The 57,671-nt window shown below is 40.5% G+C and carries 50 protein-coding genes (1 of these 50 running past the window's edge); 20 read left to right on the top strand and 30 right to left on the bottom strand.

What is annotated here, in order from left to right; genetic code table 11:
- Positions 1–262 precede the first annotated feature (262 nt).
- A complete protein-coding gene (locus V7L31_RS07070) occupies positions 263–820 on the top strand; it encodes a hypothetical protein (protein WP_334695582.1) in 558 nt (185 codons plus the stop codon).
- On the opposite strand, the gene V7L31_RS07075 is transcribed toward V7L31_RS07070, so the two are convergent.
- Together V7L31_RS07075 and V7L31_RS07080 are read right to left on the bottom strand one after the other, a co-directional pair.
- Positions 817–1,350, bottom strand: a complete 534-nt coding sequence (locus V7L31_RS07075; protein ID WP_334695583.1) for a hypothetical protein — start codon at positions 1,348–1,350, stop codon at positions 817–819. The genes V7L31_RS07070 and V7L31_RS07075 overlap by 4 nt on opposite strands.
- A gap of 160 nt (positions 1,351–1,510) precedes the next feature.
- Complete coding sequence (locus tag V7L31_RS07080) at positions 1,511–2,122, bottom strand: DedA family protein (protein ID WP_334695584.1); 612 nt, start codon at positions 2,120–2,122, stop codon at positions 1,511–1,513.
- A 150-nt stretch (positions 2,123–2,272) separates the two neighbouring features.
- Between V7L31_RS07080 and V7L31_RS07085 the strand changes: the two genes are divergently transcribed.
- Together V7L31_RS07085 and V7L31_RS07090 are read left to right on the top strand one after the other, a co-directional pair.
- Positions 2,273–3,055, top strand: coding sequence for an ABC transporter permease (locus V7L31_RS07085; RefSeq protein WP_334695585.1), 783 nt, complete (start codon positions 2,273–2,275; stop codon positions 3,053–3,055).
- An 82-nt stretch (positions 3,056–3,137) separates the two neighbouring features.
- Positions 3,138–3,884 (top strand): hypothetical protein, encoded by a 747-nt coding sequence (locus tag V7L31_RS07090; protein ID WP_334695586.1) that lies wholly within the window; start codon positions 3,138–3,140, stop codon positions 3,882–3,884.
- A gap of 132 nt (positions 3,885–4,016) precedes the next feature.
- On the opposite strand, the gene urtE is transcribed toward V7L31_RS07090, so the two are convergent.
- The 10 genes from urtE to V7L31_RS07140 all read right to left on the bottom strand — a co-directional run bounded on the left by urtE (position 4,017) and on the right by V7L31_RS07140 (position 18,455).
- The gene (urtE, locus tag V7L31_RS07095) at positions 4,017–4,715 is read right to left on the bottom strand and encodes an urea ABC transporter ATP-binding subunit UrtE (RefSeq protein ID WP_334695587.1); all 699 of its coding nucleotides are present in this window, start codon (positions 4,713–4,715) and stop codon (positions 4,017–4,019) included.
- A gap of 160 nt (positions 4,716–4,875) precedes the next feature.
- Complete coding sequence (locus V7L31_RS07100; protein ID WP_334695588.1) at positions 4,876–6,720, bottom strand: hypothetical protein; 1,845 nt, start codon at positions 6,718–6,720, stop codon at positions 4,876–4,878.
- A gap of 33 nt (positions 6,721–6,753) precedes the next feature.
- Positions 6,754–7,188 (bottom strand): hypothetical protein, encoded by a 435-nt coding sequence (locus V7L31_RS07105; protein ID WP_334695589.1) that lies wholly within the window; start codon positions 7,186–7,188, stop codon positions 6,754–6,756.
- Positions 7,189–11,136, bottom strand: coding sequence for a hypothetical protein (locus V7L31_RS07110; protein ID WP_334695590.1), 3,948 nt, complete (start codon positions 11,134–11,136; stop codon positions 7,189–7,191).
- A 355-nt stretch (positions 11,137–11,491) separates the two neighbouring features.
- On the bottom strand, positions 11,492–12,229 hold the full coding sequence (urtD, locus tag V7L31_RS07115; RefSeq protein WP_334695591.1) for an urea ABC transporter ATP-binding protein UrtD: 738 nt from the start codon (positions 12,227–12,229) through the stop codon (positions 11,492–11,494).
- Positions 12,204–13,322, bottom strand: coding sequence for an urea ABC transporter permease subunit UrtC (gene urtC, locus V7L31_RS07120; RefSeq protein WP_334695592.1), 1,119 nt, complete (start codon positions 13,320–13,322; stop codon positions 12,204–12,206). The genes urtD and urtC overlap by 26 nt, the downstream gene beginning before the upstream one ends.
- Before the next feature lie 30 nt (positions 13,323–13,352).
- Entirely contained in the window at positions 13,353–14,513 is a 1,161-nt protein-coding gene (locus V7L31_RS07125) for an ABC transporter permease subunit (RefSeq protein ID WP_334695593.1), read from the bottom strand.
- Positions 14,514–14,707: 194 nt separating this feature from the next.
- Entirely contained in the window at positions 14,708–16,024 is a 1,317-nt protein-coding gene (urtA, locus tag V7L31_RS07130) for an urea ABC transporter substrate-binding protein (protein WP_334695594.1), read from the bottom strand.
- A 379-nt stretch (positions 16,025–16,403) separates the two neighbouring features.
- Positions 16,404–17,543, bottom strand: coding sequence for an NAD(P)/FAD-dependent oxidoreductase (locus V7L31_RS07135; RefSeq protein WP_334695595.1), 1,140 nt, complete (start codon positions 17,541–17,543; stop codon positions 16,404–16,406).
- An 18-nt stretch (positions 17,544–17,561) separates the two neighbouring features.
- Complete coding sequence (locus V7L31_RS07140; RefSeq protein ID WP_334695596.1) at positions 17,562–18,455, bottom strand: isopenicillin N synthase family dioxygenase; 894 nt, start codon at positions 18,453–18,455, stop codon at positions 17,562–17,564.
- Positions 18,456–18,507: 52 nt separating this feature from the next.
- On the opposite strand from V7L31_RS07140, the gene V7L31_RS07145 reads away from it, so the two are divergent.
- Entirely contained in the window at positions 18,508–19,014 is a 507-nt protein-coding gene (locus tag V7L31_RS07145) for a GNAT family N-acetyltransferase (RefSeq protein ID WP_334695597.1), read from the top strand.
- A 174-nt stretch (positions 19,015–19,188) separates the two neighbouring features.
- On the opposite strand, the gene V7L31_RS07150 is transcribed toward V7L31_RS07145, so the two are convergent.
- The 6 genes from V7L31_RS07150 to V7L31_RS07175 all read right to left on the bottom strand — a co-directional run bounded on the left by V7L31_RS07150 (position 19,189) and on the right by V7L31_RS07175 (position 23,265).
- On the bottom strand, positions 19,189–19,743 hold the full coding sequence (locus V7L31_RS07150) for an NUDIX hydrolase (RefSeq protein ID WP_334695598.1): 555 nt from the start codon (positions 19,741–19,743) through the stop codon (positions 19,189–19,191).
- 39 nt (positions 19,744–19,782) lie between these two features.
- Positions 19,783–20,361 carry an O-methyltransferase gene (locus tag V7L31_RS07155; protein ID WP_334695599.1) on the bottom strand — a complete coding sequence of 193 codons (579 nt, stop codon included), beginning with the start codon at positions 20,359–20,361 and terminating at the stop codon, positions 19,783–19,785.
- Positions 20,362–20,363: 2 nt separating this feature from the next.
- Positions 20,364–21,089, bottom strand: a complete 726-nt coding sequence (locus V7L31_RS07160; protein WP_334695600.1) for a hypothetical protein — start codon at positions 21,087–21,089, stop codon at positions 20,364–20,366.
- Positions 21,090–21,187: 98 nt separating this feature from the next.
- Positions 21,188–21,574: an oxalurate catabolism protein HpxZ gene (gene hpxZ / locus V7L31_RS07165; protein ID WP_334695601.1), complete on the bottom strand. Its 387-nt coding sequence runs from the start codon at positions 21,572–21,574 to the stop codon at positions 21,188–21,190.
- A 234-nt stretch (positions 21,575–21,808) separates the two neighbouring features.
- A complete protein-coding gene (locus V7L31_RS07170) occupies positions 21,809–22,585 on the bottom strand; it encodes a sulfite exporter TauE/SafE family protein (protein WP_334695602.1) in 777 nt (258 codons plus the stop codon).
- A gap of 23 nt (positions 22,586–22,608) precedes the next feature.
- Entirely contained in the window at positions 22,609–23,265 is a 657-nt protein-coding gene (locus tag V7L31_RS07175) for an HAD family hydrolase (RefSeq protein WP_334695603.1), read from the bottom strand.
- A 99-nt stretch (positions 23,266–23,364) separates the two neighbouring features.
- Between V7L31_RS07175 and V7L31_RS07180 the strand changes: the two genes are divergently transcribed.
- A complete protein-coding gene (locus V7L31_RS07180; protein WP_334695604.1) occupies positions 23,365–25,596 on the top strand; it encodes an FdhF/YdeP family oxidoreductase in 2,232 nt (743 codons plus the stop codon).
- Here the strand turns inward: V7L31_RS07180 and V7L31_RS07185 are convergent.
- Positions 25,554–25,808: a hypothetical protein gene (locus V7L31_RS07185; protein ID WP_334695605.1), complete on the bottom strand. Its 255-nt coding sequence runs from the start codon at positions 25,806–25,808 to the stop codon at positions 25,554–25,556. The two genes, V7L31_RS07180 and V7L31_RS07185, sit on opposite strands and share 43 nt — an antisense overlap.
- Before the next feature lie 83 nt (positions 25,809–25,891).
- Here V7L31_RS07185 and V7L31_RS07190 point away from each other — a divergent pair, with 83 nt between their 5' ends.
- Positions 25,892–26,611 (top strand): Uma2 family endonuclease, encoded by a 720-nt coding sequence (locus V7L31_RS07190; protein ID WP_334695606.1) that lies wholly within the window; start codon positions 25,892–25,894, stop codon positions 26,609–26,611.
- 252 nt (positions 26,612–26,863) lie between these two features.
- On the top strand, positions 26,864–27,691 hold the full coding sequence (locus V7L31_RS07195) for a hypothetical protein (RefSeq protein WP_334695607.1): 828 nt from the start codon (positions 26,864–26,866) through the stop codon (positions 27,689–27,691).
- Positions 27,692–28,365: 674 nt separating this feature from the next.
- On the opposite strand, the gene V7L31_RS07200 is transcribed toward V7L31_RS07195, so the two are convergent.
- The 3 genes from V7L31_RS07200 to V7L31_RS07210 all read right to left on the bottom strand — a co-directional run bounded on the left by V7L31_RS07200 (position 28,366) and on the right by V7L31_RS07210 (position 32,204).
- Positions 28,366–29,859 (bottom strand): catalase, encoded by a 1,494-nt coding sequence (locus V7L31_RS07200; protein ID WP_334695608.1) that lies wholly within the window; start codon positions 29,857–29,859, stop codon positions 28,366–28,368.
- A gap of 262 nt (positions 29,860–30,121) precedes the next feature.
- Positions 30,122–31,168, bottom strand: a complete 1,047-nt coding sequence (locus V7L31_RS07205) for a DUF1611 domain-containing protein (RefSeq protein WP_334695609.1) — start codon at positions 31,166–31,168, stop codon at positions 30,122–30,124.
- Positions 31,152–32,204 (bottom strand): dipeptide epimerase, encoded by a 1,053-nt coding sequence (locus tag V7L31_RS07210; RefSeq protein ID WP_334695610.1) that lies wholly within the window; start codon positions 32,202–32,204, stop codon positions 31,152–31,154. Before V7L31_RS07210 ends, V7L31_RS07205 begins: the two co-directional genes overlap by 17 nt.
- A gap of 125 nt (positions 32,205–32,329) precedes the next feature.
- On the opposite strand from V7L31_RS07210, the gene V7L31_RS07215 reads away from it, so the two are divergent.
- From V7L31_RS07215 to V7L31_RS07225, 3 genes are all read left to right on the top strand, one after another.
- Complete coding sequence (locus V7L31_RS07215) at positions 32,330–32,893, top strand: NUDIX hydrolase (RefSeq protein ID WP_334695611.1); 564 nt, start codon at positions 32,330–32,332, stop codon at positions 32,891–32,893.
- A 162-nt stretch (positions 32,894–33,055) separates the two neighbouring features.
- A complete protein-coding gene (locus V7L31_RS07220; RefSeq protein ID WP_334695612.1) occupies positions 33,056–33,277 on the top strand; it encodes a hypothetical protein in 222 nt (73 codons plus the stop codon).
- 15 nt (positions 33,278–33,292) lie between these two features.
- Complete coding sequence (locus tag V7L31_RS07225; RefSeq protein ID WP_334695613.1) at positions 33,293–33,553, top strand: hypothetical protein; 261 nt, start codon at positions 33,293–33,295, stop codon at positions 33,551–33,553.
- 132 nt (positions 33,554–33,685) lie between these two features.
- On the opposite strand, the gene V7L31_RS07230 is transcribed toward V7L31_RS07225, so the two are convergent.
- Positions 33,686–33,868 carry a hypothetical protein gene (locus tag V7L31_RS07230; RefSeq protein WP_334695614.1) on the bottom strand — a complete coding sequence of 61 codons (183 nt, stop codon included), beginning with the start codon at positions 33,866–33,868 and terminating at the stop codon, positions 33,686–33,688.
- A 230-nt stretch (positions 33,869–34,098) separates the two neighbouring features.
- Complete coding sequence (locus tag V7L31_RS07235; RefSeq protein ID WP_334695615.1) at positions 34,099–35,022, bottom strand: nucleoside hydrolase; 924 nt, start codon at positions 35,020–35,022, stop codon at positions 34,099–34,101.
- 14 nt (positions 35,023–35,036) lie between these two features.
- Between V7L31_RS07235 and V7L31_RS07240 the strand changes: the two genes are divergently transcribed.
- Positions 35,037–35,468: a nucleoside deaminase gene (locus V7L31_RS07240; protein ID WP_334695616.1), complete on the top strand. Its 432-nt coding sequence runs from the start codon at positions 35,037–35,039 to the stop codon at positions 35,466–35,468.
- A gap of 62 nt (positions 35,469–35,530) precedes the next feature.
- Here the strand turns inward: V7L31_RS07240 and rbsK are convergent, their stop codons facing one another.
- Complete coding sequence (gene rbsK / locus V7L31_RS07245) at positions 35,531–36,466, bottom strand: ribokinase (RefSeq protein WP_334695617.1); 936 nt, start codon at positions 36,464–36,466, stop codon at positions 35,531–35,533.
- 237 nt (positions 36,467–36,703) lie between these two features.
- Between rbsK and V7L31_RS07250 the strand changes: the two genes are divergently transcribed.
- The 6 genes from V7L31_RS07250 to V7L31_RS07275 all read left to right on the top strand — a co-directional run bounded on the left by V7L31_RS07250 (position 36,704) and on the right by V7L31_RS07275 (position 47,423).
- Positions 36,704–37,639 carry a nucleotidyl transferase AbiEii/AbiGii toxin family protein gene (locus V7L31_RS07250; RefSeq protein WP_334695618.1) on the top strand — a complete coding sequence of 312 codons (936 nt, stop codon included), beginning with the start codon at positions 36,704–36,706 and terminating at the stop codon, positions 37,637–37,639.
- A gap of 130 nt (positions 37,640–37,769) precedes the next feature.
- Positions 37,770–38,468: a hypothetical protein gene (locus tag V7L31_RS07255; protein ID WP_334695619.1), complete on the top strand. Its 699-nt coding sequence runs from the start codon at positions 37,770–37,772 to the stop codon at positions 38,466–38,468.
- A 367-nt stretch (positions 38,469–38,835) separates the two neighbouring features.
- Positions 38,836–42,687: a CHAT domain-containing protein gene (locus V7L31_RS07260; protein WP_334695620.1), complete on the top strand. Its 3,852-nt coding sequence runs from the start codon at positions 38,836–38,838 to the stop codon at positions 42,685–42,687.
- Positions 42,688–42,869: 182 nt separating this feature from the next.
- A complete protein-coding gene (locus V7L31_RS07265) occupies positions 42,870–44,555 on the top strand; it encodes a M14 family metallopeptidase (RefSeq protein WP_334695621.1) in 1,686 nt (561 codons plus the stop codon).
- Between the two features lie 270 nt (positions 44,556–44,825).
- Positions 44,826–45,293, top strand: a complete 468-nt coding sequence (locus V7L31_RS07270) for a GNAT family N-acetyltransferase (protein ID WP_334695622.1) — start codon at positions 44,826–44,828, stop codon at positions 45,291–45,293.
- A 444-nt stretch (positions 45,294–45,737) separates the two neighbouring features.
- Positions 45,738–47,423 (top strand): fasciclin domain-containing protein, encoded by a 1,686-nt coding sequence (locus V7L31_RS07275; protein ID WP_334695623.1) that lies wholly within the window; start codon positions 45,738–45,740, stop codon positions 47,421–47,423.
- Positions 47,424–47,729: 306 nt separating this feature from the next.
- On the opposite strand, the gene V7L31_RS07280 is transcribed toward V7L31_RS07275, so the two are convergent.
- The 5 genes from V7L31_RS07280 to V7L31_RS07300 all read right to left on the bottom strand — a co-directional run bounded on the left by V7L31_RS07280 (position 47,730) and on the right by V7L31_RS07300 (position 52,224).
- Positions 47,730–49,781: an amylo-alpha-1,6-glucosidase gene (locus V7L31_RS07280; RefSeq protein ID WP_334695624.1), complete on the bottom strand. Its 2,052-nt coding sequence runs from the start codon at positions 49,779–49,781 to the stop codon at positions 47,730–47,732.
- Positions 49,782–49,937: 156 nt separating this feature from the next.
- The gene (locus tag V7L31_RS07285) at positions 49,938–50,594 is read right to left on the bottom strand and encodes a GNAT family N-acetyltransferase (RefSeq protein WP_334695625.1); all 657 of its coding nucleotides are present in this window, start codon (positions 50,592–50,594) and stop codon (positions 49,938–49,940) included.
- Between the two features lie 63 nt (positions 50,595–50,657).
- On the bottom strand, positions 50,658–51,470 hold the full coding sequence (locus V7L31_RS07290; RefSeq protein ID WP_334695626.1) for a PD-(D/E)XK nuclease family protein: 813 nt from the start codon (positions 51,468–51,470) through the stop codon (positions 50,658–50,660).
- Positions 51,471–51,679: 209 nt separating this feature from the next.
- Positions 51,680–51,904 (bottom strand): hypothetical protein, encoded by a 225-nt coding sequence (locus V7L31_RS07295; RefSeq protein ID WP_334695627.1) that lies wholly within the window; start codon positions 51,902–51,904, stop codon positions 51,680–51,682.
- An 80-nt stretch (positions 51,905–51,984) separates the two neighbouring features.
- Entirely contained in the window at positions 51,985–52,224 is a 240-nt protein-coding gene (locus tag V7L31_RS07300) for a hypothetical protein (RefSeq protein ID WP_334695628.1), read from the bottom strand.
- Between the two features lie 678 nt (positions 52,225–52,902).
- On the opposite strand from V7L31_RS07300, the gene V7L31_RS07305 reads away from it, so the two are divergent.
- The 3 genes from V7L31_RS07305 to V7L31_RS07315 all read left to right on the top strand — a co-directional run.
- Complete coding sequence (locus V7L31_RS07305; protein WP_334695629.1) at positions 52,903–53,451, top strand: PadR family transcriptional regulator; 549 nt, start codon at positions 52,903–52,905, stop codon at positions 53,449–53,451.
- A gap of 78 nt (positions 53,452–53,529) precedes the next feature.
- Positions 53,530–56,997, top strand: a complete 3,468-nt coding sequence (locus V7L31_RS07310; protein WP_334695630.1) for an efflux RND transporter permease subunit — start codon at positions 53,530–53,532, stop codon at positions 56,995–56,997.
- Positions 56,998–57,252: 255 nt separating this feature from the next.
- A protein-coding gene (locus V7L31_RS07315) for an efflux RND transporter periplasmic adaptor subunit (protein ID WP_334695631.1) crosses the window boundary here: on the top strand, positions 57,253–57,671 show its 5' end (the start). Its footprint extends 922 nt past the window's final position; 419 of the gene's 1,341 nt are visible here — the first part of the coding sequence; it begins with the start codon at positions 57,253–57,255; its stop codon lies beyond the right edge, outside the window.

The following is a 57,671-nucleotide window of genomic DNA, read 5'->3' on the forward strand; positions in this document are numbered from 1 at the left end:
AATTCTAGTCAATTTTCTCAATCATTAGTTCGGATGTACTAAATAGATTCGTTTCTTTGGGGTGTGACAGTTCTGGGTGCGGAATGTGGGTTATAACTATGTCATTGCGAACGCAACGAAGTGGAGTGACGCAATCACAAGGTTTTCACCCACCACTTTTACTTTTCGTTACATAGTTATATTTATTTGTGCCTGCCTACTTAATTTGATACTCAAAATGGGTATTACAAATAAGTACTTCAGATGAAATAGGTTTTCAAAGATGATTTTCAGCTTTAGAAATACTAGTGCGGTGTGTGGCGTATTTTTATTAGTCGGCGTTAGCAACTTGCACGAGTCAGCTATAGCTAATATCGACAAGCAGTCCCAATTGATAGCACAGCAGAGTAAAACCCAGCCACATCCGGTTTTTAAATCTATTCTGCCTAAATTAAAGCAAAAGACTCAAATTAAGATTTTATTACCGAAGTTTATTCCTGAGTCGGATGGGGAAAATCGAATTTACGCAATTATAGAAGCCGCTACAAAAAATAATTATGATATTCTACTGGGTTTTAGTCCCGACTGTAGTGGTGGAACTGCTTGCCGTTTGGGTGTGCTTTCGGCTGAAGCTGTAACCCGCAAAACACTCCGTCTGAATGGTAAACCTGTATCTCTAGCTAAGGGTATCACTGGCTATTTTGTAGATTTTGCTTGTGGTGCTAATTGCTCAGATGCTACCTTGACTTGGAGACAACAGGGTGTGCAATATGTTGTTGGGTTAAAAGCAGGCGATCGCACTTCTCTAATAAAAATGGCTAATTCTGCGATTAATCCCTAGCTAGCATCAGAGTTAGATTGTACTTCCCAGCGAAACAGCCGTGGCAATTGAGATACATCGATGGCGTAGTTAACAATCCACAGCACTAATTCAAAAATCAATAAATATCGTACCCACAGCAACTCGCTTTGAGAATCCAAAATTGTCAAACCCTCATACAATTGCCAGAAGCGGTAAGGGAGATATATATAAGGAACCATCACCCATACAACATTTTGCAACTGTCTGAGGGTCACTCTTTCTGAGATAATTTGCAACCCTAATACGATAAAATACCAACCAAGCACAGTTAACACAGTGCGATCGCCCCACCAAACACCCCACAATAGCATAAACACTAGTGGCAGTAATCCTCCTAGCAGTTGCACTGAGCCAAACCATATCTTATACCAATCGGGAAAGGGTAAAGGTAGAGTATAAGGTTTTGTGTCTTTCCACCCCCAATTGATAACCACAATCAAAAGTGTGGCAATTAAGAAAAAGAGGAAATTTTCTAGGAACAGATAGAGATTGATGTTTGAGAAAATCATCAGAGTATTATTAGCTCCTGGGGTTTGCGTGTCATTCTCCCTAAGTAGTATTTTGGCAGACTAAAGACTTTGCCCTATACCCTACGCCATATTTTCTTTATGCGGCAATCTGCTTAAGACCGGATAATTAATTTATCTTTCTAGAAGTACCAAGAGGACTTTAACTTTTATTTGCTCGACTTTCTTGAATTACATGGATAATCGATGGTAATAAAGAAATAACTATAATTAATCCAATAATCGGTAACAAATACTTATCTACCTGTTCAGCTGGCAGAGATTTTCCTAAGAAAAACCCTAAAAAGGTGATGCCGAATGTCCACAATAATCCGCCGATTAAGTTGTAAGACATAAATGTTCGGTAATGCATCGAACCCAGTCCAGCCACAATCGGCGCAAAGGTGCGAATAATCGGTGTAAACCTTGCCAAAACTAGCGTTTTCTTGCCATGCTTCTCATAAAAATCTTGGGTTTTTACCAAGTGTTTTTTATGAAAAAACCATGAATCTTCTTTCTGAAATAATTTTCTGCCAAATCTGTGTCCTGTAGCGTAGCCAACATTATCACCAAGGACTGCACAAACAAAAGCACCAAAAACCAAAACCCAAATGTTAAACCCTGATATCGGAGAAGATGCGAGAAATCCAGCAGTAAATAGCAAACTATCTCCTGGGAGAAAAAAACCAATTAGCAAGCCGGATTCGGCAAAGATGATTGCCCATACCCCAAAATAACCAATTTTTGTAATTAGGTCTTGTAAATCTAAATGCATAAAATCTTTTACCGTTAAACAAATAAGCCTAAAATATCTTAACGTTTAGCAATTTTCCTGAATAAAAAGTAATATTAAATTTACATAAAGTTATTGTGTGAACTTAAAAAATATCATAAGAAATGACATATTTCATGGTACAGGTGCAAGATGCAAAGATATTTGAAAGTACTAAGACTATTTTGGAGTACTGCGATCGCCACAGAATTGGAATATCGAATTAATTTTTTTATAGCTGCCCTCAGCAGCTTGGGAAATCTTGCTGGCAGCCTCTTTGGACTATTCTTGTTTTACCGGACTGGATACACTTTTAGTGGCTGGACATGGGAAGCAGCTTTAGTGGTTTTAGGAATTTTTACCTTACTCCAAGGATTTTCTGCTACTTTTCTGTCGTCGAACTTAAATCGTATTGTCCGTTATGTGCAGGAAGGCACTTTAGACTTTATTTTATTAAAACCTATTCGCAGTCAGTTTTGGCTTTCCACTCATACCCTTTCACCTTGGGGACTGCCGGATCTAATTTTTGGTGGTATTATCATTGGCTATGCAGGTAAACGCCTCGGTGTAGGAATAGACGGCTATCTACTTGGTTTGTTGCCGTTATTGTTCAGCTTAGTGATTTTGTACAGCCTGTGGTTTATGCTGGGAGCAACAAGTATTTGGTTCGTAAAGATATACAACGCTACCGAAGTACTGCGTGGTTTGTTGGAAGCTGGGCGGTATCCCATTGCTGCATATCCCACTGCTTACCGCTTTTTCTTCACCTTTGTGATGCCAGTAGCTTTTTTAACTACTGTACCAGCCGAAGTGCTGTTAGGCCGGAGTGAAATTAGCTGGTTGATAGGTGCGGCAATATTAGCAATGTTGTTGTTTTTTGCTTCTACTTGGTTTTGGCGGTTTGCGTTGCGGTTTTATACCAGTGCTTCGAGTTAGAGAGATTTGAAAAGCAATCAAATTTCTCCTGGAAGTTTTGGTATACCTCTATGGTTAGATTTCAACCTTGGTGAAATGTTCTATGGTATCTCAAATAGATATACATTTACCTAATGGAGTTTTACAACGCTTGCAAAATGTGAAAGATTTTGTGGGTGGAAGTGTTAACTCTCTAAATAACTCAGTACAACGAGTTGGAGAGTCTTTAAGTACAACAACTGATAGAACAATTGATACACTTACAACCAGCTTAGAGCAAACTTGGCAAACAGCAGAGCAATTTAAGAGTACAACATCAGGAGCAGTAAAAGGTGCGATTGCATCTTCTACAAATGATTGGTTAACACAACACCCGATATTTTTTAAGTTAGTTCAAATACTAGGTTGGGCGACTAATCACCCAATTATTAGTATAGTGGTTTTGCTGTTTGCGATCGCTTTCATTTGGAGCATCATCAAAGCAATTGTCCGCTTGATTGAAACAGCTAGCTGGTCAATACTGCAAGTTCCGTTAAAATTGCTTCAGGCTTTGATTAAAGTTAGCTTTTTATCACTAGCTAAATTTGGGAGTTTTACTTTTCAACAAATCACAGGTACTAAACAAGCTGATAACATACCAGCTTTGCCACCTGAAAGTTTTCAACCAAATAAACAACAAAGATTGGTAGAAATTTCCCAGCGCTTGGAAGCAATTCAAAAGGAACAGAATGAGCTTTTACAAGAAGCCGCAGACTTGATTACTTCTGACACTATTGATATAGAAAAATCAAAAATTGAAGAATTCAGAATTCAGAATTCAGAATTCAGAACAAGAAAGTGGGGAATTTAAACCTGTTTCTTCAGACGCGACTCGAAAATACTCGCTAAGGCTACAACACTATTCATCAATCACATTTCAATTCTGTTAGCGGATAGCTAAGGTTTAGCCCATTCTGACTCCTGACTTCTGAATTCTGTTTTATTAAACAGCTAAAAAGCGTTGAATTACATCTTGGCTGAGTTCATCTGTGGAACCGGAGGCGACAATACCACCTTTTTGCATAGCGTAATAGTAATCAGCCTGACGGACAAAGTGTAAATGTTGCTCTACCAATAAAACTGAAATGCCTGTGGTTTCGACGATGCGACGGACTGCGGCTTCAATTTCTAGGATAATGGAGGGTTGAATACCTTCAGTGGGTTCATCTAAGACGAGTAATTGAGGCTCTCCCATTAAAGCACGTGCGATCGCTAATTGTTGCTGCTGTCCCCCACTCAAATCACCACCCATCCGCGAAAGCATGGTTTTTAACACCGGAAATAAGCTAAAAACTTCCTCTGGAATTTCTGCTTTTTTTACTGGTTTTTTTCTAGCTTCCAACCCCAGCAGCAGATTTTCTTTGACTGTCAAACGGGGGATAATTTCTCGTCCTTGGGGGACATAACCAATTCCCAACTTTGCTCTTTGGTCTGGTGATTTCGAGTTGATTAATTGTTCAGCTAAATTAATAGTACCACTGCGGGGTTTGAGTAAACCCATGATGGTTTTGAGTAGGGTTGTTTTACCTACTCCATTGCGTCCAATTAAGCAAACCATTTGCCCAGATGGTACGGTTAAATCTACATTGCGGAGGATGTGGCTTTCGCCGTAGTAAACATTTAGGTTGGAGATTTTTAGCATTAGAAAATTAATTTTATAATGAATAAAGGTATAAAACTCTCACACAAAGGTGGAAAGATTAAGTTTTTAACAGATTAATTCGAGTGTTAGTTATGAAATGTCTAAGATATAGCTCAATATCATAACCACAAAAACAGCAAAAATTTTGTAAATCTATTTCTCAATTTTCAATTAATACCTTTGCCACTTTTTGTAGCAAAGACGATTGACTATTATCACTGATCTTTAAAACATTTTGAGTTAATGTACTCAAATGTAAGCTTGTAATGGGATGCTCAATAATTTCAGATGTCGTAATTGAGTTTTTGGAATACGTCTTTCCAATCAGATGATAAACTCTAAACCCTCTTTTAATAGTTCTACCGATGCTTTTTGCAGGTGGAATATAATATTGAAGAAATGTTTCATTCTGCAAATCCAAACATATCATATTTTTGATTCGGTTAATGGGTTTAATATCAACGTTATAGTACGACACTAAAGGTAATAATCTAGGACTATTTTCACCTTCAATTTGTCGATTAACTTCTAGTTCATCATTTTCAATATCTTCAATAATACCGTTCCGTCCAATTAAAATTGGTGTATAAGAATCATTTATATAACAACTAATATATAACTGCTCAGATTCATCTACAAAATATTGTTGATCGTCAATTAACTTTTCTGAGTTATTTTTTTGTCTTAAAAATCGAAATCTTCTTTTAATCTCTTGTATATCACGTATTATATCTTTAATATATATACAACCATCTTTATAAAGAAATCTTATAGCAACTGCTTTAGTTTCTTCGCTTTTCGGACTGCGTACATAAATAGTAAAAAATTCTTTTTCAGTAAATGATTGAGGAGTTATAGGCAAGCTAAAGCTAGGATTTACAAGACTTTGCCTAATCCAGTTCTTAATTCCTAGTTCGATCAAGACCTTCTGAAATTCAGGTGAAATCTTTATGTTGTATTGATTGCAAAAATCTTCCCATTGTTTACTATCTTCTTGTCTGCTTAGATAGAAGGAAATGGAATCGTCTACATCCAAGAATTCCCCCTTTGTAAAAACCTGGGTATCCAGGCGCAGAATATCTAGATTAATTTTTTTATCTGTATAATTGAGAACTGACCAAGCTTTTGAATTTACATCTCTGACAGTCCTAAATTCTGGTACATTTATTCCCTGTATGCTAAAAAACTCTCCTGTTTCTAAATAGTTAAATCTTCTCTTGAACTGTGAATAAAAATCCACTTCTTCTCTATTATTTATTTTTGTCGATGCATACCAAAGACCATCATCTCTCCGATAAGCCATTGAACCGGCTTCTTCCTCCAAAAGCTTATTTAAAACTAAATAGTTTTTTCCCTTATCCAATTCAATATTTGACCAAGTAACAACTTCAGAAATTCTCCAGCAAGGTTCGTCTTCACCTTCAACTTCTACTTGTTCATAAGTACTAATAGTCTTACCAAAATTGTAAAATGTGACAAGAGATACTCCATGCTGCTTCAAAAAAAAGTTCAGAAATTGTTGGTTATACTCAGTGAGATTAACGCCAGTATTGTTAATAATTTCTAATGATTCTACTGATTCTACATTTTTGATAAAAGAGTTTTCTAAGTAGTGATCAGTCTGAAAATGAAGAGGTTTAAAAAGAATACCACAATCAGTTAAAAAACCCTCAAGTTTTGTGATGAGGTTTTGGTAATGATAAAGCTGAGTCTTTTTGAACTTGTCATAATCTTTGCTGTCTTGAGGAAATTGCATAAAACAAATAGAATTCCGGCGGCGAGCATCGCGCTTACGTTCAAAATAGTATTTCTTCTTTTGATAGACCAACAACTCCTCTAGATCCTCACTATCTATAGTGTTATATTTATCTTTTGGTAAGAATCTTTGACTTTTTCTAGATAAGTTTAATGTTAGTACATTATGATAATTATATTTGATTAACAAACTCTGTCCCCACACCAAAAGAGCATCTTTCGATTTGGTTAGATTTTTAGAATGTAGCAAGAGTAACTCCTCAAAACCATTCAAGGTATCAATTCATAAGTCTTGAGAAAGAAGATAAAATTTAAAAACTAAATTTAAAATTCTTTCTCGATTATTGTTAAATAGTTGTTTCCATCCAGAATGATTTTTATTAGGCGATAAAAAGAACACATTGTTTTGCCCATCAGCATAGGAAATAAAGTATTGAATATCTAATTGATTTGGCTTTAGTCCATGTCCAGAAAGTCGATTTTTAATTTCATGTTTAATAAATTTATGCCGTTTTTTATAAAAATTAGATCGCGAATCATCATCTTCGGAGGATTCATCTTCGGGTAGCTGATATTGAAGAGGAAAATGCTCGATTCCTTTGTTTTTCTTAAAGAGATATAGGAAGATTTTTTCAGCAACTTCTTCTGGTGTGTCTAGTATTTGTAGCTGGTTTGTTCGTGATTTATCTGATAATGCTTTAGTCATCTTATCTTTCATTTATCTCTCCATGTAAAACAAAAAATCTCTGAGTATAGTTGATTCAACTGGTAAATTATGGTTATCAAAGTAAATTAAATTTCCAGAGAATAATGTTGGTGAATATTGGTGATTTTTTTCTTGAGTTGAGTGCAAATTTAGAAGTAAACCCTTTACTGCACTAAATTCTGGATAGTCTGAAAGAATGTTATTTAGCTTATTTTGAGTTTTTTCTAGCGTCTTTTGTGAAAGGCGATTTCCCGAAACTGTACTCCATGCCTTAACATCAATACAAAATAGCGTATTATCCTTGATATAGTACAAATCAAACCGTTCATACAGTTTGTTATATTTTTTGAAATCTAGCAATGGCTCAAAACCATAGCTAAGTTTTATGGTTTTCCAATCTTTGCATTTGAAAACTACATCTTGAATCCAGCGTTCTGTAAAATTTTCAGTCAGTGATGGATATAATACATCATAAAAGAAATGTGGGCGCGGAATATATATTTTGAAAATTTCTGGTTGTGGAATCAAATCGTTGTATAATCTGTAGATTAAATCAGTCGAGATATCTAACGATTTAATTTCCTTGCCTTCCAAATCGTAGCCTTGGGCATTCGTTTTCAAATATTCAGGATATAACCGCTTCTCATAAGGATAGATTTTTTCTCCATTGATGCTATCGCTGATAATCTGAAACTTTTTACCGTCCTCTTCCACTGAAGCTAAATAGGGCGTAAATTCCAAATATTCCGGTTTTCGATAGAATAACGACTCAATAAAATTATCAGTAAATAGCCCTAAATCTTGTAATTTCTTCAGATACCTGTTTGGGTCTTTAAAAACAATTGGGTCACGTAAAGCATCCCAGGCTTTTGTAATAGCAAAGGCATTTTTGTCTTGATACAAATTATCAATTTTATCCAACATTTTTTCTCTAAAACTTTGGAAATATTGATAAGCATCAATCTCATCATATACATGATCTTCATAATCATGAATCGCTCGTTTCTTCTCCTCCTCTTGAACATTTAAGTAAACTTTGTGGTTGTTAACGGAAAATTTACGAATTTCATTTAACTCTTCCCGCTCCAAGTATCTGTAAAAATTGACTAAGTTTTTTCGGGTTTCTTCATTAATAAAAATTTTTATCACTTGGTTTGGAAAATCACGTCTCTCCGCTCTACCAATAGCTTGTAAAACTTGTTTGCCTAGTAAAATTTGGTGCTGCTGATCTCGGAATGCTCCAGCTTCGGGTCGGCTCAAGTATTTATTGAAATCTTTGATTTCCAGATTAGATTCACCCAAACTTACAATACTTTTCATTAATGCAAAATGATAAAGTGTAGTAGATTTTTCAGAATTTTGTGACTTATTAAGTGAGGGTTTCATTATTGTGTAGTAACTATCCATCAACAAAACCAAAGAGTCAAAATCTTTTTCATCAGCGTTGTGGTTTTTTATGATAGGATTTAATCCCTTTGAAGCTGACTGATAAGCCGATATAAAGAAAATTTTCTGACCGTTTTCTTCAATAAGCTCATCTAAATATGTTTTTTTAGCTGTTTGCTCGTTGTAAAGGCTATTGAAAGATGCTTCATATAAAATAATTTTAATACGAATATCACTCTGATATTTTTTATGCTTAACCTTGACATAATATATGTTTGGATGATCCAATGATGTCTCAAATACAAAGTTATCATGATGAAGGGTTCCCCAATAATGGGTCAATTTTTTAATCCAGCGTAGTGTTTGAGTAAAAGCAATTGTTTCTTGAATTGAGTCATCTTCAAAAAGATAAAATAAGAAACGAATAAAATTGTTTAGTTCTTGTATTTTATAAGTACTCAACCAAGTCCCGTCATTCTTCAAATCTCCTCTAAAATCTTTTAAAATACGTTTTTCATATCGTTCTGTAATTTCTTGAGTTTTATTATTTGGAAAAGATGACAAATTATCCTTGAAAAAATTTACTGTTATCTGTCGCTTTGCTTCACGCTGGTTTCTAATCTTTTCACAAAGCAAAACTTCTTCCTCAACCATTGCTTTAAATGAACTTTGACCAGACTCATTACGTAAATTATCTTCTAAATAACGCAGATCATAACTTGTACTTAAATCACCAAAAATTCCTCCTGTAGCTGAGATCAAAAAAACCACATTACTATTATTACTTAGTATGGAATTTAGCTTGTATTCAGGCGAAGTCAATATAACAGTACTACCAATAGAAATCTCCCTAAGTGGATGGTCGATAAGATTATTTTTAGGATTTTGATATCGAGAAATTTCTTTGATATTTATGATAGACTTAGAGCTTTCATAAACATAAGTACGATTTAAATATTTGAGCAGTTGATTTTGCGATATACTTTCTTCACTTGCTTTTTGGACTCTAGCTATCTGTTTTGACCAAATATCTAAAGAACGAGATTGAGAATCTTCAGCATCCAAAACATTAGCCAAAAAATCTTTGATGGTTTCGATTACTAACCTAACAGCTAGAATGGCATAAATTAATTCTGCTACAGAGGTTTTATCTGAAACTTCCTCATCAGTAATGTGAACATGACCACCGGAAGGTCTGTTTAAAAACAATTGTTTCAAAGGTTCGATATTGTAGATGTATAGGTTATTGTATGAAAAAATATTCATTAAATCATCACTGATTTTGTTGTAAAGCTTTTGAGGAATCAGTAAACTTCTATTGTTCTCAAATTTTGAAAAAACTCTAGATAACATTTCAAAACTCAATATAATAGGATTCTTTTGATCGTAATCATCGAGAATCCCAAAAATTTCTTTTATTGATTCTTCAAGCCTTTTTTTAATCGTTACTACCTGTTCTAAAAAATTGATAGAGTTACCTTCTTCATAGATAAGTCGTTTATATATGTGAGCGAACTTTTGCAACTTTGGGTCGATAGGTTTGTCTTTCTCAAAGTGTTCTTGGAATTCATTAAAAACTCCCTTATTCTTTTCAGCAAAATTGAAAAGTTCTCTGTTTTCATTGTTCTGAGTAGAAAAGAGAATAGAAAATTCTCTATTGATAGATGATAATGCATTATTGATTGCCAGTTTTTGAGGGGAAATGATATCAATCTTTTTATCTAGCATAATTTGATAGCCATCTTCCTGCTCATCAAAGGCAAAAATAAACTTTTTCGAGTTATTTGTGTGCTGAATAACGTATTGATCAAGATAATTGCTTTTCTTTACCCATTTTTCATCAGTATGGATAAAGTACGGTATAGATGTTTCAAATTTATCATACGTAAGCATCAAAATGCCAGATTTATCTCGCAGAAGATGGAGGGGAAAAAATATTTCTATTAATTTTAAACATTCAATTGGCCAATTTTCTTGCCCTAATTCACATTTAATGAGGAATTCCAAAAAACTTTCAACTAACTTATTCAGTTCTCTTCTTGCTTTCGTAGTTTCAGACTTCTTAAATTCATCATCTCCAAAACTTGCTGTTTTGATATACTCAAGACGGCGTATAACGTTTTCTACTGTTTTAAGTTTTTGTTGATTTTCCTGAATCTTTTCACGAGGATATTTTTTTGACACAATCTGCCAAAACTCTTGGTTTTTAAGGATTGAAGATATACCTTCTTTGTAGAATTTGATATATTCATCCGTCGTTTTCATTTCTAATGAATTTAATTTATAGACGGAAATATCTGGATACTGGCTTTTAATTGATGTTGGAACATATAAATGCTCTCTTAATGGGGCAATATATATGCCGATTATTTGAATATTTGTATATTTTTCAATAGTTGTATTTATTGCTTGAAATAATTGGTGAGTTTTTCCTGAGCCTGTACCATAATTGATAAGTTTGAGTTGGGGAAGGTTTTCTCGAAAACTATCTTCAATTGTTGTCAGGTAGGAATTTAGAATTTTGGAGCGAGCAGATTCTAACTGATGATTAGTAGAGCCTTTTTGCTTTTGCATTAATTGCTATTACCTTATTTATGATAAATACATAAAACCTGAGTCTAGTTAACTGAAAATCTTTAGCCCAAGGCATTTTAAATCTATGTTATCAGGGCAAAGTCGGCATAATATATAAAACTTTTGGTGTTCAAAATATACCAGTAAATTACCGTATATTTATCTAAACTTTTATAAATCTATAGAAAAATTATTTATAACATCTCTTTTTAGGCAATATACAAAATTTTTCAGTACACACTTTTCTTCTAAGGAAACAAGACAGAAATTTCGGCATTACTTAATTACGGTATGGATTAAGCTAACGAAGGGATAGCATGATAGATTAATCTGCATGAGGTAAGAATTACTCCTCTTATTTCCCCAGATATACTTCAATAACACGAGAGTCATTTTGGATTTCCTTAAAATTGCCTTCGCACAACACAGAACCTTCATGTAATACTGTTACTTTCTTGGCAATTTGACGCACGAATTCCATATCATGTTCAATTACTAAAATTGAATGACTCTGCGCTAGTGCTAAAAGTAGTTCGCCAATGTTATAGGTTTCTTCGTCTGTTAAACCCGCAACTGGTTCATCAACGAGTAACAAATCTGGAGACTGTGCAACTAACATCCCAATTTCTAGACGTTGCTTTTCTCCGTGAGAAAGTAAAGCTGCTTTTATATCAGCTTTCAGAGTTAAACCGATAGTTTCTAATAATCCTTTAATATTATTCCTTTCGACAGTATTAGAACGTTCAAACAAAGTAGAAAAGACATTTTTTTTCTTGTTGCTGGTAATTTCTAAATTTTCGCGGGGTGTTAAATTTAAGTAAATCCGGGGTGTTTGAAACTTGCGTCCAATTCCTAATCGGGCAATTTTATATTCAGGTAAAGAACGTAGGTTTCTTCCTTTGAATAAAACTCGCCCAACGGTTGGCTGAACTTTACCCGTAATCACATCCAGAAACGTTGTCTTTCCCGCACCGTTGGGGCCAATTACTACTCGTAATTCACCCACATCCATACTAAAATTAAGCTGATTTAAAGCCTTAAAACCATCAAAACTAACAGTTACATTTTCAGTTTCCAATATTTTCGCGTTCATGTTGCACTTCGGGGTCTTCTTCCAAGGTGGGATATGTAGCAATTTCTTGACGACGGTGGAAAAGAGAAATATTCTGACTACGCAACCATCCCACGATACCGTCGGGAAGGACTGTGACGACTATCAAAAATAGTGCGCCTTGGAAAAATAGCCAGATTTCGGCAAATTGTTCGCTTAAAAAAGTGCGGGCATAATTTACTAACAAAGTTCCGACAATTGCGCCAATTAAAGTAGCGCGTCCCCCTACAGCTACCCAAATCACCATTTCAATCGAAAAGGCAATATCCATTGCTCTGGGTGAGACAGAACCACTTTGAATGGTGTAAAATGCTCCTGCTATACCTGCGATCGCACCTGAAACTGCGAACACCAACACCTTAAAATCTGTAGGATCATAGCCAGAAAATCTTACCCGACTTTCATCATCCCGAATCGCTATCAACAATCTCCCAAAGCGTCCAGTTGTCAACCAGCGACAAATCCCGTAGGTGGCTGCGAGAAACACTACCGTTAGCGTGTAGAAAACAAACTGCGTCTTGGCATCGCTCACCGTTGCGCCAAACAAAGTTGTAAAATCTATCAGTCCATTCGTACCGTTGAAAAATTGTTGCTGACCATTAAAGAAGTTGAAAAATACAATGGTTCCGGCTTGAGTCAAGATGGAAAAATAAACTCCCTTGAGACGATTTCGGAAAACCAAATATCCTAACAATCCCGCCAATAACCCCGGAATTAATACCACCAAAGCTATTGTCAAAGGAAATGAATAAAAAGGTTGCCAAAAAGCGGGAAGTTCCGTAACCCCATAAAGTCCCATGAAATCAGGCAATTCTCCAGCAGGGACTTGCAGCTTCAGGTACATTGCGATCGCATATCCACCCAAACCAAAGAAAATACCATGTCCCAAACTTAGTAAACCAGTATACCCCCAAATCAAATCAATACCCAAAGCTGCGATCGCCAGCGACAAAAATCGCCCCAACAAATTTAGGCGAAATTCCGAAAGTATCACTGGCATAATAAATATAAGGGAAAGTGCGATCGCAATCACTACCCCCGCCTCAATTAATAACCCTCCTCCCTTTCTTCTCATTCTCTGCGTCCTTGGCGTCTTGGCGGTTCGTTAAACATCAACAGTACGTCCCTTCTGCGGAAAAATCCCCCCAGGCTTCCACTGCAAAAACACAATAATTAGCGCAAATACCATCACCTTCGCCATACTCGTCGTCGCAAAAAAAGTAAACAAATCAGCCAAAGGTTTAATAGGAGTCAACAACAAAGCCAGAGTTCCAGAACCAATTAAAAAATTAGCCGTACCAATTCCCAAAGCAGCCACAATCGTACCGCCTAAATTGCCCACACCCCCAACCACAACAACCATAAAAGTATCAATAATATAGTTTTGTCCTGTATTTGGCCCTACAGAACCAAGCAAACTAATTGCACATCCCGCCACACCAGCTAAACCAGAACCCAGTGCAAAAGTAATTGCATCAACCTTTTGAGTTGGGATACCCAAACAAGCGCTCATACTCCGATTTTGCGTCACCGCCCGAATTCTTAAACCCCAGCTAGAACGTTGTAAAAATAAATAAATTCCTGCCACACAGATTATTGTTAAAGCAATAATAAATAATCTGGCAAAGGGTAATTGCACACCACCTAAAGATATCCCCGCTTGTAACCAAGTCGGTGCTGTTACATCCACATTTTGAGCGCCAAACCAAGGTTGAGTCACTGCTAACTGATAAGTCTTACTCAATAAATTGCCCGTTGTGATTGTCACCCCCAATGATAATAAAAATATCACTGTTACAATCCAGTTACGAATTCTTCCTAAATCTGTGCGGGAATTTAAAATCCATAAACCTCCAAAAAACAACAGAGAAAATAAGCCTATACCAATTATCAATACCCAATTCACACTGCGGACAAACTGCTGAAAAATTAAACTTACTCCCCAAGTTGCCAATAGAGTTTCTAATGGGCGTCCATAGAGATAACGAATCACGCCTTTTTCTAAAATTAATCCCACAGCAGCCGTGAATATAAAAGCAATAATCAAAGCTAAAAATATATAGATTTCAAACCACACCCCACCCAATTGTTTGCAAACATTTTGCACAACATAAGTTGTATAAGCGCCGAACATCATCAATTCACCATGCGCCATATTGATGACGCCCATCAATCCAAATATAATAGCTAGTCCCAACGCGGCAATCAATAATACAGCGCCAATACTAATACCATTAAATACAGCTTCTAAAAATCCTGCTAACACTTTTTTCCCCTATCTATCAGTTTCTCGTTTTTAGAATTAACGTAGGATATGTTAGGCGTGTATTTCTATATTATCTCTAACAAAAAACATTACATGATCTCCTAACGTACCGTTATCTAAGATGGTGCATTAGGCTAAAGCCGTAACACACCCTACTTATTTCTGATAGTTCGTAATTGTTAATTACGAATTATTTAGGTTTTTTTGAACTTACCACCCTTCGCAGGGTCACTCCAATCACAAGCAAATCCCTTAGTTTCTTTCACAAATTGATTCCAAGGAACTGGTTCAACTGCTGTCGGAGTAGCATAGACAATATCAAATAAACCATCTTGTCTAACTTGACCAATTCGCACAACTTTAGATATGTGATGATTAGCATCCATTGTCACTTTACCTTCAGGCGCATCTAGAGTTTGACCATAAGCCGCAGCACTGACTTTAGCTATGTCTGTAGTACCAGCTTTTTCTACTGCTTGCTTCCACAAATAAACTGCAATATATGCTGCTTCCATTGGGTCATTTGTCACCCGATTTTCACCGTATTCTTTTTTAAAAGCTGCTACAAACTTCTTATTAGCAGGTGTGTCTACTGTTTGGAAATAGTTCCAAGCTGCATAATGACCTTTGAGATACTCTACACCAATTGCCTTGACTTCTTCTTCAGCAATACTTACAGACATAGAGGGATATTTATCTGGTGTCAATCCAGCCCCTTTTAATTGTTTGAAAAAAGCAACATTACTATCACCATTTAAGGTGTTGTAAATCACGCCACCATTGGGTAATTTTTGCTTGATTTTAGTGATAATTGGGGTAACTTCTGTATTACCAAGAGGTAAATAATCTTCACCAACTGTTTTTCCACCTAAAGCTTCTAGTTGAGCTTTAATGATGGTATTAGCTGTCCGAGGAAAAACGTAGTCAGAGCCAACTAAGAAGAATTCTTTGCCCTTATTTTTTAACAGCCAATCAACAGATGGTTCAATTTGTTGATTTGGTGCAGCGCCAGTATAGAAAATATTCTTAGAACACTCTTGACCTTCGTATTGCACAGGATACCAGAGCATGTGATTTTTGCTCTCAAATACTGGCTTAACGTTCTTGCGGCTAGCAGAAGTCCAACAACCAAAGACTACAGCTACTTTATCTTGATCGATTAGTTTGGTTGCTTTTTCTCTAAAAGTATCCCAGTTAGAAGCACCATCTTCGGTAACTGCTTCAATTTGTTTACCTAATATACCACCAGTAGCATTAATTTCTTTGATTGCTAATTTTTCAGCATCAACAACGCTTTTTTCACTAATAGCCATCGTACCACTCAAGGAGTGCAAAATGCCTACTTTGATGGTGTTACCAGTAGTAGCCGCTGCTGGGGAAGCCGCAGGAGGCGCGGCTGGACTTTCTGTAGCAGTTGGAGAATTATTCGCGCAAGCTTTCAAAAAAAAGCTGCTTCCAAAAGTTAAAGAACCGTAGATTAAAAACTTGCGTCGTTTAAATTGTCTTTTCATATTTTTATTAATTTTCCTCTTAATGAATCAGCCAACTCGTCGGGACAATATTAATCTTTAAGGTGTGATATTAGTGCGATAGTTTACTACTAAAAAGTGACGTACTATACAAAATGGTTTGTTTTCTTAATAAAAAACAAACTTTTTAATATTAATCTTTGTTAACTTTATAAAGATTCTTATATTTCAATAGGCTTAGAGAAGATGCGATAAATCGCGTCTCTACATGAGGGTTTTGGGCTTGTATTAGCTTATATCTATGCAATATGTTATGGAAAAACAAAACCTTTCTCTTCTACAAACGTCTTGCAATTTTTAATTGGAGCGTAGCTTGCTACGCGCAGTGTATCTAAGAGTTGCGACTTGATTGCGGGGCATTTTAGATTAGCATTTGTGTAATAATTTCATCTTCCTGGCCAGTTGCAAAATTAGCAAAGCGCTTTGCCAAAGGTGGTATAAGTACTAGGGGATTGCTAAACCCAGAGAAAATATGAATGCTCTCAAATCCTGGAATAGCACCAATTAAGGGGAGTTGATTGCTACCAAATGCTACTAAGCAGTGATGCCAAGTCCCTGGTAAATTTTCCAATGCTGGTAAAATTTCACCAACACTTCTTCGCAACCATTTTTCGCTTACCTCTGAGTTTACCTTGGCATGAGGATCTGCGATCGCACGGCTAATTTGACCGATGCGGATACTACCATCTTGAAACTGAATTGCACCCGCATCTAAAATTGGTGGTACTAACTCATTACCAAGTTCATCCCATAATGCATCAACTTGAGTCGATTCAGCTTCTAGTTGAAACCGTTGCAGATTAGCTGGCATAATTAAGGTGCGTAACTTGACATCAACGGGTGGGGTTTCAATAATTTCTGCGTGGGTGAAATATAACTTGATGGGAATACCAGCAGATTTGAGAAGTTGGCGGCTGAGTCCACCTGCACAAATGACAACGTTAGCGCTGTGAAAAGTTGCAGTGGTGGTTTTGACGCCATCTTGTAATACTTGCAATACTTGAGAAATCTGCATTTCACCCCCAGCACGTTCAAAAGCTTGGATGTAAGCTTGTGCGGTTTTTTCTGGGTGAATATGACCGTGTTTGACAGTTAAAGCCCCAGATATCGCCTCTCGATTTAGCAGTGGTTCCAACTCACAAGCTTCTTGAACGCTGAGTAAACGAGGAGGAATGGCAAAATGATTATATGATGCCGCAGTTGTTTCTGGGTCGTTATCGGCTGAAATAGTCAGTAATAAATCTAATTCCCGAAATTGGATATCAGCGCCTAACTCTTGATCTAGGATATGGTAACGTGCGATTGCTTCTTCGCACAATAGCCGAGTTAGTGGTGTACTACCCGACCAATAGGCAAGCCCACCATAACTATAGCGAGTTGCATTCTGTGGTGTGCTGTATTGCTCCAACAAAAGTACAGAAAAGCCAGTTTTAGCCAATTCATAAGCGAGTGCAGCACCCGTAATTCCACCGCCAACCACAATCCAGTCGTAGGTTTTCATATTAAATGTCTTTCTTAATTACGAATTACCATAAGTTGCTTGCAAACGACTTAAAAGATATTCTCCCGCTAGGATAGGGGGATAGATAGGCGATTGTTCTTTCTGGCAACTTTCCAGACAAGCAATTTCTGTATCATCATTAGGATGACAGAAAAAAGCGATAGAATATCGGGAATGCTTCACCCTGTTATCACTGGGAATCATCACTCGATGTCTGGTTGAGCAAAATACATCATTTGTCCACCGTTGCATTAAATCACCAGTATTGACTACTACAGTATCAGGAATTGCAGGTGCGGCAATCCACTCTCTAGAAGCTGTCTGTACTTCTAACCCACCAATATCATCTTGGAAAAGTAAGGTAATACTGCCATAATCGGAATGCTCACCAGCACGCACTTGTCCGCGTTTGGGTGGTATTTGTAATGGCGGATAATGTAATAATCGCAAAGTATGATTTTGTTGATTGTGTCTGATAGTCAAATAATTTTCTGGCAATTCCAACGCCAACGCATAAGCTTGTAATATCGTGTTGGCAAGTGCTGTGCAACTATCATAAAAGGTGACAATAGAAGCATCTATCGTTACAGATGCTTGTTTGCTTACATTCAATGCCTCTTTCAAGTCGCCTGGTTTATTGGGGTCAAGACATTCTCTCTCAATACCAACGTAACCCGTATTACTAAATTCATCACTCCAAGCTTGCTTTTGCTTAACTTCTAAAGGTAAATTAAAGAAATATTTGCTGTGATTGAATACTCCCTTGATTAGGTTTTGTGATATTCCCAAATTTTTCAAGTACATGAAACCAATTTCATGACAAGCTTGATAAATTTGTTTGACAACAGCTTGCCGAGTTACTGTATTGCCATGAGTAAAGGCAGTTAAATCAATTACTGGAATAGTGACCATTGATATTTGTATCTTTTTTATTTTGTTTAATTATTTAGTGGAGACATAAACTTTGCTTAAAATTATCCAGGTAGAAACTGACGAACATAAATCTCATATACAGGAAGTATTCTGGGAATATTTTCATGAGACTAAGTTGATATTTAGCAATCAATTCGGCATCAATTTAGATGTTAATACATTCTTTGAGCAAATGACTCAACTGCACGAATTTCTATCCCCTTCAGGACGCTTGCTTTTAGGAGAATACGAATCAAAAATAGCTGGCTGCGCTTGCTTGCGAAAGATTGGTGAAGATATTGGCGAAATTAAAAGAATGTATGTAAAACCAGAATTTCGTAGAAAAGGAATTGGTCGGTCTTTATTAGAAGCTATCATCAATGAAGCTGCATACATTGGTTACTCAAAGATACGTTTAGACAGCGCCCCTTTTGCCAAAGAAGCACAAGCACTTTATCGTCTATTTGGCTTTCAGGATATCGAGCCGTATTTGGAAAAAACAGAGATCCCTTTAGAATATCGAGCAAACTGGGTTTTTATGGAATTAGTTTTAAAATGATTAACATCCGTTATGAAACTCTGGCAGACTACACAAGAATAGCTGAGGTAAATACATTAGCTTTTGGGCAGGAAAACGAGGCTAAACTTGTGAAGTGAATCCGCCGCTATGACCTATATTTTCCAGAACTTTCTCTGATTGCAGAGTTTGAAAATATTATAGTCAGTTATATTACTACAACCTATCAAGTTTTTTGAGAGCAAAAAATAATGAACTAATATGTAATGTTTGCAGAAATCTACCATTGTCAATAAGTTCGATTAAATTCTCTAGCGGCGACAAAACGACATTAATTTGTTCTGTAACATCTAACTTTAAATCAGATACATATTCTACATCTGTTGCTAAAAAACAATGGGTTAAATTGCTATGATTAGCTGGGTTTGGTGATAATATACCAGTTTCAATAAAATTATTGCTAGTGTAACCAGTCTCTTCCAATAATTCGCGTTTTGCAGCTTCTAATGGTAGCATATCTTCAGCCTCTACAGCACCGCTGGGCAATTCTAAAATTGTTTTTTTCAGACCGTGGCGATATTGCTCTACTAAAACAACCTCCTGATTTTTGGTTAAAGCTACAACATTAACCCACGTTGGGTATTCTAGAACATAATAGGGGTCAACTATTGTTCCATTAGGCATTTGGCAAGTATCAGACCGTACTGAAATCCATTTATCTTTTACTATATAACTAGATTTTAATACAATCCAATCAAATGAATTTTCCATATTTAAACATCTATTTGTCTGCTTTTTACAGTAATTATTTCATTGAATGCGTGTTGCTAGAATCACTGAATTTTTTGCGGTCACGCGGATTTCTATGGCAGTAATCCGAGGATCTTTGAGCCAAAATTCCCTGATTGGATCTGTGCGTCCGTGCCATTTTAGTGGCCAGTATTCTTCGGGTGTGAGATCGTCTAGTAAGATGAAGCCTCCGGGTTTGAGAGCAGTTATCAATGTCTGAGGTTCTGTGAGTTTTGCCTTTCCGCCATCGGCAAATAACAAATCAAAGGGAGCATAGGTGAGTAAATCGCGCCAGTCGCCTTGAAGTGCGCGGACATTAGACTTATCTGCAAATAGCTGTTGCACAACTTTGGCACGATCGCGATCGCTCTCAATCGTAATCAATGTACTATCTGGATGTAATGCACTCACAATCCACGCTGCACCAACCCCACACCCGCTACCAATCTCGCCAATTTGACCCTGTGTGATGTGGCTGGTGAGAACGTGCAACAGGCGACCAACTTCTGGGAGTGAGGATTGGGTAAACTCAAGTTGTGCAGCTAGGGATTCGGCTTGCTGCACTAATGATGGACTAGAGGCGATAGGATAAGTTGTCATATCTACTTCTTCACCAAAACTTCTCGCAGCACAACTGCTAAATCCTGCAATGCACGTTCACCATCTCCTACAAACGTTGAACCGTGCATTGTTGCCAGTGTACGCGGGTTAAGGGCTGCTAATTCCTGGAGAATGCGATCGCTATGTGTTGTATATGGTATGTAATTGGGAAAAGGACTTGCTTCATAATTGGCGATTGTTTGACGAAACCGTTCAATCACATCAGACTCAGTTATTGCTTCCACATCTCCAAACTGGTGGAAAAGGTCTGAGCAAAACAGTGTCTTATGAGTAGTTTCAAAGAATAATCCGGCATCCCATCCGTGGGGAACTTGTGGTGTATGGTGAAACTGAAAACTATATTGACCAGTGTTTAAAACTTCAGCTTGTTGCATAATCTTGGATGGACGGATTGCAAAATCATCTACGCTCACAAAGGCTGCTATAGGACTACAAACTGTCTGAGCATTTGGCGCAATGGAGAGCCATTCATTTAGCGAGCCACATTCATCAGCTTCAAAATGGCTAAAGCTAATCCAGCGAATTTGTGATGGATCAATAATCTTTGCCACTGCATCATGTACTAGTGGAAACATCCCTTTTAGACCCGTATGAAATAATAATGGTTCTTCATCCTTGACTAAAAACTGGATGAATTGCATATCTATTTTTGGGTCATAGGTTGAGATGCGATAGATATCTGGGGCAATTTCGGTAATGTTAGTCACGTCGCTTCACTCCGAATTCAAAATTCAAAATTAATGATCCCTATAAATAAATTTAGTTGCTCTGTATCATGAGTCGTTTTCGATCATAGTTTTAAAACTCATACTGGTAATAATGAAACATGGGCTGAAACCACCTTCCAGCCTTCGGTAAACTTGTACCAAGTCTGGCTTTGTCGCCCGAAACGCTCTACACCATTGATAATGCGGTGAAATTCTAAAGTTACTGTTGCGGCATCTTTCCCAAAGGTTACAACCTTGAGATTCGAGATTTCTCGCTCTATTTTTGGGTTTGGTCGATTCTGGCGAAAGTTGCGAACTTCATCGCCGCCATAAAGGTTTTCTGTGATGCCAAATCGCACTACTTCGGGTGCATCCCAAAACAAACTATCCATCACCTCCAAATTGTTATTAGAAAGGGCTTCTTCATACTTGAGGTACAAATCAGTTACTTCAGCGACAACAGTAGGGTCATTTATAGTAGTCATTGTTGTTACCAATTTTTGGTATTATGCTTGATTATGCACTCTTTTAAATAGTCAGAGCTATTTTTCTTTTAAGCTCCTTCAGTACGTAAATTTAGACGAACCAGATCGCGGAAGATGGAGATTTGCTGCATAAAAAAAATTGAGCCGGCGAAAATTTCTAGAACTAAAAGCACGGAGTATGACTTGTGATTTGTTTGATGCTTCCATACATCACCCCTGAGTAGTTCCCAGTTTTTAACCGTGAATAAAAAAGTAGGCAGTCATGCTGAAGGCAACAATCATCACAAATTTCCTAATTAAGTGCGGTTCAAGTTTACGGGCATAATGGGCGCTTAAATAACCACCAAGAGAGCCACCGACTGCCATCAAAATAGCTTGATGCCAAGCGATCACACCTGCAAAAATAAATGGAACGATCGCAATACCATTGATACAACTCCCTAAAAATGTCTTGAAAGCATTCATCTTGTGAATACTTTTGATACCTAAAAATGTCAGAGTTGCCAGCATTAAAATCCCTAAACCTGCGCCAAAGAAACCGCCATAGATGGTGATCGCTAGTTGAGCCAGTGCCAAATTAAACAACGGTACAGATTCCGGTGATGTATTCTGGTTTCGACGCTGCAACCATTTTTTGAACGGTTCACCAAAGGTAAAAACAACTGTTGCTAGCAGCAATAGATAGGGAATCAGCTTTTTAAAGATATCTGGCGATGTATACAATAAAGCGATGGAGCCAATCATGCCACCAAATAAACTGACGCCACATAGAACTAAAAAATCTCGCCGCTCGATGCCCAAATCTTGACGATATGCTCCAGCACTGGCGAGAGCAGCCACCCAAATTGCAGTATTATTGGTGGCGTTAGCTGCGATCGGAGGTACACCCGTAAAGATGAGAGTTGGAAACGTGATAAAACTTCCACCACCTGCTACAGCGTTTAACCCACCTGCAATAAAAGCGGTACTAAACAACAGCAAGCTATGGAAAAGTGTTAAAGATGGTGGCATTATTTTGAATTACGAATTACGAATTACGAATTACGAATTATAAGTCCGGGAATATCACTTGGAGAATGGGCAATCAAGTCAGCACCATGAGCTTTCAATTCCTCCTCAGTTCCATAGCCATAGGTGACGCCTATTGAGGCGATTTGATGGCGCTTGGCTCCAATGATGTCATGTGAGCGATCGCCTACCATCACCACAGTAGATGGTAAAAGTTTTTCTGTTAATAAAATATGGTGAATTAAGTCACCTTTTATGCTCCGCGTTCCATCAAGTTCACTACCATAAATACCATCAAAAAGCAACGATAAACCAAAATATTCAATAATCTGCGTCGCATAAATATATGGCTTGGAAGTCGCAACAAAGGTTTTATAACCAGCAAAACGAATGGCTTTTAAAACTTCTGGAATTTGGGGATAAAGGGAGTTTTCAAATAATCCAATTGTTGCAAAGCGATGACGATAAAGTAAAATTGCCTGTTCAATTACTGTGCTATCTAAGGTATTGAGTAATTGCGAAAAGCTATCTTTCAGTGGTGGGCCAATACACCAATCTAATTCATCAGCATCCGGTGGTCTGTAACCGAGTTCAGAGAGCGCATACTGAATGCAACCAGTGATGCCAAGCTTAGGATCTGTCAAAGTCCCGTCAAGATCAAAAAGAATAGCGGAGAAAAGCATATTTTAATTCGTAATGATGCCCAAATACTCGCTAGTGCTACGCTAACGTAATTGGTAATACGGTAGTCTGGAAGAACCCAGCAACTCACACACTGTATCATGTTACCTAAACCCAAAAAGTACTGGACACCTTCAAATTGGGCAAGTTGGAAACCTTTTGGCATTGGCGAACAGTATCCCAATAACTACTGGGAGGTATTTCGCGCAATGTGGCTGTCTCGTGACAAACTACCCTACGCGTGGAATATTCTTGATAAAGGTGTCTGCGATGGTTGCGCTCTTGGAACAACCGGGATGAAGGATTGGACATTAGATGGGATTCATCTCTGCAATGTTCGGTTGCGGTTGTTGCAGATGAATACAATGCCAGCTTTTGACCCTGTACTATTGGAAGATGCTTCACAGTTACAAAAGCAAAAAAGTGCCCAATTACGCGATTTGGGACGGCTTCCTTACCCAATGATTCGTCAACGTGGGGAAAAAGGCTTTCGCCGTGTTAGCTGGGATGAAGCTTTAGAGGTAATTAGCGATCGCATCCGCTCCACTACACCAGACCGTCTCAGTTTTTATGTTACCAGTCGCGGTACTGTCAACGAAACTTATTATGCTACCCAAAAAGCTGTGCGGGCAATGGGAAGCAATAATATTGATAATGCTGCCCGCATTTGCCATTCTCCCAGTACGGCAGGATTAAAAGCTGCTCTCGGTGCTGCGGCTACAACTTGTTCTTATAAAGACTGGATTGGAACTGATTTATTAGTCTTTATTGGCTCGAATGTTGCTAATAATCAGCCTGTTACCGTCAAGTATCTTCATTATGCTAAAAAAGCTGGTACTAAAATTGTAGTTATTAACACTTATCGCGAGCCGGGGATGGAGCGCTACTGGGTTCCCTCAATTGTCGAAAGTGCCGTTTTCGGTACAAAGTTTGCCGAAGACTTCTTCTTAATCAACATGGGCGGGGATATAGCATTTTTAAATGGCACGATTAAACATATTATTGCTAACAACTGGGTAGACCAGTCATTTATAGATTTATACACAGATGGCTTTGCTGAACTCAAAGCATCTTTAGAAAGGCAATCTTGGGAAGAATTAGAGCGACTTTCTGGGACATCCCGCGAGTCAATGTACGCCTTTGCCAAAATGATCAAAGAAGCGAATAAAGCCGTATTTGTTTGGAGTATGGGCATTACTCAGCATGAATGCGGTGAAGATAACGTGCGAAGTATCATTAATCTAGCTCTTACCAAAGGTTTTGTCGGTCGGGAAGGCTGCGGTTTAATGCCAATTCGCGGTCATTCTGGGGTACAGGGTGGTGCAGAGATGGGATGTTACGCCACAGTTTTTCCTGGTGGTAAATCTATCACTCCAGAAAATGCTGTCCAATTGAGTCGACATTGGGGCTTTGAAGTACCAACAAGTAAAGGTTTAATTGCCCCAGAAATGATTAGCGCCGCACATCAGGGAGATTTGGATGTGTTGGTTTCTGTGGGTGGAAATTTTTTAGAAGTGCTGCCAGAACCAGATTATGTGGAAGCAGCGTTGAAGAAAATACCGTTGCGGGTACATATCGATATTGTTCTCTCTAGCCAAATGTTGGTCGAACCTGCTGATACTGTGGTGCTTTTACCTGCGACGACTCGCTATGAAATACCAGGGGGAGTTACAGAAACTAACACCGAACGCCGGGTAATTTTCAGTCCAGAAATTCCGGGGCCGCGCATTGGGGAAGCACGTCCTGAGTGGGAAGTGTTTTTAGAATTGGCAAGGCGAGTAAAACCAGATTTGGCAGATAAGCTGACTTTTGCTGACACAGCTGCTATCCGTCAAGAAATTGCTCAAGTCGTCCCCCAATATGCAGGTATTCAACACTTACAGCAAGCTGGCGATCAGTTTCAATATGGTGGCTCACATTTGTGCTTTGGTTGGAATTTCCCGACGGCGGATGGTAAAGCACACTTTGGGGTATTATTGCCACGCCAAAGAGAATTACCAGAAGGCTACTTTTTATTAGCAACCCGCCGAGGTAAACAATTTAATAGTATGGTGCAGGAACGCAAGGATGCAATTACTGGGGCGATGCGAGAGGCGGTGCTAATGAATGCTGATGATGCAGCAAAGTTGGGTTTAAAAGATGGCGATCGCGTCATTCTTAAGAATGATTTAGGCGAGTTGTTATGTCAAGTTTACATTGCCCCAATTCAGTCAGGAAATTTGCAAGTACATTGGCCAGAAGGCAATGTGCTACTAGATAAAAGTAAGCGATCGCTCGAAGGTGTACCCGATTATAATGCGATCGTGCGCTTGGAAAAAGAATGCGATAAATAGACCATTTGTAGAGACGCGATGAATCGCGTCTTTACCCAAGGATGTGTTGCAATCATTACTTGAATTCGTATAATCAAGCGGACTTGATAATAAGACAGATATAAATAACTTAAGTTGCTAGTTACAAAAATGCCTGCTTTGATGTATGTGAAAGCTAAGTAACGTCTGTGACTCTGTGCGATCGCTTGAAGGGGTTCCTGATTATAATTCATATAGTACGCTTAGAAAAGCAAACCTAATATTAAGGCTTTCCGACTGCTACGCTCAACTTAACATCACTCCAAAACTTGCAGCCATGTCTGTCGCCAAAGATTTTGAAACCCCAGAAGATGTGATATTTCCACCAGGGGATTTAGAAAGTAACGAACCACCATTGGAAACATACCTACATTTGCAGCAAATGCTGCTATTAATAAAATGTATTGATTGGTGGTGGCGAGACCACAATTGCTTGAATGACTACTTTGCTGCGGGGAATATTAGCATTCATTACAGTCCACGCCAGCGTAAATCCGAAGACTTTCGGGGGCCAGATTTCTTTATCGTTTTAAATACTGAACACAAACCCCGTGATAGTTGGGTTGTTTGGGAAGAAGATGGCAAATATCCGAATTTGATTATAGAACTGCTTTCAAAGTCAACCGCAGCAATTGACAAGGGCTTAAAAAAACAAATTTATCAAGATATCTTTCGCACTCCTGAATATTTCTGGTTTGACCCCAAGAATCTAGAATTTGCTGGGTTTATTTTGGTGGGTGGTACGTATCAACCTATAGAACCCAACCCACAAGGATTGTTGTGGAGTCAGCAACTAAGTTTGTACTTGGGCGTTCATGAAAATCAATTACGCTATTTCAATGCGGAAGGACAGGTAATGCCTACACCTGAAGAAATTGCCCAGTGGGAAGCGGAACACGCCCAACAAGAAAGACAACGTGCTGAACAAGAAAGACAGCGTGCTGAACGCCTAGCAGCAAAACTGCGAGAATTGGGTGTTGATCCAGATACGATTTAAAGTATGTAGACTTGCTTTAAAAATTATGGAAGATCAATCAAAGGAGATTAGTATTCCTATCCTAGCAAAACCAATTACACAATGTCACTGCGATCGCACTAAAGCAAAATAAAGCGATCGCGAATTATTGTAGAGACGGCGATTTATCGCGTCTTTTAGCGTCTCGAAGAGAGGAAAAGTTGCAACCCAGTGCGTAAAACACCATACTCAAGATGTATCCAGTATTAATCCCGATGTTTGCTACAAAGCTAAATGTACAACTATAATCAGTCTTCTTTTCCCACCCCTGGTTCGTTGGAAATCCGACGCGGAAATTACTTTAACTATGCGATGCCAAGTGGTTGGCGAGTGGTTGAGGATGGACAATTTGCCGTTGTCCTATTTTCGCCAGACAATGCTGCTTTGACGATTATGGTGGGAAATTCTGGACTACCAGTAAACTACAACCCGTGGCAGTTCGTCTACGAGAAGCTATTGGCAATGCAGCCCTATCAACTGCAAATGAGCCAACCCCGCCAAGCTCAACCGATTGCTGGATGCACGGTTGCTTATGAGTTTGATTGCACATACTTCTACAATGGTATCCCCTATCAAGGAATAGCCAAGTGCAGCGCTGCATATAGCTACAACCTGTGTACGATGGTGATGACTTGTGCAGCATCTCACCAATCACATTGGGCTAATTATGCTTCATGGTTGCCACAAGTAGCATCTCAGGTTTCAGCAACAAATGGGGCAGCTTTCGGTATACAAGGGATTATGGCGCAGAACCTAGAAATCTCGCAAACTGAGGGACAGAGACACAGGGAATACCGCGAATGGTCGAAGAATACCTGGGATGAAGTAAACCGCCAACGAGGTGAGTCTATAGATCGCCAAAACTTCCAATTTCGTGAGAATCTGGGTAATGTCACAACTTGGACAAATTCTTACGGTTATCCAACCGTCGAGTTACCAACAAACTACAACTACTATTGGATAAATCGTCAAGGACAAATATATGGTACTCTTGACTCCAGTGAAAATCCGAATGTTGGCTCAACTCAAGATTGGGTACGGATGAATCGATATCTGCCTTAAATAGCAGCAAACCTAGAAACAGTTTTCATTTATTAGACATCTCCAAAAAAATGTAGAGACGTAGCAGTGCTACGTCTCTACAAGGGTTATGGGCATTGATGTCAACTTAAGCTGGAAATAGCTTATCTGTTGGCTTCCATGCCCGCCCGGAAATAAATGAGTAATGAGTAATGAGTAATGAGTAATAAGTAATACCCATTACTTGTTACTTATTAGTTCAAAAATAAATTTTTTTGGCTTTTAGCTTAAGTCTACTGAAGTAGACTGGAGATTTTTAGTCATCTTTAGATGACTTTAGCTATGAGACGGGAATTTCAATTTCCGGCGGACGAGCGGTTTCGCGTTAAGTTGACACCAATGGGTTATGGGTAACGCATATTTAATTTCTGGAAATGTCCATACAGCACTGACAGCTATTATGCAATACAGACCGCCAGGGAATAGAATTCCCTGTCTAATGGTGCAAGTCCTCTAGAAGAGGACTAGAAAAACTTGGGTTAAAGCACTGACAGCTATTATGCAATACAGTACAGTTTTTCTTCTTGCCCTTTCCTATCATAGCTTTCAGCTTTGAGGATGTACCTCATAGCTGCCGGAAGCGCTGTATAGATCCCCAACTTCTTTAAGAAGTCGGGGATCTAAATGTGCATAACACAGCCGACGAAACTACAAGGCTACCAGTTACCTACTGGTTGAGCATGAGCAGAAAATATTGAGGGATCAATTGAAATGCCTAACCCCTCAGCTACACGACTACCGTAGGAAACATCTGCCCTAAAAAAGTGGCAGAGTTGGCGCATTTGGATATCTTGCTTTGCTTGAGAGAGACTACCGACAATATTTTTAGCCAGACGCTCTTGCTGTTCAGGAGTTAGTAACCGATACAGATTACCTGCTTGGGTGTAATCGTCGTTTCCTTCACGATGACTGTAACGATCGACTGTGACATCACCCAAATGACTAGGTGGTTCTGCATAAGCTGGATTTTCTTTAGGCGTACCTTCAGCACTATTCGGTTCATAGTTAGGAACGCTACCGCCGTTGTTCCCCGATGCCATAAAGCCATCTCGCTGATAATGCGTCACTGGACATTTGGGCTGGTTAACAGGTAGTTGCTGATAGTTACCACCCAAGCGATACCGTTGAGCATCTGGGTAAGAAAAAATTCGAGCTTGCAGCATTTTATCTGGAGAGAAACTAACGCCAGGAACTACTGCACTAGGGCTAAAAGCGGCTTGCTCTACTTCGGCAAAATAATTCTCAGGGTTACGATTTAGCTCTAATATCCCGACTTCAATTAAAGGATATTCTGAGTGTTTCCAAACTTTGGTCAAGTCAAAAGGATTATCTGGATGTTTTGCCGCTTGCTCCTCAGTCATCACCTGAATAGACATCCGCCACTTGGGATAGTCACCTTGAGCGATCGCTTCAAACAGATCGTGAGTGGCATGATCGGGATCTTCACCCTTAATCTTAGCCGATTCTTCCTCTGTCAAAGTTTGATGCCCTTGCAGAGTCTTAAAGTGAAATTTACACCAGACGCGATCGCCTTCAGCATTAATTAAACTGAAGGTATGGCTACCAAAGCCGTCCATGTGGCGATAGTCTTTCGGAATTCCCCGATCTGAAAACAGGATCGTTACTTGGTGAAGCGATTCTGGACTGAGTGACCAAAAATCCCACTTTGCATTCTGGTCTTTGCAATTGGTTTGGGGATTGCGCTTTTGGGTATGGATGAAATCAGGAAACTTCAAAGGGTCGCGGATGAAGAAAATCGGGGTATTGTTACCTGTAATATCCCAGTTGCCCTCTTCAGTGTAGAACTTGATGGCAAAACCTCTAGGGTCGCGCTCGGCATCTGCTGAACCTTTTTCTCCACCAACGGTAGAAAAGCGCAAGAGTAGCTCCGTTTTCTTACCAATTTCAGAAAAAAGTTTGGCTTTACTGTAGCGAGTGATGTCATTGGTAATAGTCAAAGTGCCGTGAGCCGCCGCACCTTTCGCGTGGACAACTCTTTCAGGAATACGTTCTCTGTTGAAATGAGCCAGCTTTTCTAAGAGATGAAAATCCTGGATTAATACAGGCCCACGCGATCCGGCTGTAAGTGAGTTCTGGTTATCGCTAACTGGAATACCGTCAGCAGTTGTCAAGTTTTGGGGTTCAGTCATGGGTAAAAAAGCTCTCCATTACCATTAAGTTACTCAAATTGCCCACAATACATTTTAGCTACTAGATAGAGAGATGCTCTATCAGCGAGCATCCTAATTCGTAGTCATAACGAGTTTATATATAAATCATACTCGATATGACTATGAATTGCTATAAATTTGTTTTGGATTTTTGGGTAGAGGACTAGGGACTGGGGACTGGGGACTGGGGACTGGGGACTAGGGATTGGGGATTGGGGATTGGGGATTTTGATTACAGCAGTTAATTCTTCATTACCGCATCCAGAAGCACATTGGCATCAAAACGTACCACATCGGTACAAGGTAGTCCTGTTTCTGCTATTATTTGAGCGATGCTTTCCTTGGCCGCAGACTCATCTAGATGAGCTGTATTCAGTGCTATACCCACTACAGGAACACTGCCAAAAGCACCACCAGCACTAGCAACAGTTTCATAAAGCTTAATCACTTCTGGTAAAGGCGGAATTAGTACATGGGGATGATTACGTACATGAACTTGTCCCGCCCGATGCACTAATACCAGTTGGGTTGGTTGCGAACCACGAATGAGGGGTAAAGTTGCTGTTGAACCAGGGTGTAGTAGCGAACCTTGTCCTTCAATGTGTAAAATGTCGTAGTTTTTACCATAGCGCATAACTATTTGTTCTACAGCACCGGCGGCAAAGTCTACCCGCACGGCATCTAAAGCCACGCCGTCCCCTTCTAACATCACACCAGTTTGTCCTGTGGCGAGAAATTTAGAACGCCAACCCCGCAGTTTTGATGCCCAATGTAACTGTAGGCTAGTTGACATTTTACCGATCGCCATATCGGTTCCCACCGTCAACACCCGCCGACAGGGAAGGGTGCGTGCTATACCACTAGCAACACTGATATTAGACGGCTCTTTTCGTATATCCCAAATTAGTTGCCCAGGTTTGAGTAGTGCATTTAACTCTGGGATACTTGCCATTGGTGTATGTAAACCATTCACCAAAGACATTCCCGCCTCTAAAGCATTTTTGATTTCTAGCCAGTAATCATCTGGTACAGCACCACCACCAGGGGCAATGCCAATTACTAATACTTCCGGCTGATACTCTAGGGCTGCGGCTACTGATGCCACAATTGGCACTTCACGCTTGATACCTGTTAATTCTGTTAAGGATTTGCCAACAGATTCGCGATCGATTACGGCTACGATTGGGGCTTCACTGTAACGTAAAATTGCTAGCCCTGTTTTGCCGTGATGTCCGCTAATTCCCTCATGCAGTAATATAGCTACTCGTTGATTAAGTGGTAGACGCACTCTGTTGTACCCCCAAACCTGGTAAATCGTTTGGCAAAACTCTCCCTTCTTTTAGCAATGCACCCGTGAAGGGATCATCGATTAAATTCAGGTGACTGTCTAAATCTAAATAATCAGCTAGTGGTGCTAGCTGTAATGCTGCTGTATTAGCTAGCGAACTGTCAGAATAGCAACCGAACATTACTTGCAACCCGTAGGCTCGTGCTGTGTGTACCATTCGCATTGCCTCTGTTAGTCCCCCTGATTTCATCAGTTTGATATTAATACCATCCACGTAGTTTGCCAAATGGGGAATATCGGCGCTTGTAAAACAACTTTCATCGACAAAGATGGGTAGGGGAGAGTGTTCTTTGAGTTTTGCTAAACTTGGTTCTTGCCCTCGTGGCAATGGCTGTTCTACATACTTTATACCCAAATCAGCCAGCCAATTGCACATGGCGATCGCATCTTCTAAACTCCAACCGCCGTTGGCATCAACAAAAAACTCTGGTAATGGTGCTTCTTTTTGCACTGCTAATAGCATTTTTTTATCTGCATCTATACCATCTGGGCTACCTAGCTTGACTTTAAAAAGGCGAACATCAGCAAATTGTAACCAGTCTCGCGCTCTGGCGATCGCACCTTCAGGTGAATTAATCCCAATTGTGACTGAAGTCGGGACTATCTGATTGCGATCAAGTCCCCAAATTTGCCACAAGGGTAATCCTACGTGCTTACCCAACCAATCATGCATTGCCATATCCAAAGCAGCCCTAGCCGCAGAAGGAACCTGGTTTTGTGTTAAAACTTGCTCAACTTCCTGCCGCTGTAAGGGGCTGAATGTTTGTAACAATGGTACAACTTGCTGTAGCGCGTCTTTGATGGCATCAGTTGATTGCCGATGATTACCCACACCGAAGGGTGATGCTTCTCCCCAGCCTTCGATGCGATCGTGTGAGATCCTCACCCATACATTCGTCGTCTGTGCGGTTGTACCCCGACTAATAGTCAAGGGAAATCTCTTGTTGACTGTAAATAAGTTTACATTTATTTGCATACTTGTTATACATATTATGATATAGCAAAAGCTAGTGTAAGTTGAAAATTTAGACTATCGGATGCATCTGTTATAGTTTTTTACATTCATAGCGAATTTTTTATACATAATATATTACTTAATTTATGAACAACTTAAAAAAATGGAAGACTTTAAAATCAAAAATGGTCTTAGATCATTACTGGTGTAAGGTAAGGCAAGATGAAATAGAATTGCCCAATGGTAAAATTATCGATGATTATTTTGTCAGTATTAAGCCTGACGTTGCGATGGTTTTACCTATCACTAGTAGTAGAGAAATTATTTTTGTCCGACAATACAGACACGCCATCGGTGAATTTTTCTTAGAACTGCCGGCAGGGAATTTCGATCCCACACAAGAGAGTGCAGAAATAGCAGCCATTAGAGAATTTACAGAAGAAACTGGTTATACTCCCCAAGAATTTAGAAAAATCGGAACTCTATACGATAAGCCGAGTAAAGATACCAATCAAATACATTTATTTTTAGCAGAAAATGTAAGTAAAGTTGGAGAGCAGCAGCTAGATATTACAGAAGAAATTGAAGTTGTATTGATTCCTATAGAATCAGTTTTAGATAAAATTATTCAGGGAGAAATTTCTGTTGCCGGAACTGTAGCTGCTCTCTTTTTAGGTTTAAATTTTATTACTTACATTAATAATCAATAGAGTTTTTATAAATTATCGATCAAATTCTAATTTTAAAACAAAACCACTATATTTGTGACGATAATTCCAAATGAAGCATTGGTAGTTCGGTGAGGGCGTAATCTTCCAGAGGATATTCGACGTGGAATAGGCACTCATCCCAGTGGCATAACAGGAATTTCTGTGGAATGTGCAGTAGGATTATCAATAGCGGAGTTGGCATCAAGTATTCCTCATGGACAGATTGGTGTAACAACAGTTGGCGAGGTTCGCCAAGCAGGTGGTGATGTAATCAGAACATCCGGTAGAAGTGCTAATCATGCAACATTGAGGAGTTTAAACCCACAGCAAGTTAGTCAACTTCTTACACCTACTGTTCTTAATCCAGCAAAGCAGCAGTTATAGCTTGGATCGCCTAGAATGATTACCCCTAGAGTTTTTGTAGATTTTCATAATGCTGATGTTGAAGGACGTTTGCGTTTGAACTGTATTGGTACAATCGAAGACTTGGCAAATCAAAGTATTGAGCTACAAAATGGGCGATTACTCACGCTATATAGTGAGGATTTGGAGGTTGATGGAGTGGTACAGTTCTCCGAAGATGAGAAGTTATGGGTTGCTGCCATTGATTGGGATCAAATCAGGCAAGTTGAAGATTTTGTTGTGCAGGCAAAAGTTTGAGTATTCACTTCACCTAATTTTTTAGGTTTTTATGAGAAAAGTAAAGGTTTAAAACCGTACTTCGTCCCGCTACGCGAACGCCCGCAAGTGTCGCGTTCGCGGTAGCGTCTGGTAGAGAAAGAATCCTTGTTTTCAAAGGTATAGCGTTTCCCGACAAGCGTAAGGTACAGCCGTAGAGAACATGCCCATTGGTGTCAACTTAACGCGAAACCGCTTGTCCGCCGGGAATTTCAATTCCCGTCTAATAGCTAAAGTCATCTGAAGATGACTAAATATCGCCAAAAATCTCCAGTCTACTTCAGTAGACTTAAGCATATTAGCCCGAAAATTTATTTCCGGGCGGGCATGGAAGTTAACAGATAAGCTATTTCCAGCTTAAGTTGACACCTATGAGCATGTTCCCTACACCTTGCAATGTAATGTTGTACCTCATCTGAATGGGAACCGCTATAAGTAGAAACCCCACCCCTTGTAGGTGGCTGAATTGAATTTTGTTAGCGCGGCGTTAGCGAGTCTGCGAGCGTCATTTTGAATTTTGAATTGATTCATCTTGCCCATTGCTGCAAGATGTAAGCATAAAAAGCCTCTTTATCTACCCGATCCATTGCATAAATTTTTCGACCACCAGAAACTACTTTAGTACGCCCCTGACTAAGACCAGTGGTAATAATTTCTGTTTCCCATTCGCGCAATTGATAATATTCTGGATGTCCCAGATAAGCTGTTGCCAACACATCCCAGAAATAATAATCTTGAGGGATAACTAGCGCATAACATTGTCCAGCTAAATCAGAGATAGGATAGTGGCGTTGTCGCCCCATTTTGTATACTAACTCCGATGTGACTGGGACATTGTTAGTTAAATCCAAAGGACACATAATAATTTCAATTTGGGTTTGCCATACCCGCGCGGCTGAAACTGCATCCCAATAAACATTCCATTCGGCAGAACCATCTTGTCCTGCTTCCAGACTTTTTTCTACATTACCACCAACATTTAACGCGCCCCCCATCCACACAATTTTGTGAATCTTGGCTTCAATGTCTGGTGCTTTATCTAAAGCTACTGCAACCGTTGTCAATGGGCCAGTTACCATAAACGTTACGGGGCTTGATGCGTCACGTAACACCTGTATCATGAAATCTTGACCTGTTTCGGCAACTAGAGGCGTAGTAATGGTTTCCCTTTGATTGAGAATCGGGAGATGATCGACGATAAACGAATCACGGCGATAGAGAGTAGGAAATGGATTGATACCGCGCACTGTACTTTCTGCAACCGGGATATGAGAAAATCCCATCAAATCTATAATTTTACGTGTGGCGCTAACAGCCGGTTGAACGTAGCAATCTGCTGGAGTGACGACAACACCAAGAAGTTCTATATGATCCATCGTCAATAGCAGCATAATTGCTAAATAATCATCTACACCACCGTCGTGATCCATTAATACCAGTTGTTTTGTCATAAAAGGAGAATTATATGGATGAGTTTATGGAAGCTGCAATTCAAGAAGCAAAACAAGGCAGACAAGAAGGTGGAATTCCTATTGGTTCGGTTCTCGTTAAAGATGGCAAAATTCTCGGTAGAGGACACAATAAACGCGTGCAAGATGCCGATCCTGTTACCCACGCCGAAATTGATTGTCTCCGCAATGCTGGAAGAGTTGGCAGCTATAGAGGGACAACACTCTATTCAACTTTAATGCCGTGTTACCTGTGCGCTGGGGCAGTGGTACAATTTGGCATTAAAAAAGTCATCGCTGGAGAATCCAAAACTTTTCCTGGTGCTAAAGAATTTATGGTATTTCATGGTGTGGAAGTAATTGATCTTAATCTTGACGAATGCGAACAAATTATGAGTGAGTTTATTGAAACTAACCCTGAACTTTGGAATGAAGATATTGGGAAATAGGGATTGGGGATTGGTGACTGGGTATGGATCAATAGTTCTTCTCCCTCATCTTCCCTACTTCCCTACTCCCCACTCCCTACTCCCCTTTCCTTAAGAAAGGCATCAAATATAAACCTATCTGGTAAAGAAGTTTGTGCGCCTGGTTTTGTCGCTGTCAAAGCACCTGCGGCCGCACCCCAAATAACTGCCTGATGTAAAGAAAGTCCTTCAAAAAGTGCCGCAGCTAAACCGCCATTGAAAGCATCGCCTGCGGCTACTGTGTCTACTGCATGAATTGAAAACGCGGGTACAAAAAACTTTTCTTCAGCAGTGGCACAAAAAACACCTTTAGAACCCAGTTTGACGATCGCACATTTCACACCCCGCTCCAACAAAACCGCAGCTGCTTTGGCTGCTTGTTCCTCTCCATCCACAGGAAAACCCACCAACTGCGCTGCTTCAACTTCATTTGGTGTGATAATGTCTACTAACGGATACAGTTCATCTGGTAAATTAGATTGTGCGGGTGCTGGGTCAAAAATTACTTTTATGTTTGCACCTTTTGCGGCTTTAGCAGCAGCAACTACGGTATTAATCGGAATTTCTAGTTGTAAAAGTATTGCTGTAGCTGTTGGTAAAAGGTGGGATAATCGCTTTATATCTTCTTGATTTACACGCTCATTTGCACCAGGAATAACGACGATTTGATTTTCACCAGTATGACTCACGGTGATGATCGCAATTCCAGAACTAACAGTTTTATCCACAAAAATATTATCAGTCTGCACACCAGATGCTTGCAAATTGTTAACAAGTTCCGTACCAAAATCATCTGCGCCTACACGCCCCACTATCTGAGTAGGAATGCCCAATTTTGCTAACGCTACGGCTTGATTGGCTCCCTTACCTCCCGAAACTTTAAAAAAATCTTCTCCTAGCAACGTTTCTCCTGCGACTGGCAATCGGGGTGTTGTTGCTACCAAGTCTATATTTATACTGCCAAAGACGATAATACTCATGATACTGATTTTTATTGAGCTTAAAGTTATTTCGATTGATATATTATGAGGCGATCGCCTGTTTTTTAGAATACAGCGAGTATAAATCATTCACAAAGACGCGATAAATCGCCGTCTCTACAAGAATTTTGACGGCGATTCATCGCGTCTCTTGCTTTAACCGAATAGTATTGGCACAATAAGCGCATAGAGGAGAGCGATCGCTGTCATTCATCCTTGCTCTTTTAATTGTTGGCTATGACAACAAGAGAAAATTTTAAAATTAATGTGATGCTCAATCCACAAAAACTACCATTTCTAGAATCTATTGGTTGGCAGCTAAAAAATGTATATCAAATGAGTGAGAAAGAAATGGTTCAATTGTATCAACGCAATTGGCATTATCAAACTACCTTCAACAATTTAAAACAAGAAGAAAAGGATTTTGTTCATTATTTAGCAAAAAAATATAATTCTTGGATATTACCAGATTTTGAAATGTTTCATCTCGAACATCATAAAAATATATTTAAAATCCTTAATGCTTTCAATCCAGAAGTTTTCCAAAAAGCTTCTGCATACTTTGGTGGTGGTACACTCTTGGCATTAGAGTATGATGAATACAGGCTTAGTAAAGATATTGATTTTCTCTTTCCTTATGGAACTGAAAATTACAGATATTTAAGAAATTTGATTTACAATGAAGGAATTGTAGCATTATTTCAAAGTACAACAGATATCGAATTAGGTGATACTACAATAAATCAATATGGTATTCGTTTCCCTGTTATAGTCAAGGAAACAACTATTAAAGTAGAAATTGTAGCCAATGGGATTTTTGCTTTAGATCCTCCTGTTTATCCAGAATGGACAAAAATACCTTGTCTGAGTATAAGCGATAGATTTACATCAAAACTAATGGCTAATGCTGACCGATGGAACGATTCAAGTACGCAATCGAGAGATTTGATTGACTTAGCAATATTGCGTGTAAATAACGAAATACCCGCACGTGCGATCGCTAAAGCTGAAGAAAGCTACGAAGTAAAAAAGCCATTAGTTAAAGCCATCACTAATTTTACTGAAAAAGAAAGATATAGAAATAAATGTTTTCAGGAGTTAAACATACCTGAAGAAAAATTTTCAATAATAATGGAGGGAATAAAAGTGCTGAGTGCTGAGTTAGGAGTTTGAAGTTTGGAGTTTGGAGGTACTATTCCCCAGTCCCCAGTCCCCAATCCCCAACCCCCTCTATACGTTTTATTGACTGAACTAACGCCATAGTCCAGTGCGATCGCTACAATCTTAGGATAAGCAATATTCGATGGTGCAGCAGATGCTCAAGCGGCTATTTCAATGGTTCAAAAAGCTTTTTCAGAGCTTGTTTGGTGGAAAACAGACTGCCTCCAAATCTAGGGGGGATATAGAAAAGGAACCAGCGCCACCCCTAAGCGATACGGATCTGGAATTTCTCTTTAACGAACTGTTGCAAGGAGTTCATCAAGCACGAGGCGAAGCATGGGCACGAAAGTGGCTGCATAATATTGAACATCGTATCTCAACTGAAGACTGGGTTGAGTGGTTAGGGCGCTTTGGCGATAGATTGCTTGCATCACCTACACCCAATAATGAAATGGCTGCGCGGTTAGTGCAACTGGGTGAGTTGGACATCCCAGAAATCGGAGATGTTGCCTATAGTATTGGGATGCAGTTGTTAACACGCAATCCAGGCGAACCCATTTGGGAATATGCCGGGCCAGATACCGCTAGCATAGATTTGCCCTTGGAGCCAACTACCCCAGTATCAGAGTTAGCAGATACGCCAGAGAACCCCCCGGAGGGAGAATACCAAACTGTCACCCTAGAAGAGTTGTTTGTGATGTTACAGGAGGATGAAAACTTACGCCAGCAGATTGCTCAACAGCTTGCGGTTGAAACAGATGACCCGCAAGTGCTTGTCCAGGCATTGATTAGCCAATTGTATCCCGGTGGGGAATCGACTACAGAGCCAACAGAAAATTAATGGCTTCCCAGAGTCAACAGATTTTGGATTTTGGATTTTAAATTTTGGATTGACCCCATCGATCAGATGAAGCTAGAAGATTTTGGATTCTGGATTTGTGTAACCTCCGAAGGTTGAAAATGCGTAGCGAGACGTTAGTTAGGCATGAACCATAAAGAATCTAAAATCTAAAATTGTCAGGGTCAAAACTCAATAGTTAAATCTGGGAATTGTAACGTTGTAATGCTATGCTCTTGAAGATTTGTATATTTTTTGCTAACCTGCTACGGAAGCGCTGTCCCAATCTAATGGATTTTTACGTAATTGATGATTTTTTTAACACAACGATGGCTACAATCTAGAAAAACAAAATCCAAGAGTGTGGCAGATGCTCAGGCGGATATCGCAGTCGCTTAAAAGGTTTTTAAAGCGCCTCATTGCAAGTAAACAGACTACTTCTCCCAAGGGTGTGAGAGGACGCAATCTGGTGGGAATACTACCAGAACTAACCAATGCGGATCTGGAACAATTGTTTATCCAATTGTTAGAAGGCGTGCATCAAGCACGAGGACGACAGTGGGCATTGAGGTATCTGCAACGGCTTGAGAATCGCGTTCCGGCTGAACGCTGGATAGATTGGTTGGTGATGTTTGGTGAAAGCTTACTAGCTTCACCTACACCAAATCCTCTTTTAGCAACACAAATGGTGCAATTAGGGGAACTTGGTGTTGGCAGAATTGGAGATGTTGCTTATGACATTGGCATTCGGCTAATGCAAAATTTACCCACAGAAATAGAGTATCAGGACAATCAGCCACAAGATGACAGAGAAATAACTCCTGGGCAAGAACTGATCGGCAATTTGGGCGAGGAGTTATGGGAGTATGATGAGCCAGAGTTTGTAGAAATAACTCCTGGGCAAGAACTGATCCGCGATTTAGGCGAGCAGTTATGGGAGTATGATGAGCCAGAATTTATCGAGATCGCGACAAATGAAGAAATTATTATCCCAAGTTCCCCTGGACAAGAGCTAATCCGTAGCTTAGGCGAACAGTTATGGGAATATGATGTGCCAGATGTTGAACCAATCACGTCAGCACCTCAAAATGTATTTTTTGAGGAAAGATTACCGGAAAATTTAGAGGAACTGGTATTGGAGTATGAAGGGGAAAACGCCCAAACCACAATACCTGAAAATGTTCCTCTCCCCCCACTGGAAGATTCAATCACTTCCTTAGCCCAACTGAGGTTCGGCGATGAAGAAGTTCAAATTACAACACCAGCAAATCTCCTTTCCACTAGGCAAAGGACTGAATTAGCAACGTCTCCCTCGGTGGAAACCTGGGATAACACTTTGACGAATTTAGAGCCAAATGTAGCTAATACCTTAGATGAGTTGTGGGTAAGGTTGGATCAAAGTACCAATTTAGTCCAGCAACTTGCTTCGGATTTGGCAGTTCAAAGCAGTAATTCCTCTGGTAGTATTGAGCGACATAGCGATAATCCGATTACCCATGCTCAAGGGTGGTTTTACCAAGGTCTTCAACAAGCGAAAACAGGTGATTTGTTAGGCGCGATCGCATCCTATGACCAAGCCATTGCAATGCAGCCCGAATTCTCTGAATATTGGTTTAACCGAGGCTTAACGCTGTTCCATTTAGAACGTTTTGAAGAAGCGATCGCTTCTTATGAAACCGCCATAGAATTGAAACCAGACTTCTACAAAGCTTGGTACAACCGGGGTGGAACTCTCGGAGAATTAGGATATTTTGAAGAAGCGATCGCTTCTTTTGACAAAGCTATAGAAATCAAGCCAGACTACCAAGAAGCTTGGTCTAGTAAGGGTTTAGCGTTGCTGAAATTAGGTTGGCTACCAGAAGCTATTGCTAGTTATGATCAAGCCCTGAATTTGGAACCAGAAGACCAGGAAAACTGGTATCACCGAGGCATTGCCTTAGCTGTCAGCGAACAATTTGCCGAGGCGATTATATCTTACGACAGAGCTATAGAAATTAACCCAGAGTACCACGAAGTTTGGATAGATCGGGGTGTAGTGCTGTTTAATTTGGGAAGATGGTCAGAAGCGATCGCCTCCTGGGATAAAGCCCTGTCAGTTCAAGCCGATTTCTACTTAGCTTGGTACAACCGGGGTATAGCATTAGACAACTTAGGACGTAGGCAAGAAGCGATCGCCTCCTATCGGCAAGCGATCGCCATTAAACCCGACTTCCATCTAGCTTGGTATAATCAGGCAGTAGCACTGTTTTATTTAGAACAATTTGCCGAAGCGATCGCTTGTTATGACAACGCTTTGCAAATTAAACAAGATTATTGGGAAGCTTGGATTGGTCGGGGAACTGCGATCGGTAATTTAAGGAACTCTGGCGAATTGCGGAATTTATCGAGTAGTATCACAGCGACCAATCCCGCCTTACTACAGGGTGGCTACGAAGGAAAATTAGCCAGCTACGAGGAAGGTTTAAAGCATCTGCGGACAGATACCCATCCAGAAGGTTGGGGTAGATTGCATTTTGCGATCGCTAATACTTATTACGACCAAGGCAAAAAACATCCCAATCCCCGCGATTATTGGCGTAAAGCCGCATCTGAGTACCATCAGGCGTTATTAACCCTCACACTAGAATATTTTCCCCAGCTGCATCTAGAGGTTTTGCAATCTCTAAGCAAAGTGCTGATGGGCTTGGGACAAACCACACAAATTCCAGAATTACTGCAACGCGGTAGAGATTTATTGCGACAATTACTGAGTGAAGAAACTCGCTCAGATGAAAGTAAAAAACAACTAGCTTTGAAATTTGCAGGCTTCGATCAATTGGCAGTAGATTTAGCCGTCGAATCTGGTGATTTAGTAGAAGCTTGGGAAATTGCCGAACAAGGCAAAAATACTTGTTTAAACTGGCTACTTTCTGGCTGGAATGATCATATTTATTCGCCTTATTATGACGCAATTCAACAACTATTTAATCCCACAACAGCAATTATTTACTGGCATATTAGTCCAGTTGCTCTACAGACTTTTATCCTCAAAGATCAAGCACCATCGCCGATTCTGCTCTTTACACCGATGCAAGATGTTGGGGGAATATCTTTAGGAGAAGATGCTATTCGTCTAAATGAATTACCTCTACCCGAAGCAGTACAACGCTTAATTGAATTTGAAACTTGGCTAGAAGATTGGCATCAACAATACCAACAATATCGTAGCACAGCCCAAGATAAAGAAAGTAAAAGTCACCATGCTTGGCGAGTTGAGATGGAAGAAAAGCTGTTGCAACTGTATGAAATCCTGAATATTTCCACAATTGCACAGGAACTCGAAGGCATCACCCAACTGGTTTTAATTCCTCACCGTGACTTATACAGATTGCCCATTCATACACTTTTCCATCTCTCTTCTGAAAATGGCGAAGAATTACCGAATGTGGAATCAAATTTCACCGTCACCTATTTACCCAGTGCCCAAATAGGTTTATCAATCAGAAATGAGGATATTTGGCAGTGGCAAAATAAGTTATTGCTCAGTGTTGAACATCCTGAAAGTACAGGTTATCCGCCGCTTAAATTTGCCAAACTGGAATCTGAAATTGTTAGTCAGATGTTCAATAACATCCAACGAATCCAGGGAGCAGAAGCTACAAAAAGCCTTGTCGTAAATGCTTTATCTGAGAATTACAACATCTTACATTTTACGGGTCATGTCACTAATAATTTAGTGGAACCTAAAAAATCAGAATTAGCATTAGCAGGTGAAGATAGACTTACACTAGATGAAATCTACCAACAAAATCTCGCAATTTACAACCTTATTACCCTCTCTGCCTGTGAAAATTTAATTACTAACAACTACACCAGTAGCGAATATGTGAGTTTAGCGAGTGGTTTTGTCAGTCAGGGCGTACCTCATGTAGTGAGTACTCTCTGGAGTGTAGAATCTTCGGCTAGTGCTTTGGTAATGATCGAGTTTTACCGACGATTACAGCCAAATAAATCAGCCGTTACTGCTTTAGCTGAAGCAACACAATGGCTGAAGGAACTAACTGCTGGAGAACTGACAAAATGGTATGAAGATATTTTGAATAATCTGCATCCAGAAGAAGTAAGAATTCAAACTTATTTAGCAACACAACTATATAGAAATAGTAAAATGGCATCAGATAAAATTCTTTATAACCATCCTTACTACTGGGCAGCCTTTACAATTACAGGTAAACCTAATTAAATTATGGGGACTGGGGACTGGGGACTGGGGATTGGGATTCAAAAAATATCCAATTAACTCTTGTGGGGTGGGCGTCTCGCCCGCCCAGTCTGTATGGCGCTCATGTTGCCCACCCCACAATATTGGATAATTTATTCCTTAAAGTTCCCTTAGTTAAAATAATTCGTATTCAGGGGTTTATTATGCCAGATGTTCGGTTCGATAAATATTATCGTTATGAAGACTTAACACGCATTCTGCACAGTTATGCTGAAGAATTTCCCCAACTAGTACGCATAGAAAGTATTGGCAAGAGTTACGAAGGACGTGACATCTGGCTATTAACAGTTAGCAACTTTGCCACTGGCGCACATCAAGAAAAACCTGCCCTCTGGGTTGATGGCAACATCCACGCCACTGAACTAGCGCCGTCAAGTGTTTGTCTATACCTCTTGCAAACATTAGTTACAGCCTACGGTACTCACTCAGAAATTACCCGTTGTTTAGATACTCGCACCTTCTACATTTGCCCCCGTGTTAATCCTGATGGTGCTGAGTTGGCATTGGCTGACAAACCAAAATTTATTCGCTCTGGTACTCGTCCCTATCCCCATGATGAGGAAGGCAACGACGGGTTAGTGATGGAAGATATCGATGGCGATGGTCGGATTTTAATGATGCGAATCCCCGATGATAATGGGGCTTGGAAAGTCTGTCCAACTGAACCTCGCCTGCTGGTGCGACGCGAACCCACAGAAACAGGTGGTCAGTATTATCGCGTACTACCAGAAGGAAAGGTAGAAAATTACGATGGAGTTCAGATTAAAATTCAGCCATCTAAAGAAGGGCTAGATTTAAACCGGAATTTTCCATTTTTGTGGCGACAAGAATCTGAGCAATTTGGGTCTGGCCCTTATCCGACATCTGAAACAGAGGTGCGATCGCTAGTTCAATTTATCACTACACATCCTAATATTACAGGAGCGATCGCCTTTCATACCTTTAGCGGTGTTCTTATCCGTCCCTATACCCATCTCAGCGATGATGAATTCCCCGTCAATGACCTCCGCACCTATCAACGCATTGGCGCTAAAGGTACTGAACTGACTCAATACCCAGCTATCTCCGCCTTTCATGATTTCCGCTATGACCCCAAAAACGTAATTACAGGCATATTTGACGACTGGGCTTATGAATATCAAGGTCTATTTGCCTGGACAGTAGAAGTCTGGAGTCCGCAGCGCCAAGCTGGAATTAATGATTATAAATACATCGATTGGCAGCGAGAACACCCTCTCGAAGATGACTTGAAGATGCTGCGCTGGAACGATGAAAAGCTTGCAGGTAAGGGCTATGTAGATTGGTATCCCTTCCAGCATCCCCAACTCGGCCAAATTGAATTAGGCGGCTGGGATACCATGTACGCTTGGACAAATCCCCCACCTGAGTTTCTGGAGAAAGAAATAGCCCTTTTCCCAGAATGGCTAGTTTGGCACTTGTTAATATCTCCTCGTTTAGAGATTTACGAAGCCAGTGTCCACAGCTTGGGTGATGAGACTTATCGGGTGCAATTGGTTGTGCATAATACAGGCTGGTTGCCCACTAATGTCACTCAAAAAGCCTTAGAAAAAAAGCTGGTGCGGGGCTGTATCTGTGAAATTGAACTACCTCCTGGAGGAATTTTGGTAACGGGTAAGCCCCGTGAAGAATTAGGTCAATTAGAGGGACGAGCCTATAAGCCTTCAACTCCCATTAGACGGCACAGCGATCCTACCAAGGATCGGGCCAAGGTGGAATGGGTGGTGCGTGTGCCTCAAGGTAGCACAGTTAAACTGCTAGCCCGTCATGAACGTGCTGGAGTTGTTCGCACTGAATTGACATTCCCATGATTTTGACATTTGTAGGACTTACGCAATAAATTTCTAAAACTCTTATTCCTTTATGTACTTTGCGGTTGGTTTTTCATTATTTTGCATAAGGGAACTTCAAGAAATAAATTATCCAATATTGTGGGGTGGACAAAATTAGCGCCCAGTCTGTATGGCTATCGTGTCGCCCACCCCACAAGAGTCAATTGGATATTTTTTTATTTGGAAGTCCCTAAGTCCTGATTTAAAATTTTCAAACATACTTCCTGGCGTAATTACTTTAATACAGTTTTGTCTAAACCTATAATTACTGTTCGCCTGATTAGGTGTGACGAACTTCCTCAACTTCTGGGGTTGTATCACCACCTAAACCCCATCAATGCCCCTCTACCTGCTAACGATGTTTTACAATCCATCTGGGATGCGATTTTACACGATCCCCGTTTGTATTACATTGTCGCTGATGTTGATAATCAGTTAGTCGCAACGTGTAACTTAACTATTGTTCCCAACTTGACCCGTGGCGCACGTTCATACGGCATTATTGAAAATGTAGTCACTCACCCCGATTATCGACGACTGGGATTAGGTACGCAAGTACTACATTATGCCTTAACTTTGGCATGGCAGAAACAGTGTTATAAAGTGATGCTTCTGAGTGGCTCAAAACGCGAGGAGACTTTGCACTTCTATGAAAAAGCAGGGTTCAAGCGTGGGGTAAAAACCGGATTTGTTGCCCTACCTCCAGAGGAGTTGTGAGCCAGATTGATACAGATGAGACATCTTTTCCAAATCCTAGTTTATCTTTGGATTCCTTTTCATAAAATCGTCTTTTGCAAACAACTTAATTCTTAGCCAAAGAATTTAGCACAATCAGGCTCGAAATTTTTGATTGCGATCGCTAATTTTTCGTCTAGTATTTGCAAATTTTCCGGCAGCGACAACTATCTAAAGAGTGAAAATTTTTCCTCAAAGTCTAGTCTTGAGTTAGTTGTATAGTCTCGATCAAAGATTAATAATAAATTATATTACCAAGACACATTTTATTTCTTAAATCTTGCTAAAAATCATGACGCATTGAGCTTGTGAAATGGGCTTCATATCGAGGCAAACCAAATAATCATCTGGATATTTGTATTTACTTAACCCTGAATCCAGTATTTTCCAATAGTCAACCGAAGAAATTAAAAAGAGGATATTTCCATGTCTAGTTTGTTTCGTTGGTCATCAACAAAAGTCGCTTTCCTAGTTCTGGGAATGACAGCTGCTACAATAGCTCCCATTGTAATTTCTACTCCAGCTTCATCTCAAACTACTGTTCCATCTACTACTCCATCCACTACCCCACCTGCAACACCAGCACCGACTTCAACAGTTAACTTGTCTGATGTCTCCTCAGATTATTGGGCGCGTCCTTTCATTCAAACCCTGGCTGACAATAACATAATTGCTGGCTTTCCTGATGGCAGCTATCGGCCAAATCAACCTGTGACTCGTGCTGAATTTGCCGCTTTGATTCAAAAAGCTTTCAGTAACCAAAATCGAGTTCGGCAATTAAGTCCAGGTGGATTTAGCGATGTTCCTGCTAACTACTGGGCTGCTTCTGCAATTCAAAACGCCTACGAGACTGGGTTTTTGGCAGGCTATCCTGGCAACGTGTTCAAACCAAATCAAGAAATTCCTAGAGTGCAGGGGATTGTTTCTTTAAGTAGTGGCTTGGGTTTGTCTGGTGGCGATGCTAATACTCTCACTAGTTACTACAACGACGCTTCAGCTATCCCCAACTATGCTGTTAATAGTGTGGCAGCAGCGACACTAGGTAATCTTGTTGTGAATTACCCGGATGTGAAACAACTCAATCCGCAACAGTCTTTAACTCGTGCTGAAGCTGCTGCACTATTATATCAAGCTTTAGTTAAGCAGGGAAAGCTGCAACCCATTGCTAGCAATCTTCCAGCTAGTCAGTATGTTGTCGCTGGAACTCCAACTAGTACTGATATTGTTGCTCTTGCTGCATCTAGTAGTTCTTTTACAACTCTGACTTCTTTATTAAAAACATCGGGTTTAGCGGATGTTCTTCAACAGGCTGGCCCTTATACAGTATTCGCTCCCACCGATCAAGCATTTGCGGCTTTGCCTGCTGCTACTTTACAACAGTTACAGCAACCAGAAAACAGAGAAGCATTAATTAAAATTTTGAGGTATCATGTACTTCCCGGTGCGGTAACTGCTAGTCAACTCTCATCTGGGGAAGTGAGTACCAATGAAGGAAGACCTGTAAATATTCAAATCGATCGCGCTAACAATCAAGTCTCGGTGAATAATGCCAGAGTTCTTCAGGCGGATGTTAAAGCTAGCAATGGTATTATCCATGCAATTAACCAAGTCCTGATCCCGCCTGATGTTAACATCAGTCAGTTAAATCAACCACCAACAGGAAATAATGGTACGCCTGACGTAACAGTAGGTAGAGCTACTCGGGGTGGCAGAAGTTATGTCGGAGTTGCTGGTAACATTGGTTTGACCGGAGACAGTACAGCTTTAGGCGAGGGTAACTTTGCAGTGATTAGCAAAGTTGGTCTGACACGTAATATATCAGTGCGACCATCGGTAATATTTGGGAATAATACACTGTTTCTAGTTCCCGTGACTTTAGATTGGTCTCCTAGCAAAGCAGGTTCAGTAGGTGAGGAAACGTTCTCTATATCTCCTTACGTGGGTGCTGGTGTAGCTATTGCCGCTAATAACAATACTGATTTTGGATTACTGCTAACTGGTGGTGTAGATGTTCCTCTCGGTTCTAAATTTACGCTAACGGGTAGTGCAAATGCTGCTTTTGTCGATAATACTGATGTAGGAATACTATTAGGAGTTGGCTACAACTTCTAAATGAAAGGGAGTCGGGAGTGGGGAAACTTAGCCGTTGAACATCGAGCGGGGTTTCAACCAATATGCGATACAAAGATTTTATCGCTTAACGTCGGGCGAAAGCGTGTAGCGGGACGTTCGCGGTAGCGTCTCTCGGTCTTAAACCTTTTCCTTGCTCATATATTCCCTACTCCCCGCCCCGTTAGCGTAGCCTCTCCAAGAGTTGGGGCAGTAAATAGAATCACAACATACGGTAGGGGCAATTATATAAATTGCCCCTACTGCGTGATCTATTTACCTGAAAATAGCTGTAAGTTATTCCCAGCATCAAATCTCTGTCGCTAACCAAGCACGTAAAACTTCACCTACTGTCCACGCTTGGGCAATACATCCCCGTGGAGTCATTGGCGGATTGCCATCAAAAATTTCGCTGAGACTACCAAGACCTTGGGCAGTGAGATGATTAGCCATTGGTTCCAAAAATTGACGAGCCTGTTCAGGGTTTTTGTAGACGCGCAGGTGTGCTAAGACGAATGGCCCCAACAACCAGCCCCAGACGGTTCCCTGGTGGTAAGCTCCATCGCGTTGATACTGATTGCCACCGTATTTTCCCTGGTACTGGGGATGGTCGGGAGCTAGCGAGAGTCCTTCCCTTCGGGACGCTGCGTGAACAGACACGCTACGCGATCGCAATCCATGAGAAGTCAGCAGCATTCGCCCACAAGCATCCACTACACCCTTTTGCTGGGTAGGTGTTAGCGGACTTTCTGGTAATGACACAGCAAATATTTGGTTAGGACGCAACAACGCATCATCACCATCAGGACTGTCTAAAATGTCATAGCAATAACCTGTCTCTTCATTCCAGAAGCGAGAAAATCTATACTTTGCCCGGTCTGCCATTGCTTCATATTCTTGGTGTGGTTTACCAAGATGACGGGCAAACTTGGCCATTGTCCGTAAAGCATTATACCAGAGGGCATTAACTTCAATTGGTTTGCCAATTCGGGGCGTAACTACCCAATCATCAACCTTGGCATCCATCCAGGTCAGTTGTACGCCAGCAACACCAGCATAAAGTAAACCATCGGCTGCATCGAGGTGGATATTGTAGCGTGTACCGCGACAGTGCCAATCAATGATATCTGCAAGTATAGGAAAGAGTTCACCAAGCAAATTATCATCGTCTGTAGCACTGTAATAGGTGCGGACTGCTTCAAAGTACCAGAGAGTGGCATCGACTGTATTATATTCTGGTTGCTCACCTGCATCGGGAAAGCGATTAGGTAACATTCCCTGGTCTACGTGTCTGGCAAAGGTGCGAAGAATTGAGCGCGCTATCTCTGGACGACCAGTGGAAATTGTCAAACCGGGTAGACTAATCATGGTGTCGCGTCCCCAGTCGCTAAACCAGTGATAACCAGCGATGACGGTTTTGCCGTAGGGGTCTTCTGGCGCTGGGCGATCGACAATAAACTGGTCAGCAGCTAGTACTAAATGGTTGATCCAGCTAGGTGATTCCTTAGTTTTGAGGGGTCGATTAGTTTTCCAAAATCCTATTAATTTCTGCTCTTGAGCGCGACGTAACTTTAGTGCAGCTTCGGCATTGAGATTTGGTTGTTTTTCTGTGCTGGCTATAAAGGCGTAGGCGCAGCCCGTCGTAGACATCGCTTCCCCAGGATTCAGTGTAACTTCAAAGGTGGCGGCGTGGAGGTGGTCTTCTTTATCGCTCAATCCCCGATAGCGTTCAACTGCTAAGTCAAAGTCATAATACCAAGTGTTGACAACAGATACACTAGCGCGTGAATCGCTCACTAGATACAGTGGTACAGCACCCGGATAAGCAGTTACACAAATCCCCTGTTCCACCTCCTCAACAGACATTTGCCAACCATTGCTTTGAGTATCGCTGTGATAATCGCGGTAGTTGACCATTGCTTTGAGTGTCAACTTCAGGGGTTGAGTGGCACGACGCAGAGTATATTGGACATAAGTTGTATTCGCGCCTTGTTGCATCCATACCCGTTTTTCTAACAAGGCATCGGCAACAGCAAAACGCCATACAGGAATTGTACCTTCCAGAGAAAAACGTTCAATATGTTTATAACCGTCGGGACTGACAATACCATTTACCCAACGATTCGTGTCTAAAGGATAAGAGCGGGTATCATATAATACAGTTTCATCTAGTTTTGTCAGCATTAAAGTGCGACCCAAAGGTGGTTTCAATGCTGCTACTAGTAGTCCGTGATAGCGGCGAGTCAATAAACCAGCCACAGTCCCAGAGGCGTAACCACCAATACCGTTAGTAACTAACCACTCCCGCGATTCTGCAATGTCAAGATTGCCGCAGATTTCCCGCCCAAATTCTATACACATAAGTCACGTCGCTTTGCTCTAAATTCAAAATTAAGCTTTTCTCTCTGCGTTTTCTATGCATCTGCGATTTAAAAATGATTTATCTAACTATAGAGGCGCAGAGAACACGGAGAAAAGAGAAATTATTGTCTAAAAATTTTACCTACCTTGAAAGGGCTAATCTAACTGTTGTGAAGCTGGGGATTGCTCCTCAGTTATTTGAAATTCATTCACGAGAGGATTGAGGATGACTTCATTAGCTACACTATCAGCTTTCCGGGCGCGAATTGCTGGACGCGATCGCCTGTAACCTGCTCTTTCAGCTTTTTGGTGTTCGTAATCAATCAATCTGCCATAATATTCGTGCTTGCTTAAATTCATCGACAAGAAAATATGCTGGCGAGTATTACCAAAACCTTTGCGGTTAAAAAACTTTAATGCTGAAGTATTGGTAGGATCAGTGTCTACTAGCATAAACCGCGCGCCATCTTCAATCATCCGAGCGACGACTTTATCAACCAATTTGTCTGCTACTCCGCGACGCTGATACTTCGGGCTAACTCCCAGCCATAAAATGTATCCGTAAGTCCAGGATGCTTTGGTAATGATGGTTCCCAAAACAAATCCGGCCAATTCTCCCTCTGTTTCAGCCACAAGACAGTATTCTGGATCGGTGTTGTAAAGTCCAATTACCTCCCACTCGTCCCAGGTGCGGTATAAATAAGGATATAAATCGCTGGTAAATAACCCTTCTCCCAAGTGGTAGACGGGAGCAATATCGTCAATTCCTAATTCACGTACATAAATTGCTTCAGTTTCATCAAAGGTTGACATAAATTTACATACTTTTAAAAGTTATAACTTCTTTATACCGCGATTAGATTTTACAAACATCCTCTAATTGATAGGGTTAAGTGAGACTTCTTGAATCCTGTCAAAATTTGGCAATGATTCTTTCACTGCTTCTTCAGTAGCTTGGATGCGGTCGCACCTTTTGGCAAACTGACAATAATCACAGTTTTTACTACCCTCCACAACTTGCGGAAACTGTTGGTTATTTTGGTAATTTTCTAGCCAATTAGTTAACTGGCTTAATAGTTGATTAAGTTTCTTTGTTGTTTGTGCGTGTTGAGCAGTACTGTAATTAAATTTAATATTTTGGGGTTTGCCCTCAGATTGAACAAACCAATAAGTCATGGAAATCTTTTCTGGCAAATAGTCGCTAGTTTCTGCCAATACATACAGATAAAGCCGTGTTTGCCAGTCGGATTCTAACTTGCATTTATTGGGTGGTTTTGGATAAGTTTTCCAGTCGAGAATTTGCGCTTGTTGGTTATCTGCAATCAATAAATCATAGACAACTGTCAGCAAATAATCTTGAAGTTGCAGAGTGCGATAGTGTTCACTTTCACGGAAAGTTTGATTATCAGATGCAGCCGTTAAGATTTCTGGGGCTGCATCGGCAAAACCTAGCATCCAGCTTTGCAATTGAGCATCTGCTTGCAGGAAACTATCAATTGGCAAACCTATTTCTCGCTGCTGCATTAGCAAGTGAAAGCGACTACCTAAAGTTAGCCGTTCTTCTTGTTCTGGATTTGAGGGGGAATTGAGTTTTTCTAAGTAGGTATGTTGAAATTTACGTGGACAAGTTTCTAGTAAGTTAAGTTGTCCTTGAGACAGTCGCAATATTTGAGTGGAAGTTGATAGCATTCTTCTATTTTAGAAGTAAATTATAATCTGCAACTCACCTTTGGTAGTAAAGACATACCTACCCTGGCGAATGGAATGATGACTCCAGCACGCCAAGGGCGAACGTAGCTATACAGGCAAAACCCACGGAGGTGGGTTTCAAATTCTTTAAGTCCGCGTAGGCGGACTTTGTTTGTGTAGCCGCGATTTCTAATCACCTGGTATATTTGCTATTTCAATTCGTCTTGATCTACCTCATCCTGGTGATTGGAATGTTTAGTTTTTCCTTGGGACTTGCTTGAGCCAAAGCTGTAGGCCATAGCTATTTTAACGATGTCAAAATATGCCGGGTGATTAGCTTTGTTAACGATCGCTAAAGAAATAGATCCTGCCACTAAGATAACTAAAAGTGGCGAAATTGGTTCTAACCCAGAGCCGTTATTGTTGTTGGGCATGATATAATCTCCAAATGGAAAGTTACGAAGCCTTTGGCTAAGTGAAAGTTAGCTAAAGGCTATTTATTGCCAAGATGGGCTTAACCCCAAGACTCAAATATCATTGCGATCGCAAATAGACAGATTAGGAAAATTGCTATCCTCGCAACCCATAACCGTAGACTTGCGGATAAAAGCATCCCAACTATCGTATTAGCCCCCAAAGCGTGAGACACAACCAAGGCTATTACCAGCCCCAGCAGCCCCAGCAGAAAATATTTGAGTCCGATAAAAAACCACCTGAACAGCAGATTATCGTTATCTTTGAGACTGGGTTTCATAGTTTTTTCCTGTTTTGAAAGTTGAATCTAGGTAGCAGTTAACACTCCCCTGACACACTAAAGAAACAGCGAATATCCACAGTTTTGCTCCCACCAAGTCAAAATACACAACAGTCCTACTCCTGAGTAGAGTGGGAATGTCAACGAAGGTGGTCTTAATATTTGCAGATCGTGAAAAATTAAGCTCTTTGATGAATTACCAGGGCAATCTGGTTAGATGTTCAATGCGCGTAATCGCACAGAAGTGTACTACGCGCATTGAACCCTCCAAATTCTTACAGGCAATTTGTATACTTGCCTTTTTCGGAATTTGCAGTTTCAGCCTTTGCCTTCATCTATTACTCACTAAGTTTCTTTAATTTACCCGTAACCTTACTAAGCTACCGTAGTTTTGCTGTTAACCTCACTATAAGGTAACTTGCCTACTTAGGTCAAGGTAAACTATAAATAAAATTATTTAAATAGCATAAGATACTACAAACTCGACTGAAGTCTCCAAATTAATCCTGACTTTTGGGACTTTCAAATAAAAAATACTAACCTGTCTCACTCACTTGTAGCTAGTACACAGGTAACTTATGTGAGATCACAAGGAATGCTGACAACTGAACCTTAAGTACTTGGCTAAAAAGGCTCAATTTGATATGGTTAATCAACATATCAGATTGATATATCAAAATGCTGAAGTTGTCAGTATTAGGTTTATTACAGCGAGAGCCATTAAACGGTTATCGGCTTAAACAGCAACTCGATATGTTTATGAGTTGCAGTATTTGTGTCAACTATGGTGCGATTTATCCTCTTCTGAAGCGCATGGAAGAACAAGGGGAAGTGAGCTTATGTCCAGAACAAGTAGAAGAAGGAGGGCATTGTGGAAAGGTATATGAGATTACACCCTTCGGGAAAAACACTTGGTATCAAGAGATGTTGGCATATCCTCATGAAAGCTGGGTGAATGCGCGATCGCGATTCCTAATCAAATTTTTTTTCTTTGGTTATCTATTACCCGAAGAACGAGTACGGTTAATTGAACATCGGTTGATGTCATGTCAGTTACGCCTGGCAGAGAAAAAAGCACTAGAAGTTACTGATGATTTATATCAAGGGAAAGTGCAAAGGCGGGCGATTGAAGTGATCAAATCAGAAATTGAGTGGCTAGTTAAGCAACTCCAAATAGAACAACTGCAATTAGCTCAAATGCCAACCTCAATAATGAGTAATGAGTGATGAGTAATGAGTAATGAGTGATGAGTGATGAGTGAAACAGCTTTAACACTAAAAACTTTTGAAGTATCCTAAGTAACTATGTGGATCGTCAAAATTGCTTTACGTCTTCCGTATACATTCGCGATCGCAGCTTTGATGATTGTGATCCTTGGTGTAGTAACAATATTTAGTACACCAGTTGATATTTTCCCCGCAATTAACATACCGGTTGTCAGCGTAGTTTGGACTTACACTGGTACGACATCTGAGGAAATGGCACAGCGAATCGTCACTATTAGCGAACGCGCTATGACCACAACCGTTGGTGACATCGAACATATTGAGTCTCAATCTTTAAGTGGTGTTAGTGTCGTCAAGGTTTTTTTCCAACCTAACGCTAATATTGCCTCAGCAGTGGCTCAAATTACCTCTGTCAGCCAAACAATTCTCCGCCCTTTGCCACCTGGGATTACACCGCCATTCATCATTCAATACAACGCTTCTTCGGTGCCGATTATCCAGATGAGTGTCAGTAGCAAAACCTTGCCAGAAGAAGCACTCTTTGACTATGCTACCAACTTCGTCCGCACCCAATTAGCAACAGTGCAAGGAGCGAGTGTACCTCTGCCTTATGGTGGTAAACCCCGGCAAATTATGGTTGATATCGATCCCCAAGCGATGTTGGCTAATGGCATTTCTGCCCAAGATGTGACTAATGCTGTCAGTGCCCAAAACTTGGTTTTACCGGCAGGGGGTATGAAAATAGGCGATCGCGATTTCGCTGTACAAATCAACAATAGTCCAGATGTGGTGACAGCCCTCAACGACTTACCAATTAAGCAAGTTAATGGTACTGTCATTTCCATTCGTGATGTCGCCCAGGTAAGAGATGGCTTTGGTGTGCAATCGAACATTGTACGTCAGAATGGCAGGCGATCGAGCTTACTTAGTATCCTGAAGAGTGGCAATGCCTCGACAATTGATGTGATCGAGCGAGTCAAAAAAACTTTGCCTCGCATCCAATCCACCTTACCCCCAGAACTAAATCTAGCGTTTCTGTTCGATCAATCTATATTTGTGAAAGCTTCTATCGAAGGCGTTCTCAAAGAAGGATTGATTGCAGCCTGTCTCACCGCGCTAATGATTTTGATTTTTTTGGGAAGTTGGCGCAGCACCTTAATTGTAGCCGTATCGATTCCCCTCTCGATGCTAGTTTCAATTATTGTCATGAGTCGTTTGGGACAAACTTTCAACATCATGACCTTAGGTGGTTTATCCTTAGCGGTTGGGATTCTGGTAGATGATGCCACAGTGGAAATTGAAAATATCCACCGAAATCTCGGACAAGGTAAACCCATCAAGCGAGCAATCTTAGATGGGGCGCAGCAAATCGCCACTCCAGCACTTGTAGCAACATTATGTATTTGTATTGTCTTTGTGCCGGTTGTGTTTCTCAGTGGAGTGGCCAAGTATCTATTTGTCCCGCTAGCGATGGCGGTAGTATTTGGGATGCTTGCTTCATACGTGCTATCTCGGACTGTAGTCCCGACAATGGCAAGTTATCTTTTACCATCCGAAGCAGACTGGCATAGAGAAAATGAGGAGCATCACGGTAACAACAACCATCATCAAAATTCACCAGTTCAGAATAATAATGGTCACGACAGCCATTATATAGATTCGCCAGTTCAAAATAATAATGGTCACGGCGATCGCCACAGCCATTCTTCACTAGTTGAAATCCATGATAATCGCGACCATCATCTAGATTCGCCAGTTCAAAACAATAATGGTCACGACAACCACCACCAAACAGAAGAAGCAACAACGAAAACTGCCGAACCTGTGAAGAAAGATTGGATCTGGCAACTACACGAAAAATTTAACCGACAATTTGAGAAATTTCGCAGTTGGTACTATGGTGTCCTGACCTCAGCATTAAATCACCGCAGCATAGTCTTTGTGTTATTTGGTGCATTTATCGTCAGTGCTGGAGTTTTGTTGCCGTTCGTCGGTCAAGACTTTTTCCCGGAAGTCGATGGCGGTCAGTTTAGCCTCCACGTTCGAGCCTTACCTGGTACTCGTTTGGAAGAGACAGAAAGAATTGTCAGCCAAGTCGAAGGCGTTATCCGCCAGACTGTACCGAAAGAGAATCTCGCTCTGATTCTGGATAATATCGGCTTACCCACCAGTGGCATTAACCTTACTTATGGCTATAACGGTGCGACAATTGGGCCGGCTGATGCTGATATTCTCGTGTCCCTAAAAGAATCTGGTGCAACTTATTCTTACATCAAGGAACTCCGCCAGAAATTGAAAGCGACATTTCCCAGCTACACCTTCTTTTTTGAGCCGGCTGACATTGTGACTCAAATTCTCAATTTCGGTTTACCTGCTGCTGTTGATGTGCAAATATCTGGCCCTCTGAAAAATTCAAAAGCCAACTTTGAAATTGCCCAAAAAATCGCCGCGCGGATGACGCGCATTCCTGGGGCTGTAGATGTACATCTCCAGCAAGTTGTTGATGCTCCCAAATTACGTCTTGATGTCGATCGCACTGAGGCTCAACAATTGGGTATGACCCAGCGTGATGTTGCCAATAGCGTCCTTACTTCCTTGAGTTCAAGCGGTCAAGCTGCAATCAATCAATGGCTCGATCCCAAAAAAGGCGTGAGTTACACCCTGGCTGTACAAGTTCCCCAATATAAACTTGACTCTATTGACAGCCTGAAAAATACGCCAGTTGGTAACGGTCAAACTGCACCCCAACTTTTGGGTAATTTGGCTAGTGTCAAACGCGATACAGTCATGCAAGTTGTAAATCACTACAACATTCAGCCAGTTTTCGATATCTACGCTAACTCCTCTGGTCGCGATTTGGGGGGAGTTGCCGGCGATGTAAATCGAATTATTGCTGATTATCAGAAAAAATTGCCTAAGGGAAGTCAGATTAATATCCGAGGGCAAGTGCAAACGATGAACTCTTCCTTTTTGGGACTTGGTTTAGGACTTGTGTTTGCAATTGTGTTGGTTTACTGCTTAATGGTGGTGAACTTCCAATCTTGGCTCGATCCCTTGATTATTATGATGGCGCTACCAAGTGCCTTAGCAGGGATCATTTGGATGCTGTTTGTCACCCGCACCACCCTAAGCGTCCCTTCGTTAATGGGTGCAATTATGAGTATCGGTGTAGCGACATCAAACAGTATTCTAATGATCACTTTTGCTAACGAGCAACGTGTAGAAGGAGAAAATGCCTATAAAGCATCCCTAGCGGCAGGTTATACAAGGTTACGTCCAGTGTTAATGACTGCCTTAGCTATGCTGATCGGGATGGTGCCAATGTCTCTTGGTCTTGGTGAAGGTGGTGAACAGAATGCGCCCTTGGGTCGCGCTGTAATTGGCGGTTTGTCAGCTGCAACAGTTGCGACTCTGATCTTTGTACCTGTTGTATACAGCATTATGAGGCGTCAACCACCTCGTCCTATTGATGAAGAGGATGATGATTTAAATTTCTCAGATCCCAAAGCAGCCTATTCGTTGTCATCATCTCAAGGCAAGTCATGAGCAATTCAAAAGTCGCGTTCAGAATTCTCTAACTTCTCTACGAGACTTGGACATTGAAAAGGGGCAGAGGGGAAAAACTTACTGGAACTTCTTCTCTGCTCTCCCAGCCCCCAATCCCCAATCCCCAGTCCCCAATCGTTTTTCGGGCTGATTTGAAAGATAAGATATTATCCTCCCAGTCCCCAATCCCCAATCCCCAGTCCCCAATCCCCATACTAAATTGCTGCAAATTAGATAATACAGGACAGCTTAACTATGGATTCTCAACATCGTCCATCTCCTGATTCTGAACAACAAAAGACTTCTAAAAAACAAAAACGTGGCATCGGTGGAATTGGTTGGGCTGTACTTGGTGCTGTTTTTTTTGCTAGCCTACTGGCGATAGGTATTCTACCCCGGTTAAGCCAAAAGTCAGAATTACAAGCAGCAGTCAAGGAAGCAAGCACAGTACCCTCTGTCAACGTAATCGCTCCCCGCCGTGCTACTGGTGCTACGAAAGTGGAACTACCTGGTAGTGTTGTAGCCCTAAATCAAACGACCATCTACGCTCGCAGTACTGGCTATTTACGGCGGTGGTATGCAGATATTGGCGATCGCGTCCGAGCCGGTCAGTTGTTGGCAGAGATTGATTCCCCAGACACCGATCAGCAAGTTCTGCAAGCGAAGGCAGAGTT

The organism is Nostoc sp., assembly GCF_036916655.1.
In the GTDB taxonomy this organism is placed as follows: Bacteria; Cyanobacteriota; Cyanobacteriia; order Cyanobacteriales; family Nostocaceae; genus Nostoc.

What these genes read in the sequence shown, in the direction of transcription:
- rbsK (WP_334695617.1), bottom strand. Translation starts at nt 36,466, where the DNA reads ATGAGTATTATCGTCTTTGGCAGTATAAATATAGACTTGGTAGCAACA.
- urtE (WP_334695587.1), bottom strand. Translation starts at nt 4,715, where the DNA reads ATGCTAAAAATCTCCAACCTAAATGTTTACTACGGCGAAAGCCACATC.
- V7L31_RS07195 (WP_334695607.1), top strand. Translation starts at nt 26,864, where the DNA reads ATGTACAACTATAATCAGTCTTCTTTTCCCACCCCTGGTTCGTTGGAA.
- V7L31_RS07085 (WP_334695585.1), top strand. Translation starts at nt 2,273, where the DNA reads ATGCAAAGATATTTGAAAGTACTAAGACTATTTTGGAGTACTGCGATC.
- hpxZ (WP_334695601.1), bottom strand. Translation starts at nt 21,574, where the DNA reads ATGACTACTATAAATGACCCTACTGTTGTCGCTGAAGTAACTGATTTG.
- V7L31_RS07105 (WP_334695589.1), bottom strand. Translation starts at nt 7,188, where the DNA reads ATGAAAGATAAGATGACTAAAGCATTATCAGATAAATCACGAACAAAC.
- V7L31_RS07305 (WP_334695629.1), top strand. Translation starts at nt 52,903, where the DNA reads ATGCTGAAGTTGTCAGTATTAGGTTTATTACAGCGAGAGCCATTAAAC.
- urtC (WP_334695592.1), bottom strand. Translation starts at nt 13,322, where the DNA reads ATGAGAAGAAAGGGAGGAGGGTTATTAATTGAGGCGGGGGTAGTGATT.
- urtA (WP_334695594.1), bottom strand. Translation starts at nt 16,024, where the DNA reads ATGAAAAGACAATTTAAACGACGCAAGTTTTTAATCTACGGTTCTTTA.
- V7L31_RS07175 (WP_334695603.1), bottom strand. Translation starts at nt 23,265, where the DNA reads ATGCTTTTCTCCGCTATTCTTTTTGATCTTGACGGGACTTTGACAGAT.
- urtD (WP_334695591.1), bottom strand. Translation starts at nt 12,229, where the DNA reads ATGAACGCGAAAATATTGGAAACTGAAAATGTAACTGTTAGTTTTGAT.
- V7L31_RS07255 (WP_334695619.1), top strand. Translation starts at nt 37,770, where the DNA reads ATGGTGCAGCAGATGCTCAAGCGGCTATTTCAATGGTTCAAAAAGCTT.
- V7L31_RS07170 (WP_334695602.1), bottom strand. Translation starts at nt 22,585, where the DNA reads ATGCCACCATCTTTAACACTTTTCCATAGCTTGCTGTTGTTTAGTACC.
- V7L31_RS07215 (WP_334695611.1), top strand. Translation starts at nt 32,330, where the DNA reads ATGAACAACTTAAAAAAATGGAAGACTTTAAAATCAAAAATGGTCTTA.
- V7L31_RS07250 (WP_334695618.1), top strand. Translation starts at nt 36,704, where the DNA reads ATGACAACAAGAGAAAATTTTAAAATTAATGTGATGCTCAATCCACAA.
- V7L31_RS07225 (WP_334695613.1), top strand. Translation starts at nt 33,293, where the DNA reads ATGATTACCCCTAGAGTTTTTGTAGATTTTCATAATGCTGATGTTGAA.
- V7L31_RS07155 (WP_334695599.1), bottom strand. Translation starts at nt 20,361, where the DNA reads ATGACAACTTATCCTATCGCCTCTAGTCCATCATTAGTGCAGCAAGCC.
- V7L31_RS07295 (WP_334695627.1), bottom strand. Translation starts at nt 51,904, where the DNA reads ATGCCCAACAACAATAACGGCTCTGGGTTAGAACCAATTTCGCCACTT.
- V7L31_RS07200 (WP_334695608.1), bottom strand. Translation starts at nt 29,859, where the DNA reads ATGACTGAACCCCAAAACTTGACAACTGCTGACGGTATTCCAGTTAGC.
- V7L31_RS07310 (WP_334695630.1), top strand. Translation starts at nt 53,530, where the DNA reads ATGTGGATCGTCAAAATTGCTTTACGTCTTCCGTATACATTCGCGATC.
- V7L31_RS07275 (WP_334695623.1), top strand. Translation starts at nt 45,738, where the DNA reads ATGTCTAGTTTGTTTCGTTGGTCATCAACAAAAGTCGCTTTCCTAGTT.
- V7L31_RS07285 (WP_334695625.1), bottom strand. Translation starts at nt 50,594, where the DNA reads ATGTCAACCTTTGATGAAACTGAAGCAATTTATGTACGTGAATTAGGA.
- V7L31_RS07185 (WP_334695605.1), bottom strand. Translation starts at nt 25,808, where the DNA reads ATGAATTATAATCAGGAACCCCTTCAAGCGATCGCACAGAGTCACAGA.
- V7L31_RS07230 (WP_334695614.1), bottom strand. Translation starts at nt 33,868, where the DNA reads ATGCTTAAGTCTACTGAAGTAGACTGGAGATTTTTGGCGATATTTAGT.
- V7L31_RS07260 (WP_334695620.1), top strand. Translation starts at nt 38,836, where the DNA reads ATGCTCAGGCGGATATCGCAGTCGCTTAAAAGGTTTTTAAAGCGCCTC.
- V7L31_RS07210 (WP_334695610.1), bottom strand. Translation starts at nt 32,204, where the DNA reads ATGCAAATAAATGTAAACTTATTTACAGTCAACAAGAGATTTCCCTTG.
- V7L31_RS07235 (WP_334695615.1), bottom strand. Translation starts at nt 35,022, where the DNA reads ATGACAAAACAACTGGTATTAATGGATCACGACGGTGGTGTAGATGAT.
- V7L31_RS07280 (WP_334695624.1), bottom strand. Translation starts at nt 49,781, where the DNA reads ATGTGTATAGAATTTGGGCGGGAAATCTGCGGCAATCTTGACATTGCA.
- V7L31_RS07180 (WP_334695604.1), top strand. Translation starts at nt 23,365, where the DNA reads ATGTTACCTAAACCCAAAAAGTACTGGACACCTTCAAATTGGGCAAGT.
- V7L31_RS07265 (WP_334695621.1), top strand. Translation starts at nt 42,870, where the DNA reads ATGCCAGATGTTCGGTTCGATAAATATTATCGTTATGAAGACTTAACA.
- V7L31_RS07140 (WP_334695596.1), bottom strand. Translation starts at nt 18,455, where the DNA reads ATGGTCACTATTCCAGTAATTGATTTAACTGCCTTTACTCATGGCAAT.
- V7L31_RS07075 (WP_334695583.1), bottom strand. Translation starts at nt 1,350, where the DNA reads ATGATTTTCTCAAACATCAATCTCTATCTGTTCCTAGAAAATTTCCTC.
- V7L31_RS07190 (WP_334695606.1), top strand. Translation starts at nt 25,892, where the DNA reads ATGTCTGTCGCCAAAGATTTTGAAACCCCAGAAGATGTGATATTTCCA.
- V7L31_RS07090 (WP_334695586.1), top strand. Translation starts at nt 3,138, where the DNA reads ATGGTATCTCAAATAGATATACATTTACCTAATGGAGTTTTACAACGC.
- V7L31_RS07070 (WP_334695582.1), top strand. Translation starts at nt 263, where the DNA reads ATGATTTTCAGCTTTAGAAATACTAGTGCGGTGTGTGGCGTATTTTTA.
- V7L31_RS07110 (WP_334695590.1), bottom strand. Translation starts at nt 11,136, where the DNA reads ATGCAAAAGCAAAAAGGCTCTACTAATCATCAGTTAGAATCTGCTCGC.
- V7L31_RS07150 (WP_334695598.1), bottom strand. Translation starts at nt 19,743, where the DNA reads ATGGAAAATTCATTTGATTGGATTGTATTAAAATCTAGTTATATAGTA.
- V7L31_RS07080 (WP_334695584.1), bottom strand. Translation starts at nt 2,122, where the DNA reads ATGCATTTAGATTTACAAGACCTAATTACAAAAATTGGTTATTTTGGG.
- V7L31_RS07300 (WP_334695628.1), bottom strand. Translation starts at nt 52,224, where the DNA reads ATGAAACCCAGTCTCAAAGATAACGATAATCTGCTGTTCAGGTGGTTT.
- V7L31_RS07290 (WP_334695626.1), bottom strand. Translation starts at nt 51,470, where the DNA reads ATGCTATCAACTTCCACTCAAATATTGCGACTGTCTCAAGGACAACTT.
- V7L31_RS07240 (WP_334695616.1), top strand. Translation starts at nt 35,037, where the DNA reads ATGGATGAGTTTATGGAAGCTGCAATTCAAGAAGCAAAACAAGGCAGA.
- V7L31_RS07135 (WP_334695595.1), bottom strand. Translation starts at nt 17,543, where the DNA reads ATGAAAACCTACGACTGGATTGTGGTTGGCGGTGGAATTACGGGTGCT.